A 57,671-nucleotide genomic window follows, 5' to 3' on the forward strand; every position below is an offset into this window, starting at 1 on the left:
CATGGGTTTGTATTGGATGGCGATGGAAGAAAAATGAGTAAATCATTAGGAAATATTATGCAGCCAAACAAAGTATTAAAGCAGCTTGGGGCAGATATTCTACGTTTATGGGTAGCTTCTGTTGATTATCAGGCTGATGTTAGAATTTCAAATGATATATTAAAACAAGTTTCAGAAACTTACCGTAAAATCAGAAATACCGTTCGATTTATGCTTGCGAATACAGCTGATTTTGATCCGAAAAAAGACAAAATCAACGAAGCGGATTTAGCAGAAGTAGATCGATACATGCTTCATTGCTTGCAAAACTTAGTATCAAAAGTACGTGAAGGCTATGACAAATATGAGTTTTCAACTGTTTATCACGAAGTTCATAATTTCTGTGCCAATGAATTAAGCTCTTTCTATTTGGACTTTGCTAAAGATATTTTATATATTGAAGCGGAAGATAGCAGCCGTCGCCGAAGCATTCAAACAGTCTATCACGAGATTTTAATTACTATAACAAAATTACTCGCACCAATTATTCCACATACAGCAGAAGAGATATGGGAATATATCCCAGGTGTGGAAGAAGAAAGTGTACAGTTAACAGATGTTCCAGAAGCACGGGAAGTTGCTGGCTTTGAAAACCAATTAGAAAAATGGGCTCAAATCATGCATGTTCGGGATGATGTTTTAAAAGCACTTGAAGAAGCGAGAAATGAAAAAGTTATAGGAAAATCATTAGAAGCGGAATTAACGATCATTCCAAAAGATGAAAAAACAAAAGAAATATTAACAAACATTCAAAACTTGCATCAATTGTTTATCGTATCAAGATTAAATATCAGTGATGCAAATGATCGTGCAAAATCCTATCAATATGTTGACATCCTAGTCGAAAAACATCCTGGTGAAAAGTGTGAACGTTGCTGGATATCTTCGGAAACAGTTGGAGATGATAAAGACTACCCAGAGTTATGTACACGCTGTGCAACGATCGTTAAAGACCATTATTCAGAAGCTTAAACATCTATAAAAATATCCCTCTCATCATAGAGGGATATTTTTGGCTAAACGAGCACTTTTTTATTTCTTGTGGTAAAATGCTTGGGAAGAGTTTGTTAAGAATCGGAGGACAGGGTATGTACTGGTATTATGTGATTACGATTGCTATCATTGGCATTGATCAATTGTCTAAGTGGATGGTTGTGAAAAATATGGAAATATATGATCAAATTACTGTGATCGAAAACTTTTTTTATCTGACGTCTCACCGCAATACAGGTGCAGCATGGGGAATATTAGAGGGGAAAATGAATTTCTTTTATATTATAACGGTCATTGTTGTTATCGGTGTTATTTTTTATTTACATAAATATGGAAAGGAAAACAAATTATTGGCTGTTTCGCTCAGCTTTGTTTTAGGTGGTGCGATCGGGAACTTTATCGATCGAATTCTTCACAAAGAAGTTGTAGACTTTCTGGATTTTATTATTTTTAACTATGATTATCCTATTTTTAATATAGCTGACTCAGCATTAGTTGTTGGTGTAATTTTGCTCTTAATTTTTACTTTTATGGATGAAAGAAAGGAAAGGGTACATCATGACACAACAAAATTATAAAGTATTACCTGAACAGCATCACATGAGAATAGATAAGCTACTGGCGGTCATTAATCCAGAATATTCACGTTCTCAAATCCAGTCATGGATTTCTCAAAAATTCGTAACAGTAAATGAAAAAGTGGTAAAACCTAATTACAAATGCGCTGAAGGAGATAAATTAAAATGGAAAGTCCCCGAAAAAGAGAGCTTTTCCGTTGAAGGGGAGGATATCTCCCTTTCTATTTTATTTGAGGATGAGGATCTATTAGTTGTTAATAAACCTGCTGGAATGGTTGTACACCCCTCTTTAGGACACCAAAGGGGAACCCTTGTGAACGCATTGCTTTTTCATTGTGACCATCTTTCAGAATTAAATGGAATAGAACGGGCAGGAATAGTCCATCGTATTGATAAAGATACAAGTGGTTTGTTAATCGTAGCTAAAAATGAAGCAACGCATATTCATTTGGCCGAGCAGCTAGTAGCGAAAAAAGTAGAAAGAATTTATGAAGCTATTGTTCATGGTGTTATTGATCATGAAAATGGATTAGTTGATGCACCAATTGGAAGGGATCCTAAAGATAGGCAAAAAATGGGAATTGTTGACCAAGGCAAACCGGCAATTACTCACTTTCATGTACTTAAGCGTTTTAAGAATTTCACACATATTAAATGTCAACTAGAAACGGGAAGGACACATCAAATCCGTGTGCATATGAAATATATCGGACATCCATTAGCAGGAGATCCCAAATATGGTCCTCGAAAAACTTTTGATATTGGAGGACAAGCTCTGCATGCAAGAAGTATAGGCTTTACTCATCCAACAACAAAGGAATGGATGCATTTTAAAGCAGAAGCTCCATCCAAATTCCAGGAGCTGTTGACTCAATTAGAAAAAATGTATTGACAAATAGAGACATGTTTGACATAATTAATAAAGAAATGAAATGATCCTTTAATTCTAGTCCTGTGAGGCTAAAAAGGAAACGGCGTTCATATGTAGAAATACATATGTCTAAATACCTTTTTTCCTCTTGGAAAAAAGGTATTTTTTTGAACCGATTCCTAAGTTTGAGGTGAAATGAATGAAGAAGAAAACTGAAATCCTTGATCAGCCAGCAATTAATCGGGCATTAACACGAATTGCACATGAAATTCTTGAGAAAAACAAAGGGGGAGAAAACCTTTTATTAGTAGGAATAAAAACAAGAGGCGTTCCGATCTCAAGGAGAGTTCAAGAAAAAATTAAACAAATAGAAAATATTACGGTACCAATCGGAGAACTAGATATTACTTTATATCGAGATGATTTACAACGAGTAACTGAGAATGAGGATCCAGAGTTAATAGAAACAAATATTGAAGAAGATCCTACAGGAAAGAAAGTAATCCTAGTTGACGATGTATTGTATACTGGACGCACAGTTAGAGCTGCGATGGATGCTGTGATGGATATAGGAAGACCATCGCAAATGCAACTGGCAGTCCTTATTGACAGGGGGCATCGGGAATTGCCAATTCGGGCCGATTATGTTGGTAAAAACACCCCGACATCTGAAAAAGAAATTATCGGTGTTCAATTAATCGAAATAGACGATCGGGATGAAGTTTCTTTGTACGAAAATTAAATCGTATGACCTTTAATTAAATCCAGAGAGGTTTAAAAGGTTGCCAAGATACGTGTTAACACTATACGTATACCTCTTTGCGACCTTTGCAAAGAGGTTTTTTAATGGATTAAATAAGAACAACACGAAGATTGCGTGAAACCTGGGCAAGACTAAACCAACTTTTGGAGGGATACCAATGCGACATTTTATATCGGTCAATCAGCTAAGTAAGGAAAACATCATCTCATTAATAGAAACTGCTGAAAAATTTAAACAAGAGCAATACTACATTAATCAACAAATATTTGCGGCTAATTTATTTTTCGAACCGAGCACGAGAACAAAAATGAGCTTTATCGTAGCACAAAAGAAATTAGGTTTAGAAGAGCTGGATTTTCATAGTGAAACATCTAGCGTGCAAAAAGGGGAGTCGCTTTACGATACAGCTAGAACATTTGAATCGATTGGTGCACAACTGCTTGTTGTTCGGCATCCTGCAGATAATTGGATTAACGAAATAAATGCTAATGTTAATATACCGATTATTAATGGGGGCTCTGGTAAGGAAGAACATCCAACACAATGTATGCTAGACCTCCTAACAATATATCAGGAGTTCGGTTATTTTGAGGGCTTAAATATCGTTATAGCCGGCGATATTAAACATAGTAGAGTCGCAAGGTCCAATGCAAATGCATTAAAAAAACTTGGTGTTAATGTGTATCTATGTGCAGCACCAAACTTTGAAGACAATACATTAGATTTTCCTTATGTTACTATGGATGAAGCAGTAGAGCTTTGTGATGCGTTAATGCTTTTAAGAATACAGCATGAAAGACATAAGAGTTCAAGTGGTAATACGTATCATTACTTGGAAAATTTTGGTTTAACGAAAGAACGGGAAAGAAGAATGAAATCTCATGCAATCATTTTACATCCTGCACCAGTCAATCGTGGGGTTGAAATGGATACAGATTTAGTAGAATGTGATCGGTCTAGAATCTTTAAGCAAATGACAAATGGTGTCTACATGAGAATGGCAATCATTATAAAACTATTACAAGAATGGGGGATACTTCATGAGCATGCTATTGAAAAACGCCAAACAATTACTGCCTAACAATGAAGTGAAAGCCTGTGACGTATTTATCGATAAAGGAAAGATTAAACAAATTGGAGAAAATTTATCAATAGATTCAGAAGAAGTAATCGACTGCGGTGGTCAATTACTTCTACCAGGTTTTATTGATGTGCATATCCATTTGCGCGAGCCGGGTGGAGAACATAAAGAAACAATCAAAACTGGCACACGAGCTGCTGCAAAAGGAGGCTTTACAACAGTTTGTGCGATGCCAAATACTTCTCCAGTTCCGGATAATCAAGATACGTTAAACAAGCTGCACGAGAAAATTAAAACAGACGCCTTTGTACGTGTTTTACCATATGCAGCAATTACTAAAAATTTACAGGGAGAAACATTAACGAATATAACGGAACTATCTCAAGCAGGTGCATTTGCATTTACCGATGATGGTGTAGGAGTACAGACGGCTGATTATATGCTACGCGCTATGAAAGAGGCAGCTAGTAATAATAAAGCGATTGTAGCCCATTGTGAAGACAATTCGATTGTTTATGGCGGTGTTGTTCATGACGGTGAAATAAGTGAACGTTTAAATCTACCTGGCCTTCCGTCTCTGAGTGAATCAGTACAAATTGCGCGTGATGTTTTATTAGCAGAAGCTGCAGGGTGCCATTATCATGTCTGTCATGTTAGTACGAAGGAATCGGTACGTGTAATTCGTGATGCAAAAAAAGCAGGAATTCATGTGACAGCTGAAGTAACCCCGCATCATCTCTTATTAAATGAACAAGACATCATAACAGATGATCCAAATTTCAAAATGAATCCACCACTCAGGGGCAAAGAAGATCAAGAAGCATTATTAGCCGGGTTACTTGACGGGACAATTGATTTTATTGCAACAGATCATGCGCCACATGCTCAGGAAGAAAAAGAAATTGGTTTCTTGCATGCTCCTTTTGGAATTGTAGGGTTAGAAACAGCGTTTCCTTTACTCTATACACATTTGGTTCAAACAAAGAAAGTTCCATTGAATCAATTAGTTGATTGGTTAACAAATAAACCTGCAGATGTATTTAACTTACCTTATGGAAAAGTAGAAGAAAATGCGATTGCAGATCTTACTTTAATTGACTTAGATAGAGAAATAAAAATGAATAAAGAAGAATTTTTCTCTAAAGGTAAAAATACTCCTTTTCACAATTGGAATGTAAAAGGAACTCCAGTATTAACAATTGTTGAAGGAAAAGTTGCCTTTCGAAAGAGTGTCTTTGCCTAACTACGAATATTAAACGAAAGAGGTAGGTTTATAATAAATGTTAAAAAAAGTTGACATGCAAATAAGAAAAACGAATGTTATTGCACTTGATACTGTTGAAATGGTATTAAAAAGTACCTATATTAGTCAAACGGCAGTACCGGGGCAATTTCTTCATGTAAATGTTCCTGGTCATACACTAAGGAGGCCTATCTCAATAGCCGATGTAAATAGGGAAACCGAAACAATAACAATTTTATTTAAAACGATTGGATCCGGTACAAAAAAACTCGCTTCTTATCTCCCAGGTATGAAAGTAAATGCACTTGGTCCTTGTGGAAAAGGATTTCCCATTGATAATGAAGTTCCTTCCAATGTTTTATTAATAGGTGGTGGAATTGGTGTTCCACCGTTATACTATTTAGGCAAAACACTAGCAAAAAAGAATATAAATATGATTTCGGTATTAGGATTCCAAACAGCGATCAATGTTTTTTATGAAAATGCATTTAGTCAATTTAGCGACACGCATATTGTTACGAATGATGGAACTTACGGTGAAGCAGGGTTTGTTACTGCCGTTTTAGATAAAATTGGTGATTATGACCGATATTATGCATGTGGACCATTACCAATGCTGCAAGCTATTACAAAAGAGCTGGATCATAAAAGCGGATATATATCTTTAGAGGAACGCATGGGCTGTGGTGTAGGCGCATGTTTTGCCTGTGTGATACCTACAGATGATCATGGCGGTTATAAGAAAATATGTAGAGATGGCCCTGTTTTTAAAGCACAGGAGGTTTGCTTATGATGGACTTAACAGCTCAATTACCTGGGTTAAACTTGAAAAATCCGATCATGCCAGCATCAGGATGTTTTGGATTTGGGCGCGAATACAGTGAGTTTTATGACTTAAGCAAATTAGGTGCTATTATGATGAAAGCAGCAACTGGTGAGGAGAGACTAGGAAATAAGACACCCCGAGTTGCCGAAACTCCTTCTGGAATGCTTAATGCAATCGGTTTGCAAAATCCCGGTGTGGATAAAATAATTGAAACAGAAGTCCCTTTTTTGGCAAACTATGATATTTCACTGATTGCTAATATTGCGGGGAGTACAATAAAGGAATATGAGAAAGTAGCCAGTGCCTTCAATGAGACAGATAAAGTCCATGCATTAGAATTAAATATTTCCTGTCCCAATGTAAAGGAAGGCGGAATTCAATTTGGAACAGACCCTTCTATGGCTGCTGAAGTGACTAAAGTAGTTAAAAAAGCGAGTAATCTGCCAGTATATGTAAAGCTATCCCCTAACGTATCAGATATCATTGCGATGGCAAAAGCAGTGGAAGAGGCAGGAGCAGATGGTTTATCAATGATTAACACGTTGACTGGGATGCAAATTCATCTCCCATCAAAAAAACCGATTATCGCTAATAAAACCGGTGGTTTATCTGGGGCTGCGATTAAACCAGTCGCTATTCGAATGATCTACGAAGTAAAACAGCATGTAAATATTCCGATTATCGGTATGGGAGGTATAAATACAGCAGACGATGTTCTTGAATTCCTTTTAGCTGGAGCAAGTGCTGTGGCAATTGGAACTGCAAATTTTAGGAATCCATTTATTTGTACTGAAATAATAGAGGCATTGCCAGAAGTGTTAAGTAAGTATGGATTTCAGTCTGTTCAGGATGCTGTGGGAAAGGGGCATGACATAGAGTGAATCGAATATATTTGGCGCTTGACTTTCCGTGTTGGAAAGAAGCAAAGCAATTTATCGAATGGAATGAATTAAAAGGTGTACCCGTTAAAGTTGGGATGGAGCTATTTTACAGAGAGGGCCCAGCTGTAATAGAAAGATTGAAAGACAATAATCATCCTATTTTTTTGGATTTAAAACTTCATGATATTCCAACAACTGTAAATAAAGCCATGAAGAATATTGCCAAACTAGGGGTTGATATGGTTAGTACACATGCAACAGGTGGAAGCGAAATGATACAAGCAGCAAAAGAAGGATTACTTTCAGGCTTATCTGATGGTTACAAAACACAATTAATGGCAATAACCGTATTGACTTCCATGGATAAAGATAGCCTAAATAATGAGCTGCTATTACCTGGTGAGGTCGAAGAAAATGTTGTTCGTTTTGCAAAACTGGCGGAACAAAATGGGGCAGATGGAGTTGTGTGTTCTCCTCACGAAGCCAAGCAAATTAAAGCCGCATGTGGTCCATCATTTTTATCCGTAACACCAGGAATTCGCCTGCAGTTATCTGAAAAGAATGATCAAAAGAGAATTGCAACACCAGCATATGCTCGCGAACATGGTGCCGATAATCTTGTTATAGGTAGAAGTATTACAAAAGCAAATGATCCATATGAAGCATATCAACAAGCAGTCAAGGAGTGGAAACATGGAATTAAATCATGAAATTGCGAGAGATTTGCTATCGATACAAGCTGTACAAATTAAAACAGACAGTTATTTTACATGGACGTCTGGAATAAAATCACCAATATATTGTGATAATCGGTTAACGATGTCTTATCCAGCTGTTCGCAAGAAAATAATGAAAGCATTTATCCAAAAGATTAAAAAGATGGATGAAAAACCTGATGTAATTGCTGGGTGTGCAACAGCAGGGATTCCCCACGCTGCTTGGTTAGCAGAAGGAATGGAATTACCCATGATCTATGTTAGATCTAAACCTAAAGGGCACGGTAAAGAAAATCTAATTGAAGGTACATTGGAAAAAGGACAAAAGGTTCTTGTAATTGAAGACTTAATTTCAACAGGTGGATCATCCATTAAAGCAGCACAAGCTGTACAGGAACATGGCGGAAAAGTAATAGATATTTTATCCATATTTACCTATGGATTGGATAAAGCAAAGCAGCAATTTTTAAATGCGCGTCTATCTTATCAAAGCCTAACTAATTACGATGAAGTACTTCACATTTTAGTAGAAGATGGGAAAATTGATGATAATGAAAGAAAACAATTAGAAGCGTGGAGAAATGAACTTTAAATAAACAAAAAATCACTTGTCTATATGGACAAGTATTTTTTATTTTAGCCAAAAAGTCTTTTACTTTCATTGTCTTTTCATCCCTTCATCATTTTTTTTTGAAAATTTTCTGGATTTTATTTTTTAGCACAAAATAGTCTGAAATGAGCTATAATTAGGATATATTTATCATAATTTCAAGGTAGGTTATTGAATTGAAAATAGATGATTACGATTTGTTATTGAGATTAAATGAAATAGGAACAGTTCGAGGTACAGCAAAACAAATTTTAATTTCTCAACCTGCTGTTACACAGCGATTAAAATATATAGAAGACTATTTTGATGAGAAAATTTTTATCCGCACTTCAAAAAAATTAATTCCTACTCCAGCTGGCGAACTCATATTAAAGCAGGCCAAAAATATTATCGAACAGGAACAAAATCTAAAAAATACACTTGCCAAATCAAGCGCTGAAGTTCAAGGTACCTTATCCATTGCCTGCTCAACACTCATTAGTCAGCGGTATTTACCATCCATTTTAGCTGCATATACGAAAGCATATCCAAAAGTATCGATTGATTTAGTGACGGGAATTAGTGAAGATATAAAAAAGGATTATACAAAATATCACGTTTGTATTATTAGGGGAGAGCAACTAAAAGAAGGGATATGTGAGCATTTATTTGGTGATCCATTATATATTTTTGATACGGAAGCCTTTCCGAAGAATCAACTAAAGGAACGTCCTTTAATTTCTTTTAAGAGTGATGATAGCATGCATGATTTAGTAGATCATTGGCTTTATTATCATCAAAAAGAGATTAAGCCATTAAAAGCGATTCGCGTAGATCAAATTGAGACCTGTAAACAGTTTATGATGGAAGGGTTAGGAATGGCCGTATTGCCTAAAAGTGTTTCTCATTCTTTAATGAAAAGTTATCCGCACATGCCATTAAAGTTAAATGGTGCTTATGCAACTAGGGATACATGGGTCTGTTATCAAGAGGGAATTCGAAATCTGCCTCAAGTTGATCATTTTATTCAAGCATTATTACGAGAAAAATATGATTAAACGTTTCGTACTCGTGCTTAGGAGGAACAGTTCATTACACGATAAAAAAGGAGTGCTAAAATGAGCAATCTAATTTTTACAACAAGTGCTACTGCAACAAATGGCAGGGACGGACATGTTAGATCAGATGATGGATGCATCAATTTTAAACTGGTCCATCCAGCGGATAAGAGGCAAGAAGGTAAAGAAGGGTCAAATCCGGAGCAGCTTTTTGCTGCTGCGTATGCAGCTTGTTATGACGGCGCATTAAACTTGGTGGCTTCAAACCAAAACAAAAAAATTAATTCAGAAACAACTGCAGAAGTCAATTTCTGCAAGGATCAAAAAGATAGTGGGTTTAAATTAGCAGTGACGTTAAATATTCACATTGAGGGTATAAGTCCGGAAGAAGCGGAAGAATTAACAGAAGAAGCTCATCAAGTTTGTCCTTACTCCAAAGCAACAAGAGGAAACATCGAAGTAACATTAATTCCAAAAGTAGCATAAATATAAAGCAAAGCAAGGATGGTTCTATATGCAATCATCCTTGCTTTTTTAACTTATCAACTTTTGACTTCTCAGGAGTAACAAAAAGTGTTTTTTGATTATCATAGGTAACAAAACCAGGCTTTGCTCCTTTTGGCTTTTTCACATGTCTTATTTTTGTATAATCAACTGGAACCGAAGAAGAAGCTTGTGATTTGCTAAAATAGGCAGCTAATTGAGCCGCTTCCAGCAGCGTATTCTCATTGGGATTACTCTCACGGATCACAACATGTGAGCCGGGAATATTTAGAGCATGCAGCCAAATATCATCACGATGAGCGAGTCTTGTTGTTACATATTCATTTTGTTTATTATTTTTGCCAACGAAAATGGTTGTGCCATCAGAAGAAATAAATTCTTCAGGCATTGGTTTTTTTTGTTTGTTTTTCTTTTTCTTTCCTCCCTGTGTTTGTTTTTTTAAGTAGCCTTCTTCACGTAATTCTTCCCGAATTTCTTCAATGTCTGATTCACTGGCCACGTTTATTTGCTGTAATAGCTGTTCCATATATGCTATTTCAGTGTTCGCTTTCTTCATTTCTTTTTTTACAACCTGTTTGGATGTTTTTAATTTTTGATACGTTTTAAAGAAGCCTTGTGCATTTTCGCTAGGGGATTTATTAGGATTAAGCTCAATAATAAGTGAATGTTGATCAGGATCATAATAATCCGTTACCGTAACTGTTTTATCTCCTGATTTTACCAAGTGCATATGGGCGGTTAAAAGCTCCCCTAATTTTTGGTAATGCTCTGCTTTCTTAGCCTTTTTCAGTGTTTGTTTATGTTTTTTTAACTTACGTTCATTTTTATTTTTTTCATTTTTAAGAAATCGGTATAGGTCTCCAGCTTTTTGTTTGACGCGATCACGTTCTGCTTTTCCCGAATAAAATTCATCAAGCATAGCATTAGTGGAGTCAAAATGTTCACTCTTCCCTTGAAAGGAAGTAATTGGAAGCACATGAAAGTCTTCTTTTTTATTACGATATATTCTTGGCTCAGTGGTTTGACTTCTGATTTGTTCTTGAAATTCCATGAATTTTTCAAGATATACTTTAGGTGAACCTAACTGCGTGCGAGCAACAAATTCCTTTGCAATAAAAGGTGATATGCCAGTAAGCAGATGAACGATTTGCGAATCAATTCTTCCTGCATTAAAGTCAATTCCTTTTAAAAATTCGTTTCCGCTTATTTCTAGTGGATTCACCTTTTCTTGTGTTGGAGGGAGCTTATAAGTCGAACCAGGCAAGATGGTGCGATAACGGTTTTGAGACATGGAAACACGTTTTAAACTATCGATAATATGTTCCTTTTCTTTATCCAAAAAGATAACATTGCTATGTTTTCCCATTAATTCCATGACAAGCGTTTTATAAGTTGTATCACCAATCTCGTTTCTTGCCGTGATATTAAATGAAACAATCCGCTCCATCCCAAATTGCTCAATCGATTCTATAATAGATCCTAATAGATGTTTGCGCAAAAGCATACAAAACATTGGCGGCTGGGCTGGGTTTTGATAAATATCATTCGTTAAGTGAAAACGAGCATAGGTCGGATGGATTGATAATAATAACGAATGATTCTTCCCTTTGCTTCTAACGGTAAACACTAGCTCAGTCGCTGTAGGCTGATAGATTTTTGTGATTTTTCCTGGCACGATCTCTTTTTGTATTTCTTCTTTTACTGCTTTTGTAACGATTCCATCAAATGGCATAAAAATCACCTCACCGAACAATTATAGCATCTTTTTGGACAAACCTGCATATATATCGATTAGGACTCATCGAAACAGCTAATGTATGTAGCAAAGTGTAAATAGCATGGTGAGAATTTGGAGGAATGCGATGTGAAATGGTATCAATTAGATGTTGAACGAGTCGAGCAAAAGCTGCACGTTACAGCAAATAGAGGTCTTACAGAAAAACAAGTAGAAGAACGTCGCAAACAATTTGGTGAAAATGTGCTAGAAGGAGAAAAAAATAAATCAAAATGGCTTATCTTTTTAAAACAATTCCAGGACTTTATGGTATTGGTGTTGCTAGGGGCAACATTAATTGCCGGGTTACTCGGAGAATTCATAGACGCTATAGCGATCATGGTAATTGTATTAATAAACGGATTAATTGGCTTTTTCCAGGAGCAAAAAGCAGAAAAATCATTAGAAAAATTAAAAGAATTATCCGCTCCGGTAGCAAATGTCTTGCGAGATGGAAAATGGAAAAAAATTAACTCCAGAGAAATTGTTGTTGGCGATGTCATAAGGTTAACGAGTGGAGATCGTATTTCTGCCGATGTTCGCCTCGTTAAGTCAAATAGTTTAGAAACGGAAGAAGCTGCCTTAACAGGAGAATCTCTTCCTGTTATGAAACACGTACAAGCAATTAATAAAAGTAACATTGATGCGCAAGATCAAACGAATATGGGATTTACCGGAACTTTAGTAACTAGGGGTACTGGAATAGGAATTGTTGTCGGTACTGGCATGAATACTGTCATGGGGCAAATAGCTTCGTTGATGGTTCGGACAACAAAATCGAACACACCACTAGAAAATAAACTTGCTGAACTCGGAAAAGTATTGATTGTTTTAGCATTTATTTTGACTTCATTGGTTGTTGTGATAGGTGTATATCAAGGACATGCCGTATATAAAATGTTTTTAGCAGGCGTATCCTTAGCAGTTGCGGCAATTCCTGAAGGGCTCCCTGCGATTGTTACTGTCGCACTGTCCTTAGGTGTCCAGCGAATGATTAGACGAAAAGCAATTGTACGGAAATTATCAGCAGTTGAAACACTGGGCTCAACATCTATTATTTGTTCCGATAAAACAGGAACAATGACGGAAAACCAAATGACTGTAAAGGAAATTTATTTGAATGGTGAGTATTTATATGTAACGGGCGATGGTTATGACATTCAAGGGGATTATTTCTTAGGTAATACGAAAGTTGCTACGGATTTCCCTAATTTAAGACAGATGCTCCTGTACGGAATGCTTTGTAATCATGCCTCATTATTAGTAAATAAAGGAAAATATTCGGTTGATGGAGATCCAACAGATGGAGCCCTGCTTGTAGCAGCAAGAAAATTCGGTTTATCACATCATTTATGGGATAATTATAAAGTTATTAAGGAAATACCATTTGATTCAGAGCGCAAGCGCATGAGTATTGTTGTTGAAGATGAAAATAATATGCGTTTTCTAATAACGAAAGGTGCACCTGATGTTTTATTACCGAGATGTTCGAGTTATATAGACAAGGATGGTAAAAAATTCTTAAAAGACAAACGTCCCTTAGAAGGTACGGTAGATGATATGGCCGCAAAAGCACTACGAACGATAGCTGTGTCCGTTAAATCTATCCCCAAAAATCAATCCCTTGAGACAACATTTTTAGAAAATGATTTAACTTTCGTTGGCTTATATGGCATGATGGACCCACCAAGAAGAGAAGTAAGATCAGCGATAGCAGAATGTAAACAAGCGGGCATAAAAACAGTTATGATTACAGGAGATCATGAAAAAACAGCAAGAGCAATTGCAGAACATATTAACTTGCTTCCTGAACACGGTTTAGTTTTAGATGGAAATCAACTTAATCAAATGTCAGTAAGCGAACTTCGCGATATTATTGATAATGTATATGTATTTGCCAGAGTAACGCCGGAACATAAATTGAAAATAGTAGAAGCGTTCCAGGAAAAAGGTCATATTGTTGCGATGACAGGTGATGGGGTGAATGACGCTCCAGCAATTAAAGCAAGCGATATTGGAATCAGTATGGGAGAAAGTGGAACAGATGTCACGAAAGAAGCTTCGTCGTTAATCCTTATGGACGATAATTTTGCAACCATAAAATCAGCCATTGCTGAAGGAAGAAACATCTATGAAAATATTCGAAAGTTTATTCGTTACCTATTAGCTTCGAATGTTGGAGAAATTTTAGTGATGTTATTCGCAATGATACTAGGGATGCCGCTGCCTTTGGTTCCCGTGCAAATATTATGGGTAAATCTAGTGACAGATGGATTACCGGCAATGGCTTTAGGACTGGATCAACCGGAAGATGATGTGATGAAACGAGGACCTAGGAACCCGCGTGAAGGAATTTTCGCTAGGGGACTTGGCTTTAAAATAATCAGCAGAGGATTTTTGATAGGTGCTGCTGCGCTTATTGCTTTTGTTGTTACCTATCAAAACAATCCAGACAACTTAATTTATGGTCAAACTGTAGCATTTACAACATTGGTGTTAGCCCAACTCATACATGTGTTTGATTGTCGAAGTGAAGATTCGGTATTTGCAAGAAATCCATTTCAAAATATGTATTTAGTGTTAGCTGTTCTATCTTCTTTATTATTACTATTGATCGTTATTTACTGGGAGCCATTGCAACCGATATTCCACACTACTGGCTTAGGCTTTAGTGATTGGGTGTTAATATCAGCGCTAAGTGTTTTACCAACTGTTTTGTTTGGATTTAGCAAAAAGTAAAAGCATAGATATAGAAGGAGACCACTCTATACTAAATTGGTTACCTCTAAAAATTAGAGTTTTATTATGCTGCTAATTGGCTGAATTGAGTTGGGTATCTACTGACTCCATCCAGCCAATTTTTCTTTTGATCGTTCATGGTTGTACCAGTAGATATATTCTTCAATCCTTCTTTTTAATTCTTCATAGCTTACTAATACTTCCCCCCGAAAGTTAGATTTTCTACTCTAATTTTCGGGGATCGGTAATCATATGTAGGTCTCCTATTTTTTTCTGCTATAATAGAATATATTATTTTGTAGGTTATGGATGTGATTACCATGTTAAAAAGTATGACAGGCTATGGAAGAGATGTATTCCAAATAGGCTCTACTACGGTAACAGTTGAAATTAGGACAGTAAACCATCGTTTTTTAGATTTTACAGCAAAAATCCCTCGTTCTTTCTTATTTTTAGAAGATAAAATCAAAAAAGTCGTTCAATCCTTTTTTCAGAGGGGAAGAATTGAGGTTTTTATTGGGATTGAAGGTGAAGGCTTTGTAAAAAAATCTTTAAAAGTAGATTGGCATTTAATGGATCAATATATGGAGCAAATAAATAACGCGCAAAAAAGCTATCAATTAAAAGGGGACATTCCTGCCTCGATTGTATCTAGTTTACCAGAACTGATTGAAATCCAAGAAAAAGAACAGCAGCCAGATCAGCTGAAAGATTCTATTTTAGAAAGTGTTACGTGTGCATGTGAACAAGTAAAGACCATGCAAATGCAGGAAGGGAATTATCTCGATGAAGATATTAAGAAAAGAATAGAAAACATAAAATACTTGGTTGCATCGCTAAAAGAGCGACGTAATATTGTCATTGAAGAATACCGTGACCGAATCCAAGTTAGGATTGAAGAACAAATTGAAGATACGATTCAACTCGATCAGACGCGTATGCATCAAGAAATCGCCCTATTAGCTGAAAAAGGAGATATAACAGAGGAAATTACGAGACTATTAAGTCATATAGATCATTTTATAGAAACAATGGATAGCAAAGAGCCGGTGGGCAGAAAGTTAGATTTTATCTTGCAGGAAATGCATCGTGAAACGAATACGATTGGTTCTAAATCTACCGACCCTAAAATTAGTAAATGGATTATTTTATTAAAGGGAGATATTGAAAAAATCAAAGAACAGGTGCAAAATATTGAGTGAATTGCCGATTTTACATATCTCATTATTTTCCTTATAATAGACATATTACATAAAAAGAGAGTATATCCTGAGGGGGAAGCAATTTGGGTTTACAGTTAATTAATATTGGTTTTGGAAATGTTGTGTCTGCTAATCGAGTCATATCGATCGTTTCACCAGAATCTGCACCAATTAAACGAATTGTTTCAGTAGCTAGAGATAACGATAAATTAGTGGATGCTACATACGGAAGACGAACAAGAGCTGTTATTATTACAGATAGTGATCATGTTGTTTTATCTGCTGTACAACCTGAAACCGTTGGACAGCGTGTGCTAAGTCACGATGAAATAAACGATGAATCATAGAGAATATGCATGTATCATTTAGGAGGAAACGTTTTGAACGATGAAAAAGGGATTTTATTTATTCTTTCCGGGCCTTCTGGTGTAGGGAAAGGTACTGTTCGAAAAAAAATATTTGAACAAGCTACAGACTTAAAATATTCGATTTCCATGACGACTAGAAGTAAACGGCCAGGTGAAATAGATGGTGTTGATTATTTTTATAAAACAAGAGAAGAATTTGAGAAACTAATTGAGCAGAATAAACTGTTAGAATATGCTCAATATGTTAATAATTATTATGGGACACCAAGAGATTATGTAGAGGATACACTTGAAGCCGGTCATGATGTTTTTCTGGAAATCGAAGTTCAAGGTGCAATGCAAGTGAAGGAAAGTTTTCCAGAAGGAGTATTTATATTTTTATTTCCTCCTAGCCTAGAAGAATTAAAAAATCGTATTACTAGCCGCGGAACGGAATCAAATGAGTTAGTATTAAATCGGCTAAAGGAAGCTAGAAAGGAAATTGAAATGATGGATTCATATGATTATGTGGTCGTAAATGATCATGTAGATCTTGCTGTAGCTAAGATTCAGTCCATTATTCAGAGTGAGCATTGCAAGAGAGAACGGATAGAAAAGCAGTATAAAAAGATATTGGAGGATGAATTGACATGATGTTAGAACCATCAATTGACTCATTACAAAAAAAGATTAAATCAAAATATACGCTTGTAACCTTGTCTGCCAGACGAGCAAGGCAAATTCGTGACACACAAAGAGTGTTAGTGGATAATCCGAAGTCTGTGAGATATGTGGGACAGGCACTGGAAGAGATTATGGCAGACAAATTAACTGTCAAAAATGATCAATAAAACAAGTGATACAATCAATCCCTCGCAGTTTAAATTCAAAACGCGAGGGATTTTATTTGTACACTGCTTGGCTAATTAATTCCAATAACGAACCATATTTACCGGATTCGATATAATCAGATTCTGATCTATTTTATGGTATAAATAAAGAGGGGATATTTTAGAAGAGGGAAGGGAGTTTTAAGAATGCTGCATAATAAAAATATATTATTAGGTGTTTCTGGAGGGATAGCGGCCTATAAAGCATGTGCATTAGCCAGTAAACTAACCCAGGAAGGTGCAAATGTTAAGGTTATTATGACGGAGAGTGCGGTTGAATTTGTTTCGCCGCTAACATTTCAATCCCTGTCCAGAAACCCTGTATATATAGATACATTCGATGAAAAAGACCCTGAAAAGATAGCACATATCGACCTTGCAGACTGGGCAGATCTCGTTTTAATTGCCCCAGCTACAGCAAATATCATAGGGAAAATTTCAAATGGTATTGCCGACGATATGCTTTCAACAACATTATTAGCAACACAGGCAACCATCTATATTGCACCAGCAATGAATGTGCATATGTATGCACACCCCGCAGTAATTCAAAATATGAAGCGGTTAGAAGCATGGGGTTGTCATTTTATAGAACCAGGGGCTGGTTATTTGGCCTGTGGCTATGTAGGAAAAGGCCGATTAGAAGAGCCTGAAGCGATCATTAAAACAATTACAGAGCACCAGTTAAATTCATCTACACTGGCTAATAAAAAGGTATTAATTTCAGCAGGGCCAACCCGTGAACAAATCGATCCGGTAAGGTTTTTTACAAACAGATCTTCAGGTAAAATGGGGTTTGCATTAGCAGAAACAGCAGCAAAGTTAGGTGCAGAAGTGGTACTTGTTACAGGTCCTGTGTCTCTAGAAGTATCAAACAGCCGCATTAAGCGAATTGATGTTACAACTTCAGAAGAAATGTATGAAGCGATGCATCGATATTTTACAGCACAAGATATCGTGATCAAAGCAGCTGCTGTTGCTGATTATCGGCCAAAAGAAGTTTATGATCAAAAAATGAAGAAACATGAAGGTGTATGGCAAATTGAAATGGAACGTACGAAAGACATTTTACAATCCCTTGGTGAAAAGAAAGAAAATCAATTTCTTGTCGGCTTTGCTGCAGAGACAAGCGATCCAATCGAATACGGGATGAAAAAATTAACAGATAAACAGTTAGATGCAATCGTAGTTAATAATGTAGCGACTGAAGGAGCAGGTTTTGGTGGAGACACTAATATCGTAACTTATATTTCAAATAGTCAAGAGCCTAAAGAGTTAGCTATGGCATCCAAACAAGATATCGCTCAGCAAATTTTTCAGTTTATCGATCGAGATATGAAGGATGAAAAATAGTGAATATAGCAAAAGTAATTGTAGACGTCCCAGCGAGTGTAATTAATCAAACTTTCGATTATCTTATACCGGAAAAGTTTCGTGACATGTTAAAACCTGGCATGCGCGTAACTGTTCCATTTGGTGCTCGAAAAATAATGGGGTATGTAGTTGGAATAACAGCTGAATCACAATTTAATAAATTAAAGGAAATACATGACGTGCTCGATGTAACTCCGGTTTTAACAAGAGAACTGTTGGAACTAGGTAAATGGTTGGCGGACAAAACATTATGTATGTATATCATTGCTTATCAGGCAATGGTGCCTCAAGTATTCAAAGCACAATATAAAAAAGAAATCGTTCGTTTGACAGAAGCAGAGCTTTCTTTCGATTTAGAAAAACTTTTTGCCGGTCGAGATGTGCTTCCTTATGAGCTATTGGATAATTCATCTGTAAGTTTTTATCAATTACAAAAAGCGGTCCAAAATGGAGACGTTGAAATTAACTATTTGGTAAAGTCAAAAATCACACAAAAAAAAGTTACCATGATCAAGCCCAATCAAGCTCCTTACCAATTAGAGGAGGCATTATTGGAATTGCCTAAAAATGCAAAAAAGCAATGGAAGCTATTACACTTTTTTGTTGAACATCCAGAAGAAATAGAGCAAAACCGTCTAATAAAACATCTGCAAACGAGTCGCAGCACGATTAAGGCTTTAATAGATAAATCATTGCTCATTTCAACAAAAGTAGAAGTATACAGAAATCCTTATGACGATAAGTCGTATCCGCAAACAACACCATTAGAATTAACGCCTCAACAACAGAAGGCAATCACACCAATAAACGAAGCAATAATCAAAAGTGAGCATCATGTTTTTCTTTTACATGGTGTTACGGGAAGCGGAAAAACAGAGGTTTATTTGCAAGCTATTCAGCATGTGATTAATAAGGGAAAAGAAGCGATTGTTTTAGTTCCGGAAATTTCATTGACTCCCCAAATGGTAAAACGTTTTAAGGGCAGGTTTGGTTCAAATGTAGCGGTTCTTCATAGTGCATTATCGAATGGGGAAAGATACGATGAATGGCGCCGGATACATCGTAAAGAAGTTCAAGTTGTTGTCGGGGCAAGGTCCGCCATATTTGCTCCGTTTGAAAACATCGGAATAATAATTATCGATGAGGAACATGAGACTACTTACAAACAAGAGGACCAGCCTCGTTATCATGCAAGAGATGTTGCTATATACCGCGGAAAGAATCATCATTGCCCCGTAGTTTTAGGAAGTGCAACACCGACACTTGAATCATATGCACGGGCGCAAAAAGGAGTTTATCAATTAGCCACTTTAAGCAAACGAACGAATGAAAAAGATATGCCCGAAGTAGAGGTTATAGATATGAGAAAAGAACTCCATAAGGGAAATAGAACAATGTTTTCGATAAAGTTAAAAGAGAAAATTGAAGCATGCATCCAAAACGATGAACAAATTGTTTTAATGTTAAACAGAAGAGGATACTCCACATTTGTCATGTGCCGTGATTGCGGGCTTGTGAAAGAGTGTCCGCATTGTGATATTGCTTTAACATTTCACAAAAAAATCAACCAATTAAAATGTCATTATTGTGGATATGAAGAACCGATGCCAGTGAATTGCCCGGAGTGCAACAGTGATTTGATACGTTACTTTGGGACAGGCACACAGCGTGTAGAAGAATCATTGGCACAGCTAATCCCTGAAGCTCGCATTATCCGGATGGATGTTGATACAACGCAAAGAAAAGGGGCACATGAAAAATTACTTCAACAATTTGCAAATAAAGAGGCGGATATACTACTAGGAACACAGATGATCGCAAAAGGACTGGATTTTGAAAATGTAACGCTAGTAGGTGTCTTAACTGCTGACTCGATGCTGCATTTACCAGATTTCCGGTCTTCTGAAAAAACCTTTCAATTATTAACACAGGTCAGTGGACGTGCTGGAAGACATGAATTGCCAGGAGAAGTTATTGTTCAAACATATACACCAGACCATTACAGTATAGAACTGGCTAGTAAATATGACTATAATGCTTTTTATCAAAAAGAAATGCGTATGAGAAGAACGTTTCGATATCCTCCATATGTTTTTTTAGTATTAATAACCGTTTCTCATTCCAATAAAGTGAAGGTCATACAAACAACGCAGCAAATCGTCCAAATTCTATTAAAAAAAGTTCAACAAGATACAGTAATACTAGGTCCAACACCATCTCCAATTGCTAAGATCAAAGATAGATATCGCTATCAATGCATGATAAAATACAGAGATGAACCTAAACTACGTAAACTGATTAAAAAAATAATTGATTTATTTGCAGAAGATATTCGTAAAGAAGATTTACTCATTACAGTTGATATGCAGCCTTATCAACTTATGTAGAAAGGAAAGAGCAAAGATGAAAAAAGTCGTTTTCATGGGAACTCCGGATTTTTCAGTTCCTGTTTTACAAAAATTAGTTCAATCTCAGTACGAAGTTGTGCTAGTTGTGACACAACCTGACCGACCGAAAGGAAGAAAAAAAGTACTAACTGCGTCACCTGTTAAAATAGAAGCAGAAAAACATAAAATACCAGTGTTTCAACCTGAAAAACTAACAAATGAATATGAAAAAATCATGGAATATAACCCTGATTTAATTGTTACAGCAGCATATGGACAATTACTTCCGAAAGAATTATTAGAAGCGCCGAAGTATGGTTGTATCAATGTGCATGCATCCTATCTCCCCGAATTGCGTGGGGGAGCACCTATTCATTATGCTATTATCCAAGGAAAAAAGGAAACAGGAATTACAATTATGTACATGGCAGAAAAGTTGGATGCCGGAGACATTTTAATGCAAGAGTCTGTAGCAATTGAAGAAGATGATCATGTTGGTTCTTTACATGACAAGCTATCACATACAGGGGCAAATTTATTAATGAAAACATTGCCGCCATTATTTGCAAACGAAATTGTTCCGAAAAAGCAGGATGAGGAAAAAGCTACATTTGCTTCTAATATTAAACGAGAGCAAGAAAAAATCGATTGGAACAAGAGTAATCAGGAAGTATATAATCAAATACGCGGATTACATCCTTGGCCAGTAGCTTTTACAACGTATCAAAATAAAGTGATGAAAATTTGGTGGGGGGAAATGGACCATACAACATATAATGACGCTTCTCCGGGAGAAATTGTACGGATTAATGACGGAAAGGATTTTATTGTTGCTTGCGGTAATCAAAAAGGAGTCCGAATTACGGAAATTCAGCCAGCAGGTAAAAAACGGATGTCTGTAAGCGATTATTTGCTAGGGGCTAGCGATAGATTTAAACTAGATACTTTAATGGGGTCTTGATATGAAAAAATACCAGCTTAGAAATACAATCATTGATTTGCTTTTGCGAATAGAAAAAAATAAAAGTTTTAGTCATCTTCTTATTGATAACGAAATAAAGGCGCAGAAAATGGATTCCAAAGATGAAAGGCTTTTAACTGAAATTGTTTATGGAACGGTGCAGCGAAAGCTAACGTTAGATTATTATTTACAAAACTTTATCAAGCCAAATCAAAAGATACAGTCATGGGTGAAAATACTTTTGAGGATGTCTCTTTATCAAATGATATATCTGGATCGTATACCAGATCATGCCATTATTCATGAAGCTGTAGAAATGGCAAAACAAAGAGGGCATAAAGGGACAGCTTCATTTGTAAATGGGGTTCTTCGGAATATACAACGAAAGGGGATTCCAAGAACCGATTCGATAGAAAATGATGTCAAGCGTCTGGCAGTTCAAACAAGCCATCCGGAATGGCTTATTGAAAGATGGCTACATCATTACGGGTATAAAGTGACGAAAGAAATGTGTAAAGCTAACTTAAATAAAAAGCCGTTGTCTATTCGTATTCAACCGATGAAAATTTCAAGAGAGGAAGCGATGCGTACTTTACAAGAGCTAGGGTTTCAAGTAAGACCTTCTCTTTTTTCAGAGCAAGGTATTATCGTTGATCAAGGAAATATTTTGAAAACGGACTTATTTAAGAAAGGTTATGTTACTGTACAGGATCAGAGTTCTATGCTTGTATCAGAAATGCTAAAAGTACAACCATCTATGGATGTATTGGATACCTGTAGTGCACCAGGAGGAAAAGTAACTCATATTGCAGAGAAAATGCAAAATAGTGGAAGCGTTTATGCGTATGATCTTCACAAAAATAAAGTGAAATTAATCAATAAAAAAGCATCAGATCTCCATTTAACAAATATAAATGCACAACAGGCAGATGCAAGGAATTTACGAAATATCCATGCAGATGAATCTTTTGACCGAATTTTAGTTGATGCTCCTTGCTCAGGATTTGGTGTAATCCGTGGAAAACCGGATATAAAATATAATAAACAGGAAAAAGATGTCCATCAGCTAGCCGCAATTCAGGCTGATATTTTAGATCATGTTGCCCCATTGTTGAAAAAAGACGGTTTACTAATTTATAGTACGTGTACTGTGGATGTGGAAGAAAATGAAAATGTCGTTAAAAATTTTTTAGAAAAACATAAAGATTTTGAAGTAGATGCCTCTTTTATCGAAGATTTACCAAAAGATATAAAAAAATCTCCAGGAATTACAAAAACGGGAATTCAGTTGTTTCCTCATACATTCCAGACTGATGGTTTCTTTTTTGTTCGGTTAATCAGAAAGGGTTCATATTCCACTCTGAATGCAAAAAAGTAAAATACGAAGGTTAAAAAGTTTTTTTATAAGCAATATTGTATAATATATAACACGCGTTTCTCGAATTGCCAAAGGGGTGATTAAGAATGAAGGGAAAATTCCTGACTGATCGTGGTCAAATTAGAAGTCATAACGAGGATTCCGGTGGTACGTATGATAATCCCCATGGCCAATTTTTAGCTATTATTGCGGATGGAATGGGCGGACATAAAGCTGGCGATGTGGCGAGTCAAATGGCAACATCGATCATTCAAGAAAAATGGCAGAATATCAATTATTTTAATACGCCAGAGGATACGGAAAAATGGCTGGAAGAAACAATTCAGAAAATGAATAAAACGATTTATGAGAAAGCCCAATTAGATAAACAGTGTAAAGGCATGGGAACTACAATCGTTGTAAGTGTTTGTTCAAATGATTTCGTTACCATTGCTCATATTGGAGATAGCAGGTGCTACCTTTTTAATGAAGATGGTTTTGCCCAAATAACTGAAGACCATTCATTGGTAAATGAGCTTATTCGCTCCGGCCAAATATCCGAGCAAGATGCTGAAAACCATCCTCGGAAAAATGTACTTTTAAAAGCCTTAGGTACGGAAGAGTATATCGCTGCTGATATAAAGTCTTTTAGTTGGAATGTAGGAGATAAGTTATTATTATGTTCAGATGGTTTAACAAATAAGCTTTCAGATAATGAACTCGTAGAATTCCTCCAATTGAATCATGGTATAGAAGAAGTTGGGAATAAGATGATAGCACTAGCCAATGAACGAGGGGGAGAGGATAATATTTCTCTGATCATTGTCGACCATATTGCTTCAGAGGAAGTAGGTGGTGATGCATCATGTTAGAGGGTCACTTGTTAAATGAAAGATATTTAATTAAAGCTACAATCGGCGGCGGCGGGATGGCAAACGTCTACTTAGCAAGAGATAAGATTCTAGAAAGAGATGTAGCGATAAAAGTACTGCGGTTAGAATATGCAAATGATGTAGAATTCATAGCAAGATTTGACCGTGAAGCGCAATCAGCCACAAGTTTGTCCCACCCCAACATAGTAAACATATATGATGTTGGAGAAGAAAATCACATCTTATACATGGTAATGGAATATGTAGATGGGATGACATTAAAGGAATACATACAGCGCTATGGACCACTTGAGGTGCAAAGGGCACTAGATATTATGAAACAAATTACAGATGCGATCGCACATGCACATGCCAACGATATTGTACATCGTGACATAAAACCTCAAAATATATTAATTGATACATATGGACAAGTCAAAGTTACGGATTTCGGTATAGCTATCGCTTTAAGTGCAACGGCATTGACACAAACGAACTCTATATTAGGTTCCGTTCATTATTTATCTCCTGAGCAAGCGCGGGGAGGGATGGCCACAAAGAAGTCGGATATCTATTCGCTTGGTATTGTTTTATATGAATTATTAACTGGAAGATTGCCATTTTCGGGCGAAACGCCTGTATCCATCGCCCTAAAGCATTTACAAAATGATACACCATCCATCAGACGTTTTAATCAAAATGTACCACAAAGTGTTGAAAATATTGTGCTACAGGCAACGGCTAAAGATCCATTTCATCGATATGAAACGGTATATGAGATGGATGAGGCACTAGATACCGCATTAGACCCAAGCAAATTAAATGAAGCGATATATAAGCCTCCCAAGGAAGCTGGAGAAGAGACGAAGGCAATTCCTATTATTACCAATGATCAATTCCAAGAAAATAATAATGAAGAGACGATCATTCATCAAACAAACGGAAAAACCTTGAATATCAAAAAGGATCAGAAAGATGCAAAAGATAAAAAAGCATCAAAAAAGGCGAAAAAAAAGCCAAAGAGAAAAAAGCGTAGAACGTTTTTAACGATTTTAACGGTATTGTTTATTATCGGAATCGCGGCGTTTTTCATTATACCAACTCTGTTGCAACCGAAAGATGTAGCTATCCCAGATGTAACGGAAATGGAGTATGAAGAAGCAGCTCGGAAATTAGAGGAGCACAACTTAAATCCAGAACAGGAATTTATTCATTCCGATCAAATAGAAGAAGACCTTGTAGTTAAAACAAACCCCAAGGCAGGGCGTACAGTAAAAGAAGATTCCAACGTGGCCATCTATGTTAGTGATGGAAAGGAAAAAGTTGTTTTTAAAGATTATGTCGGACGAGATTTTAATCAAGTAAAGCGTTTACTGGAAGATAAAGGGTATGAAGATATTATCGCATATGAAAAACATTCAGATAAACCTGTCGGGGAGATAATAACACAAATTCAGCCATCCCCGGATAGTGAGGTAGTACCAGATGAAGCCAGTGTCATATTTGAAATTAGTAATGGTCCGGAACTAGTTACGCTTAGTAATCTGAAAGGAATGACCGAAAAAGAAGCGAAAGAGTATTTGGACAGTAAAAACTTAACCATGAATGTAAAAGAAGAGAACTCCGAAAGCATACCTGAAGGGGAGGTCATTCGCCAAAAACCTGAGACGGATACAGAGATAAAAAAAGGTTCTACAGTAGATGTATATTTTTCACTTGGCCCGGATGAAAAGCCGCCCGTTTCTCATGAAGTAACATTTAATGTTCCTTATAATCCGAGTGAAGAGGAAGGTTCAGAAGATAAAGAGGAGCAAACCGTTGAAATTTTTATCGATGATATGAATCATGATATATCAGAGGTGTTTCAAAAAGAAAAAATTAAGAAAGATACGGATTTTACGATTACATTAACGATTAAAGAAGACGAGGATGCGGAATATAAAGTGATGCGAGATGGCGAAGTAGTTATTAACAAAACAGTAAGTTATGAAGAGGGTGAATAAATGACGGAAGGACAAATAATAAAAGCATTAAGCGGATTCTATTATGTAAGGGCAGAGGACACTGTTTACCGATGCAGAGGCCGGGGAGTTTTTCGCAAAAAAGGCATTCATCCACTTGTTGGAGACTATGTAAACTTTGATATAAATGATCCCAATGAGGGGTATATAACTGAAGTAAAACCACGTAAAAATGAACTAATGCGGCCTCCAGTAGCAAATATCGATCAAGCTATCATTGTTAGTTCGTCCGTAAAACCGGAATTCAACCCTTTATTGTTAGATCGGTTCCTAGTTTTAATAGAATATAAAAGCATCAAACCAATTATTTTTATTACTAAAGCCGACGCTGCTTCAACTGAAGAGAAGAAAATCTTAGAAAAGTATCAAAAAGAGTATAAACAAATTGGTTATCATGTGGAATGGTTCTCTACTAGAGATCCAAAAGAAATAACTTATTTATTTGATCTTTTTAAAAATAAAATATCAGTTGTAGCAGGCCAATCAGGAGTTGGCAAATCATCCTTATTAAATGCTTTAAACCCTTCTTTATTCATAAAAACAGATGACATCTCAGAAAGTTTAGGAAGAGGGAAGCATACAACAAGACATGTTGAATTAGTAGAAGTGGGGGATGGTCTGGTAGCAGATACACCTGGATTTAGCTCACTTGATTTTAATGAAATTAATATGCAGGACTTAGCTGACTGTTTTCCGGAAATGAGAAGCAGAAAAGGAAAGTGTAAATTTAGAGGATGTTTGCACGACCGGGAACCGAAATGTGCAATAAAGGAAGCTGTGGAGCTTGGAAAAATTAAAACCTATCGTTATGAGCATTACTTAAGTTTTTTAAATGAAATACAATCGAGAAAGCCGAGGTACTAAACAATGACAAAATTAGCCCCATCAATCTTATCAGCAGATTTTTCAAAACTTGGACAAGAGATAATAGATGTTGAAAAAGGAGGTGCTGATTTTATTCATGTAGATGTCATGGATGGTCACTTTGTTCCAAATATAACCATTGGGCCGTTAATTGTGGAGGCGATTAAACCTGTAACAGAATTGCCGCTTGATGTCCATTTAATGATTGAAAATCCTGATGAATATATTCAAATGTTTGCCGATGCAGGGGCATCGATCATAACGGTGCACCAAGAGGCTTGTGTACACCTACATCGAACAATTCAGTTAATCAAGCGTACAGGTGCAAAGGCAGGTGTTGTAATTAATCCTGCAACACCTGCAGAAATGATTAAAGATATTTTAAATGACATTGACTTAGTGTTAATTATGACAGTTAATCCAGGCTTTGGAGGGCAGTCATTTATTTATCAGACAATCGACAAAATTAAGCAAATCGCATCCTGGAGGGAAAAATTTAATTACTCTTATGATATTGAAGTAGATGGCGGAGTCAATACAAAAACTGCGAAATTATGTACCGATGCAGGTGCAGATATACTGGTAGCAGGAAGTGCAGTTTTTAATCGATCAGATCGTCATCAAGCAATGAAAGACATAATTAATGCAACGAAGTAATAGGATATATCGGAGTCTTTTACTTAAGCTTTATTCGTTCCATCAGAACCCACTTCTGAAAGGGTACGCTGCGGATTCAAACAAGCTTCTTTTAAATAATGGTACTTTTTCTAGCAATAAAGGCATATTATTACTAATAAAGAGTCGTTATGCAAATTTTTATGCGATTCCAATGTAAGTGTGTTTGAATTAGAGGAGGGCGAACTCATGAAATTTTATACTATTAAACTCCCAAGGTTTATTGGTGGAATGGTTCGAGGTGTTATTAGCGTTTTTAAAAAAGATAAATAATGTAAGTAAGCTTTTGTCAATAATATGGCAGAAGCTTTTTTTTACCTCGAAGAATCATGCAAAGGGAAAAGTCTTCTGTATAGATATATACGTTTATTCCATTTAAAAAGCACCTATGATAGCAATAGGTGCTTTAATTTCATATTATTATACACGTTTAACTTTACCCGATTTTAAGGCACGTGCGGAAACATAAACACGTTTAGGCTTGCCATCTACCATAATACGTACTTTTTGTACGTTAGCTTTCCAAGAACGTTTATTAGCATTCATTGCGTGAGAGCGTTGGTTTCCTGTGCGTGATTGACGTCCAGTAATAACACATTTTCTAGACATATTAATCCCTCCTACTCCAACATGTGTCATTTTAATACTAGTATAATTTATCATAACTAGAGAAAGAATGCAATTTATTTTTAGTTATAAAGATGGTTATAAAAAATGTAAATATATTGACAGAACACAATAAATCAGCCATTGTTTATAATGGAAAAACAAAAAGGGAACATTACTTTTAAAATCGCAGTGTATGTAGTAATATATTTTTATAATTGGGTATTAAAGGAGGATACGAATGTCCATTGAACTTAATACAAATGATGGTCACGTGACGATTACCAATGAAGTGATCGCTACGATTGCCGGTGGGGCAGCTGTTGAATGTTATGGAATTGTTGGAATGGCATCTAAAAATCAAATTAGGGATGGAATCGCAGAGATATTACGAAAGGAAAATTATTCCCGTGGTGTAATTGTAAGGCAGGAAGAAAATCATCTCCATATTGATATGTATATTATTGTTAGTTATGGGACTAAAATATCTGAAGTAGCTCACAATGTTCAATCACAAGTTAAATATACACTAAGCCAGTCATTAGGATTATCAATCGACTCAGTTAATATTTATATTCAAGGAGTTCGTGTGGCAAAGGATTAACCTTTGCTTTTTTGTACTCTTTTGTACATACATTTAGAAAGGTTCATAATGGTAAGACTGGGGTAATATAACCAGACTTTTTCCAGCATAATGAAGGAGGAAATATAGTGAAGTTACAAGAGTTAGATGGCGTAACTTTTACACGGATGGTGCTCTCAGGAGCGAACCATTTAAAAAATAACGCCAAGAAAATAGATGCTTTAAACGTATTCCCTGTACCTGATGGTGATACAGGAACGAATATGAATTTATCGATGACTTCCGGAGCGAAGGAAGTAAAAAATGTGAATAGCGATCATGTGTCCGAGGTAGCTCAAGCCTTTTCTAAGGGATTGTTAATGGGGGCAAGAGGTAATTCAGGTGTTATATTATCACAGCTCTTTCGAGGATTCGCTAAAGGAATGGAACAAAAACAAACAGCTACTGCAATGGATTTAGCTAATGCTTTGGATAATGGTGTCAAAACGGCATATAAAGCAGTTATGAAACCTGTGGAAGGTACTATTTTAACAGTTGCAAAAGATGCTGCCAAAATTGCTGTTAATGAAGCAAAACAAGAAAAAGATATCCTTTTATTATTGGAGAAAGTAGTTTCCGAAGCAAAAACATCTTTAAAACGTACGCCGGATTTATTACCAGTTTTAAAGGAAGTAGGGGTAGTTGATTCTGGAGGGCAAGGTCTAGTAACAATTTATGAAGGATTCTTAGCTGTTTTAAAAGGGGAGGAGCTTCCAGAACAAGATGCTTCCGAAATTGATATCAGCGAAATGGTAAATGCAGAACATCATAAAATAGCGCAGGATTTTATGGATACCTCTGAAATTGAATATGGTTATTGTACCGAATTTATGGTAAAGTTTGAGGATGAAAAAATAAAGGAATACCCTTTTCATGAAGAAGAATTTAGAAACGAGCTAAGTAAGCATGGGGATTCATTGTTAGTTGTTTCTGACGATGATGTTGTTAAAGTACACATTCATGCCGAATATCCGGGATCAGTCTTAACACTAGGGCAACAATACGGAAGTTTAATTAATATGAAGATTGAAAATATGCGTGAGCAGCATACAGCAATTGTTGGTGGAAACGAGAATACTAAAGCAGAGCAAAAAGGGAAGTATGCAATCGTAACCGTTGCAATGGGAAATGGTTTAAAAAATCTTTTTGAGAGTCTTGGAGCTTCTGTCGTGATTGAGGGCGGTCAAACGATGAATCCAAGTACACAGGATATAGCGGATGCTATTAAAAAAGCTAACGCCAGTAATATTTTAATTTTACCTAATAACAAGAATATTATTATGGCTGCTGAGCAAGCCGCAGAATTAGCAGAAGAAAATGTACAAGTTGTTTCAACGAAAACAATTCCACAGGGGATAAGTGCAATTCTTGCTTTTCACCCTGAAGCGGATCTACTAACGAATAAAGAATCTATGAAGGAAGCGAGCAAACATGTGAAAAGCGGACAGGTTACCTATGCTATCCGTGATACACAGGTTGATGGAATTGCTATTGAAAAAGGAAATTTCATGGGAATCGCAGAAGGCAAAATTAAAGTAACACATAAAGATAAAACAGAGACTGTAAAGTTACTATTAAAAGAAATGATAACAGAAGATGATGAAATACTGACAATTTTGCAGGGTGATGATGTAAGCGATGAAGATAGAAAATCTCTAGTTGAACATATAGAAGATGTATATGAAGAAATAGAAATAGAGGTTCATCAAGGAAACCAGCCAATTTATTCCTATATATTTTCAGTAGAATAAAAAGAATGAAAATTCGAGGAGAACACGTTTTTCTCCACATTCTATATAAATTCATACGATAAAAAGGGGGAAGGGTACTTTCTTAAAGGTACTCTTTTTTGCTGAAAAATCACTTTTGCATGAAAATATAGACTTTTCAAAAAATAATATTTTTATAAATGATAATTATATCTTTTTTTGTTATACTTAATTATAGAGAATACACGTTTATATAACATAGGGGGAGGCGCTCATATGAAATTTAATTCAGTATTTGACATCATTGGTCCAGTCATGATTGGTCCATCCAGTTCACATACTGCAGGTGCTGCAAGAATTGGAAAGGCGGCCCGTAACCTATTTGGTTTGGAGCCTACATGGGCAAAGATTCACCTTTATGAATCCTTTGCGAAAACGTATAAAGGACACGGTACAGATTTCGCTTTAATCGGAGGATTATTAGGTTATGAAACGGATGATCCCCGGATGAGTAAATCATTGGATACCGCTAAAGAGAAAGGAATAAATATAGAATTTATTGAAGACCCGTCAGCTGTCGATCATCCTAATACCGCACGTCTTATTATTGGAAATGATACAGATACATTAGAACTTATCGGCATATCGATTGGAGGCGGAAAAGTAGAAATAACAGAATTAAATGGGTTTGCATTACGCTTATCCGGGAACCATCCAGCAATCTTAATTATGCATAATGATCGCTACGGTGCTATCGCCTCAGTTACCAAGATTTTAGCAAAGCATGAAATCAATATTGGTCATATGGAAGTAAATCGAAAAGACGTCGGAAAAGAAGCTTTAATGGTTATAGAAGTTGACCAAAATGTGGAAGACCCGATTCTGCGTGAGCTAGAAGATGCTCAACATATCAATCAAATAGCTAAAATTGTTAGCTAAACAAAAAGGAGTAAAATATAATATGTTTCGAACGGTAGCCGAATTAGTAGAGGCGGCGGAAAAAGACAACATCTTTATTTCAGAAGTAATGATTAGGCAAGAAATGGATGTTAAAGAAAAGACGCGTGAAGAAGTATTTAATGACATGGAAAAGAATTTAGATATTATGGAAAATGCAATAGAAGAAAGTTTGAAAGGTGTAAAGTCAGTAACTGGCTTAACAGGAGGCGATGCTGTATTAATTCAAAACTATCTGAATGAAAAAACACCATTGTCAGGTCATCTGCTTTTAGATGCTGTAAGCAAAGCGATGGGAACGAACGAAGTTAATGCTGCGATGGGAACAATTTGCGCTACACCTACTGCAGGAAGTGCGGGATGTGTACCTGGAACATTATTTGCTGTAAAAAACCAATTAAATCCTACACGTGAACAAATGGTACGTTATCTTTTTACAGCAGGTGCTTTTGGATTTGTTGTTGCAAACAACTCATTTATTTCCGGAGCTGCAGGTGGATGTCAGGCGGAAGTTGGGTCAGCAGGAGCGATGGCATCAGCAGCTATTGTGGAGATGGCAGGTGGAACACCCCAGCAATCGGCAGAGGCTTTTGCGATGACACTGAAAAATATGCTTGGTCTTGTCTGTGACCCAGTAGCAGGACTTGTAGAGGTCCCGTGCGTGAAAAGGAATGCAGGAGGATCCTCGTTAGCAATTGTTTCTGCTGACATGGCACTTGCTGGTGTCACAAGCAGAATACCATGCGATGAAGTAATAGGGGCCATGTACCGTATTGGTCAGACAATGCCTTCTACACTTCGTGAAACCGGTGAAGGGGGATTAGCTGATACTCCAACTGGCCGATTCTTGAAGGAAAAAATATTTGGAATGGATGTACAAAAAGCTGCTAAAGAATAATTTTTCACATGTCTACCAATCATGTATATATTAACTTTATTTATAGAAAGAGTGAGTTAAATTGCTAGCAGATCCCGTAACAAACCTAAAAGGGATAGGGGAAAAAATGGCCAGCGATTTAGCGGCTATGAAAATTAATACGATTGCAGATTTAATTTACTATTTGCCCTATCGTTATGACGTTCTTGAAATTAAACCACTTAATGAGTTAATTCACGAAGATAAAGTAACCATTGAAGGGAAGGTTGTTTATGAACCTTCCCTTACTTTTTATGGAAGGAAAAAATCAAGACTTTCCTTTACAGTGCAGGTAGAAAATGTAGCTATAAAGGCTGTGATGTTTAATCGAGCATTTGCAAAAAAACAAATTAATGCAGGTGACATGATTACATTAACTGGTAAATGGGATGCACATCGATTACAAATTACAGTAAATTCATATAAGAAAGGTTTAGCTGAAGAACAAACAAAAATTCAGCCAATCTACTCATTAAAAGGAAATATCACAAATAAAAAGTTGCAAAAACTCATTCAACGTACACTACTGACTTATGAAAATGAAATAAAGGAATTGTTGCCATCGAGTTATAGGAATGCATACAAACTTCCTTCTAAAAAGGAAGCGCTATGGGCGATGCACTTTCCGTCTAGCAGAATTGTTCTAAAGCACGCTCGAAGGAGATTTATATATGAAGAGTTTTTATTATTCCAACTTAAAATGCAATTGTTGCGTAAAATAAAAAGGGAGGAAACAAATGGAAATGCCCAGCACTATGACCCGTTGAAAATTCGAACCTTTATAACCCAGCTACCATTTTCATTAACAAAAGCTCAGAAAAAGTCATTAAACCAAATATTAGCTGACATGAAATCTCCTTTTAGAATGAATCGGCTATTACAAGGCGATGTAGGCTCTGGAAAAACAGCTGTAGCAGCAATCTGTCTCTATGGGGCAATAACTGCTGGTAAGCAAGGGGCTTTGATGGTACCTACGGAAATATTAGCAGAGCAGCATTTCCAATCTTTAACTGAACTGTTTGGAGATCAAGCTGAAATAGCATTACTGACAGGCTCAACGAAGGGAAAAAAACGAAGTGAAATCGTAAAAGCGATTGAAGACCATGAGGTACAAATTGTAATAGGAACACATGCATTAATTCAAGATGATGTTTATTTTAATGATTTGGGCTTTGTGATTGTGGATGAACAGCATCGATTTGGTGTAGAACAGCGTCGTACATTACGAGATAAAGGCCTGCACCCAGATGTCCTGTTTATGACTGCTACACCTATTCCACGTACTTTAGCAATAACTGCCTTCGGTGATATGGATGTATCTGTTATTGATGAATTGCCTACAGGAAGAAAAGAAGTAAAAACGTATTGGATTAAAGAAAATATGCTTGATCGTGTATTACGATTTATAGCAAAGCAAATTTTGTCTGGAGAGCAGGCATATATTATTTGTCCGCTTATTGAAGAGTCAGATAAGCTTGATATTCAAAATGCTGTTGATTTGTATCATCAATTAGAAGCATTTTATCCACCCGAGGTGAACATCGGGCTTCTTCATGGTAGACTGCCTGCAAATGAGAAAGAGCAAGTCATGAAGCAATTTGCTGAGAATGAAATTCAAATACTTGTTTCGACAACTGTTGTTGAAGTTGGGGTGAATGTTCCAAATGCTACCATTATGGTAATCTATGACGCAGAGAGATTTGGACTCTCCCAATTACACCAACTAAGAGGCAGAGTTGGAAGAGGAGATAAACAAAGCTATTGCATTTTAGTCGCTGATCCAAAAGGAGAAATAGGAAAAGAACGAATGCGTATTATGTCAGAAACAAATAATGGCTTTGATTTAGCAGAACAGGATTTAAAATTACGCGGCCCTGGAGACTTTTTTGGTAAGAAACAGAGTGGACTGCCAGAATTTAAAGTAGCAGATATGATTCATGATTATCGTGCGTTAGAAACTGCTCGAAATGACGCTCAGGAAATTATTGAAAATAATTTGCTTGAAGAAGATGATGATTATATTGATCTGAAAAATGATATAGAAGAGAACACTATTTTTACTGATAAACTTGATTAAAAAACATCACTTGCATAATTATAGTTGGTATTATATATTACTATTAGTACCAAGTAATAAAAAGGTGAAATAGCAGTTGATTGAACTAACCTTAAAGGATAAGCGGAGTGGATGGTGCCTGTCAGAATGAAAAGAACAAAGGCTGAACGTCAGCAATTATTAAAAGATACAATCGAACAAACACCTTTTATCACAGATGAAGCGCTAGCAAAAAAATTTAGTGTAAGTATCCAAACGATACGTCTTGATAGAATGGAACTTGCTATCCCTGAACTGCGCGAGAGAATTAAATCAGTTGCAACAGATCAATGGAATGAAACAGTTAAAGCTTTACCTTTAGAAGAAGTGATCGGAGAAATTATTGATTTGGAATTGGACAAGCGAGCGATATCAATTTTAGAAGTCAAGCCTGAGCATGTCTTCTCCAGAAATAAGATAGCTCGTGGACATCACTTATTTGCACAAGCCAACTCACTTGCTGTTGCAGTCATTAATGATGAATTAGCACTGACAGCAAAGTCTGAACTTAAATTCACACGTCAAGTAAAACAAGGGGAGCGTGTTGTAGCTAAAGCAACTGTAGAAGGAACAAGTGAGAAAGGCTTGACCGATGTTCGGGTAAATAGTTTTGTTGATAATGAAAAAGTTTTTACTGGTTTATTTTGTATGTATCGTTCAACCGAACAAAAAGGGGAAATTATAAATGAGAATAGCGATTGATGCTATGGGAGGCGACAATGCACCTAAAGAAATTGTAGCAGGTGCGATGCGTGCTATATCCCAAATGAAGGACTTACATATTACATTAATCGGTGATGAAAATAAAATAAAACCATATTTAATAAATGATAAAAATATAACTATTATTCATACAGATGAAGTAATCACAGGAGAAGATGAACCTGTACGGGCCGTACGCCGTAAAAAAAATGCATCGCTTGTATTAATGGCAAAAGAGGTTAAGGAGAAAAGAGCCGATGCCTGTATTTCAGCGGGTAATACAGGAGCATTAATGAGTGCGGGACTATTTGGGGTTGGCAGAACACCTGGTATTGATCGGCCCGCATTAAGTCCAACCTTACCAACCATAGATGGAAAGGGATTTTTGCTGCTAGATGTTGGAGCAAACGTAGATGCAAAGGCTCATCATTTGATTCAATATGCGATCATGGGCTCCATTTATACGGAAAAAGTACGTTCCATTCCAAATCCGACAGTAGGGTTGTTAAATGTAGGAACAGAAGATGGAAAAGGAAATGATCTCACAAAAAAGGCATTTACTCAACTAAAAAATGCACCAATCCATTTTATTGGAAATGTAGAAGCAAGAGATTTATTAAGTGGAGCAGCAGACGTAGTTGTAACAGATGGATTTAGTGGAAATATAGCACTAAAAACCATTGAGGGGACAGCTATGACAGTGTTTTCCATGCTTAAAAAAACTTTTACGTCATCCGTGAAGACAAAAATAGCCGCAGGTTTAGCCAAAAAGGACTTAAAAGAACTGAGCAGTAAATTAGACTATTCAGAATACGGTGGGGCAGGTCTATTTGGACTAGCTGCTCCTGTTATTAAAGCACATGGATCGTCAAAAGGCCGAGCTATTTTTAATGCCATTAAACAAGCCTGCCACATGGTGGAGTATAATGTAACGGAAACTATTGAATCAACAGTTTTATCAATTGATTTGGATAAGGAGGGGTATTAATGAAACATATTGCTTTTATGTTCCCAGGTCAGGGATCACAAGCAGTTGGTATGGGGAAATTATTTTATGATGAATATCCTGAAGTTCAGAAGCTTTATGAACAAGCTAACAATGTTTTAAACAAAGATATTAGAGCGCTTATGTTTGAAGGACCAGAAGAATTGCTAACAGAGACAGAAAATGCGCAGCCAGCATTACTGTTAGCAAGTACGGCCATTCATACCTTACTTATGAAAGAGGGAATTAAACCAGCTATGACTGTGGGGCATAGCTTAGGTGAGTATAGTGCATTGGTTGCTTCAGGATCGATTACTTTAGATGCAGCTTTACCTCTTGTAGCTACCAGGGGTAAATTAATGGAAGAAGCTTTTCCAAAAGGACAAGGATCAATGGCTGCGGTTCTGGGCTTAGGGGAGGAAGATATCAAATCAGCACTCAAAAAATTAGCTACTGATGAAGTTGTCGATATTGCTAATTTGAACTGCCCTGGGCAAATTGTTATATCGGGTACAAAAGAAGGATTAGAACAAGCGGGAAAAATTTTAAAAGAAAACGGTGCAAAGCGTGTTTTACCTTTAAATGTAAGCGGACCATTCCATTCCAGGTTAATGAAATCAGCCAATGAAGAATTTGGAACATATTTAAAAAACACTGTGGTTGATGATGCTAACATACCTGTGTATGCCAATGTATCTGCTGCACCAGTTACGAAAAGCAGCGAAATAAAGGAGCTATTAATTAAACAATTATACTCTCCTGTACGCTTTGAAGATTCAATCCGTCATATGATTGAAGCAGGTGTAGATGCTTTTGTTGAGGTAGGTAATGGGAAAGTTTTGAGTGGGTTAGTTAGAAAAATTGATCGTAAAATGCCAACTTTTTCAATTCAGGATCCGGGATCAATGAAAAAGTTTATTGATTGGTATAAGGAGGAAGATTCCTAATGTTAAAGGGAAAAAATGCTTTAGTTACTGGCTCTTCTCGTGGGATTGGCAGGGCAATTGCCCTAGAATTAGCCAAGCAAGGAGCGAATGTAGTTGTAAACTATGCAGGAAGTGAAGACAAAGCTCAAGCTGTTGTAGAAGAAATAGAAAATATGGGCGTGAAATCTTTTAAAGTGAAAGCGAATGTGGCTGATGAATCAGATGTGAAGAAGATGGTGAAGGAAGTAATCGGGCAATTTGGTACGATGGATATATTGGTAAACAATGCGGGAGTTACCAAAGATAATTTATTAATGCGTATGAAACCGGAAGAATTTGATCAGGTTATTAATATTAACCTAAAAGGTGTTTTCTTATGTACGAAAGCAGTAACGAGACAAATGATGAAACAAAAAGCTGGAAAAATTATTAATGTTTCATCTATTGTTGGTGTCAGCGGAAACCCTGGACAAGCAAATTATGTCGCAGCCAAAGCAGGTGTTATTGGATTAACTAAATCCACAGCTAAAGAATTAGCTTCGCGCAACATTCATGTGAATGCGGTGGCTCCAGGTTTTATTTCAACAGATATGACGGATGAACTCACTAAAGAACAAAAGGAAAGCATGCTATCCATGATACCACTTGCTAAATTAGGTTCAGCAGAAGATGTTGCTAAAACTGTTCGCTTTTTAGCTTCTGATGATGCTAATTATATTACAGGTCAAACCATTCATATAGATGGCGGAATGGTTATGTGATGGAATTCTCACCTGAACTATCTATAATAGGATTAATTCATTCGGGTGTGGAAATAATAGATGAAATATTTTATACTACCTAAAAGGAGGTGAAATAGGATGGCAGAAGTTTTTGATCGTGTAAAAAAGATTATTGTAGAACAACTTGATGTCGAAGAAGAAAAAGTAACAATGGAAGCATCATTTAAAGATGATCTTGAAGCTGACTCATTAGATGTTGTAGAACTAGTTATGGAATTAGAAGATGAGTTTGATATGGAAATTGCTGATGAAGAAGCGGAAAAAATAAACACTGTTGGTGATGCTGTGAATTACATAGACAGTACTCAATCTTAATGATAATAGAAAAGTCTCGCATAATGCGAGGCTTTCCTATATAATGTTGTTCAAAAAAGGGTGCATAGAATGAATGTTATACAAATAGAAAAGCAGCTTGATATCGTCTTTCATGATCGAGTATTATTAAAACAAGCATTTACACATTCATCCTATGTGAATGAGCATCGGGAGGATACATTTTCGGATAATGAACGGCTTGAATTTTTGGGAGACGCTGTATTGGAATTAAGTGTTTCGCAATACTTATATAAAAAACATATTCATATGCCTGAAGGTGAAATGACAAAATTAAGAGCATCCATTGTTTGTGAAGCCTCATTGGCAAATTTTGCCCGAGATTTACAATTTGGAGAGCATATTTTGCTGGGCAAAGGAGAGGAACAAACCGGAGGACGTGACCGGTCCGCCCTTCTTGCAGACGTGTTCGAGTCTTTCCTCGGAGCATTATATATTGATCAAGGATTTGGGCAGGTATTAAAATTCATGGATGAGCATGTTTTTCCGAAAATTACGACTGGTGCTTTTTCGCATGCGATGGATTATAAAAGTCAACTGCAGGAATTGGTCCAACAATACAAAAATCAAAGGATAGATTATCTCATTATCGATGAAAAAGGGCCTTCCCACGATAAAGAATTTATTGCGCAAGTGAAAATAAACGAAAAATCCTATGAAGTAGGCATTGGTAGGACAAAGAAAGAGGCTGAGCAGCGAGCGGCTAAAAATGCATTAGATACATTTAGTGAATAAAAATAAGCTAGCGATGGTGACATCCTCTGGGGATAAATTCACTAGCTTACTTGGGGAGGTAGCTATAAAAATACCATCCCCTTTTTTATTGACATATTATTAATTTTTTCGAACAGCCCGCAGCTCCTCAACAAAAGCTTGTGATTCTGAAACACTTAGCTGTCCTTTTTGTTTAACCACATCGTACATAAATTTAAGATCCTCATATTTGTTTAAATCATAGTCATCAGGATCCATTATAGCACGATTCGCGATCGTTAAATGATCGGCCAATTCGTTTAAGATGAACTTTAAATTATCTTTTGACGGTTTGTCTAAATCCATATGCACACCTCTGATTTCACGATAGCATAAATCAATTATTACGTATAAGATTAATGCCATTTATGCTAGCTTCTATTGTTCCTATCTTTATGATAAAATAAATGCGGTAAAAATCCAAGTAATTTTTGACTATTTAGAATTGGTTTATTTAATTCTTTCAAGTAGGAGAAATGGTAATGTATTTAAAACGGTTAGAAAGTGTGGGCTTTAAATCTTTTGCTGAACGAATTTCTGTTCATTTTGTTCCAGGTGTTACAGCAGTCGTAGGCCCAAATGGAAGTGGGAAAAGTAATATAACCGATGCCGTTCGCTGGGTATTGGGTGAGCAGTCGGCGAAATCGATACGTGGCTCCAAAATGGAAGATATTATATTCCAAGGTAGTGAAACAAGAAATGCTTTAAATATAGCAGAGGTTACATTATTGCTTGATAACAGTGATCATAAGCTACCTCTTGACTATGAAGAAGTGAGTGTTACACGCCGGGTGTATCGATCTGGCGAAAGTGAGTTCTATATAAACAAACAAGCCTGCCGATTAAAAGATATCGTCGATTTATTTATGGATTCCGGTCTTGGCAGAGAGGCGTTTTCAATTATCAGTCAAGGTAAGGTAGAAGAAATTCTTAGTTCAAAGTCGGAAGAACGCCGCATTATTTTTGAAGAAGCTGCAGGGGTTTTGAAATATAAACAGCGTAAAAAGAAAGCCGAGTATAAATTATCAGAAACCCAGGAAAATTTAAATCGAATTGAAGATATTATTTATGAAATAGAACAGCAAATTGGTCCATTATATGAACAAGCACAATCAGCAAAAGAATATAAAAAGCTAAAAGAGAGATTAAAACAAGAAGAAATAGCACTACTTATTACAGAAATAGAACAACTTTATGAAAGATGGCAAAATCTATTAGCTGAATTGGAAAAGGATAAAGAGTCGGAAATCGAGAAGAAAACGATGATTCAACAACACGAGGCAAGTCTGGAAAAGAAACGACAGGATATACAATACTTAGATAATAGGATCGAAGCGTTACAGACTTCTCTTTTAACAATTACGCAAAAATTAGAGCAATATGAAGGAAAGAAACAAGTATTTAATGAGCAGCTAAAACACTTTTCTGAGAACAAAGAAAAACTCATTTTGCAAAAAAATGAAACCAAAACTCTCATCGAAAAACGTAAACAATTACTTTCACAAGAGAAAAATAAATTAGATATGTTACAAATGGAAAGAAACAAGGCAAAAGAACAACTGAATCAATTAAAAAATAAATTAACTGTTCAAAAAGAGAATATTTCCGAACAAATAGAAGAACTAAAGTCAGATTACATTGAATACCTCAATGAACAAGCAGCAAAACGAAATGAAAAACAATCAATACAACAACAATTACAACAAATAAAAAGGAAAAAAGATCAGCAAACAAAAAAATTTCAAGACTTTATACCATTAAGAGAAAGCCTAACAGAACAACAGAAAGAAGTAGAACTTTTGTTTTCTAAAACAGAAAACAAGTGCCTTGAAAATGAAGCAACCATTCAACAATTGAAAAAAGAACTAGAAATTGAACGAAATTCATTTCAAGAGTCACAAAAAAAGCTATATAAAGGCTATCAATATATTGAAAAGCTAAAATCAAAAAAAGAAATGCTTGAAGAAATGAAAACTGAGTTTCAAGGCTTTTATCAGGGCGTTAAAGCAATTCTTAAGGCGCGTGACAGGAGAACTTTAAAAAATATCCATGGCGCTGTTATTGAGCTAATTGATGTACCAAAAACCTATATAACAGCAATTGAAACAATATTAGGCGGACAAACGCAATATATTGTAGTTAATGATGATCAAGCTGCACGTGAAGCCATTTCGTGGTTAAAGAAAACAAAAAATGGCCGAGCGACCTTTTTGCCATTAAGATCTGTGCAACCAAGATTTTTAAAAAAAGAAGCATTACAGACTGTTGAAAATCATCCTGGTTTTATAGGGATTGCTGCCCATATGATTAGAACGAATGAAAGTTATCAGCCAGTTGTAAATCATTTGATGGGGAACGTAGTGGTCGCTAAAACACTGCAAGATGCAAATGCAATTGCAAAAAGGCTCATGCGTAGATACCGGATTGTTACCCTGGAAGGGGATGTTGTTAATCCTGGCGGCTCAATGTCAGGCGGTACACGTGCAAAAACGAATCAATCTTTATTTACGAGAGAGAATGACTTACAGGAAACCATTCACAAATTAAAAGAATTTCAAAAGAAAATAAAAGACTTCGAAAAGGATATAGAAAAACAAAAGCAGGAAATAAATAATAAGGAACAAGTGCTTAAGCAAACAGAAAAAATACTCGATACGAATAGGGAGAAACTACAGGATATCCGGACTCAAAGTAGTGAATTACAATTAAAACTTGCTTCATTAAATGATAGTTTAGCGTTATATGATCAAGATAAAAAGCAATTTGATAAGGATCGTGAGGATTTAGAAATACGAGATGAAAGACTTACTAAAGACTTAAGTGAAATAACACATCGAATTAATCAAGTGCAAGAACAAATTAATATGCTTACTGACCAAAAAGCGGATTTTAAGGAGAACCAAGAACAGTTAAAGCAAGAATATCATCAAGTGCAAATATCCTTAGCAGAACAGGAAGAGCGTGTTAAAAATCAGCGTGAAAAAACAAGCACAGTGCGCAAACAATTGAGTGAATCAGAAGAGCAATTTGGAAAATATGAATCTGATTTAAAAAAGTTGTTATCCTTGGAAGAAATGAAGGAAACGGAAGAAGAGATTGATAAGATGATTCAATCCAAAAAAGAGGAAAAAGAAAAAACAACAAATCAGATTCAACAAATACGCTCAAAGCGGCTAGAACGAACGCAACTCATACAAGATCAGGAGAGAGAATTAAAAGAAGAGAGTAAAATCCATGAGAAAATCATGGAAGTGATTCAACAAAACGAGGTAAAATCTAATCGCTTGGATGTTGAATTGGAAAACCGTTTATCCCATTTGCAATCAGAGTATACAATAACTTATGAGAGAGCAAAACAAAAATATGAAAAAGCATTGGATACAGATAAGTCAAAAAACAATGTAAGAAAACTTAAACATTCTATCGAACGGCTGGGAACTGTAAACCTTGGGGCAATTGAAGAGTATGAGCGTATCTCAGAACGTTATACTTTCTTAGAAGAACAAAGGGAAGATTTAGTAGATGCGAAAGAAACATTGTATGCTGTGATTGGAGAAATGGATGAAGAAATGCAAAGACTCTTCGGAGAAACGTTTACACAAATTCAAGTTGAATTTTCAATTGTATTTCAGGAGTTATTTGGCGGTGGTTCTGCAGAGTTAAAATTAACAGATCCTAATAATCTGCTTGATACTGGGGTCGATATCGTTGCTCAGCCTCCGGGAAAAAAACTGAAACACCTTGGCTTATTGTCGGGGGGAGAAAGAGCACTGACAGCAATAGCGCTGTTATTTGCTATTCTCCGTGTTAGACCAGTACCTTTTTGTATACTAGATGAAGTGGAAGCTGCATTAGATGAAGCAAATGTCGTACGATTTGGAAAATATATAAAGATGTACAGTGGACATACACAATTTATTGTTATTACACATCGTAAAGGTACAATGGAAGAAGCGGATGTTTTATATGGGGTTACCATGCAGGAATCAGGCGTATCCCGATTAGTTTCGGTCAAGCTGGAAGATACGGACAAATTAGTGAAAGCCTGATAATAGATAAAGAATACTGATATTAATAAAGAAGGGAAAGACAGAATATGAGTTTCATGAAAAAATTAAAAGATAAATTTAAACAAAATAAAGAAGAAGAAAAGGTAACAAAAAAGTATAAAGAGGGGATGGAAAAGACAAGAACGTCATTTTCCAGCAAAATTAATAATTTACTTGCTCGATATCGAAGCGTAGACGAAGATTTCTTTGAGGAACTTGAGGACATACTTATATCTGCTGATGTGGGCGTTACGACCGTTATGGATTTAATTGATGAATTAAAAATGGAAGTAAAACGACAAAATATTAAAGAAACCGATAAAATGAAGGAAGTTATTTCTGAAAAATTAGTGGAAATTTATTATGGTGAAGATAGCGATCAAATTGAATCAATGAATATCCAAAACGATGAATTAACCATTATTCTCGTTGTTGGTGTAAACGGGGTAGGGAAAACTACTTCTATTGGAAAAATGGCATATCAGTTTAAACAAGAAGGGAAACGTGTTGTCTTAGCAGCAGGCGACACCTTTCGTGCCGGGGCTATTGAACAATTGGAAGAATGGGGGAAACGCGCAGAAGTTGACGTTATTAAGCAAAGTGCAGGGAGTGATCCGGCGGCAGTTATTTTTGATGGTATTAAAGCTGCAAAATCCCGTAAAGCCGACGTATTGATTTGTGATACAGCAGGCAGATTACAGAATAAAGTAAATTTAATGAATGAACTTTCCAAAGTTAATCGAGTTATTGAGCGGGAAGTACCAGGTGCACCGCATGAAGTGTTGCTTGTCCTAGATGCTACAACTGGACAAAATGCATTAAGTCAAGCAAAGACATTTTCAGAAGCTACCAATGTTTCAGGAATCGTATTAACAAAGCTTGACGGAACTGCTAAAGGTGGAATTGTTTTGGCTATCCGCCATGAATTAAACATACCTGTAAAATATGTAGGTCTTGGGGAACAAGTAGGAGATTTACAGGAATTCGATGCTCATGCATTTGTTTACGGGCTATTTGCTGATATGTTACAGGAATAAAATTGTATAGACATTGAATAAAAAATGTAAATATGTTAGTGGTAAAAATAAAAACAGACTTGCAATAATTATAGTCTTTCGTTATCATTAACTGTAAAGGTGTTTCACTTAACAAGGGGTGGTTATTTGCTTGAAAAAACAACATATATTAATTACCTGTTTGATTTCTATCAGACACTACTAACCCCGAAACAACGGAATTACATGGAAATGTATTATTTAGAGGATTATTCTTTAGGTGAAATAAGTGATATAACTAAGGTTTCAAGGCAAGCTGTGTATGATAATCTGAAACGAACAGAAACGATGCTTGTATCCTATGAAAAGAAGCTGAACTTATATGAAAAATTTCAACAACGGATGGCAATTCTAGATAAGCTGGAAAAAGCCGTTTACGAAACAAAAAGCAATAAGCTTATAAAAATGATTCATGCATTAAAAGAATTAGATTAGGGGGATACCTTCTATGGCATTTGAAGGATTAGCCGACCGTTTACAAAGTACAATAAAAAAGATTACTGGTAAAGGGAAGGTTTCCGAACAAGACGTTAAAGAAATGACACGAGAAGTTCGCCTTGCCTTGCTGGAGGCGGATGTTAATTTTAAAGTAGTAAAAAACTTAATAAACCGTATAAAAGAACGTGCTGTAGGCCAGGAGGTTATGGAAAGCTTAACTCCCGGTCAACAAGTAATCAAAGTAGTACAAGACGAGCTAACGGCATTAATGGGGGGAGAGCAAAGTAAAATAGCTGTTGCTGACCGGCCTCCGACTGTCATTATGATGACCGGCTTGCAAGGTGCAGGTAAAACAACTACTACTGGTAAATTAGCAAATCATTTACGGAAGAAACATAATCGTTCACCCCTTTTGGTTGCTTGTGATGTTTATCGGCCTGCAGCAGTAAACCAATTAGAAACGCTTGGAGAGCAGCTAAATATGCCTGTTTTCTCCATGGGTACAAAGGCTAACCCTGTTGAAATTGCTACGAAGGCAATTGAACAAGCTAAAGCAGAACATAACGATTATGTTATTATCGATACAGCAGGGCGACTTCATGTAGACAATGAGCTAATGGAAGAATTGGAAGAAATTAAATCTTCCGTCAAACCTGATGAAATATTTTTAGTTGTGGATGCAATGACAGGACAGGATGCTGTTAATGTTGCCGAAAGTTTTAATGAACAACTTGATTTATCGGGTGTAATCCTTACGAAGCTGGACGGGGATACGCGCGGTGGAGCTGCTCTTTCGATTAAGGCAGTGACAGATAAACCTATTAAATTTGCCGGAATGGGTGAAAAACTGGATCAGTTAGAAGCATTTCATCCAGAAAGAATGGCTTCTAGAATTCTAGGAATGGGTGATGTGTTAACACTAATCGAAAAAGCTCAGACAAATGTTGATGAAAAGCAAGCTAAAGAATTGGAAGAAAAAATGCGAACCATGTCCTTTACTTTCGATGATTTCTTAGAGCAAATGGGACAAGTAAAGAATATGGGGCCCTTAGATGATTTAATGGCTATGATTCCGGGTGCTAACAAAATGAAAGGATTGAAGAATGCAAAACTGGATGAGAAACAAATCGTACATGTTGAAGCAATTATTCAATCGATGACGAAGAAAGAACGGCAAGACCCAAGTCTTATGAACGCAAGCCGTAAAAAACGCATAGCTAAAGGTTCAGGGACATCGGTTTCTCAAGTAAATCGCCTATTAAAACAATTTGATGAAATGAAGAAAATGATGAAACAAATGACCAATATGCAAAAAGGAAAAAAAGGAAAAGGAATGAAATTTCCTTTTATGTAACAAGAATAATGTATAAACCTACTTAACGTTTTATGAAATATCATGTAATGGGAAAACACTTTACAGACAAAAGAGTTTCTGTTAAAATCTACACTTGTGAAAACATTTTATTTGGAGGTGCAAACAATGGCTGTTAAAATTCGCTTAAAACGTATGGGATCAAAAAGAAACCCATTTTATCGTATCGTTGTAGCTGATTCTCGTTCACCACGTGATGGTCGTTCTATTGAGCAAATCGGAACATACAACCCTGTGGTAAAGCCAGTTGAAGTTAAAATAGATGAAGAAAAAGCACTTAACTGGATGACTAACGGAGCTAAACCAAGTGATACTGTTCGCAATCTATTTTCAAAAGAAGGCATCATGAAAAAATTCCACGATCAGAAAAACCAATAGTAAAGTAGTGTGATCTCATGAAAGCCCTAATTGAATCAATTGTAAAACCACTTGTCGATCACCCGGAAGATGTTCATGTGAGGGAAAAAGAAGAAGATACGAAAGTCGTCTATCATCTTACTGTACATCAGAATGATGTTGGAAAGGTGATCGGCAAAAATGGACGTATTGCCAAAGCAATCCGCACAGTTGTTTATGCAGCTAAGTCTGATTCAACAAAACGCATTTATTTAGACATTATGTAAAAAAGGAAAGGGTACCCTTTCCTTTTTTACAATTATTTATAATCTCTGTACATGTACCTGTTAAATATTTAGTGGTTTTTAGTGGGAGAGAGGAAAATACATGCAAATAATCAAAAAAGTACAAATTAAGCAAATTCTCACAGAGAAAAGCAAAGCTGAGCTACATACAAAATTTTTAAAGTCGAAAATGCGGCTTGAACAAGAGTGTCAACAATTATTATTTGAACAAAAAAAATTAAAAAATAAGACGGGAATACCTAATATAGAGATAGATAAGCGTTTCCAGCAAGAAGTAGCTAATCGTAAAGAAAAAATAAAATTAGTTGACTTTAAGATTGAACAATTGGACACGCTGGAATTAGGAAATGAAATTATAGAAGGAGAAGTTGAAGCTCTTGTTGAAGTTAAGGAAGGATCGCATTGGGATGACATTATGGGAGAACAGGCAATAGTTATTAAAGACCAAACCGTTATTCGAATTGAAAAATAGCAGGTGATAAAGTGAACATGAATATGTTTAGTGTAGGAAAAATTATAAATACACATGGAATTCAAGGGGAAGTAAAAGTAAAGCGGATCAGTGACTTTGATGAACGGTTTAATGTAGGTGAAACATTATATGCAGTAGAAGAGAATGAAAATCCTATTCCGCTTGTTATAGATGGCCATCGCAACCATAAGGGCTTTGAGCTAATGCATTTTAAAGGCTATGATTCGATTAACGACGTTGCGCCTTTTAAAGGAATGTATTTGAAGATTACCGAAAAACAATTAACTGAATTGGAAGAAGGCGAATACTACTACCATGAAATTATTGGAAATACAGTTTTTACAGATACTGGTGAAAAAATAGGAGAAATTTCTGAAATTTTATCACCAGGAGCCAATGATGTATGGGTTGTTAAACAAGAAATAGGTAAAGATATCTTAATTCCTTATATTGATGATGTTGTTATTGAAGTAGATGTCCCAGCAAAAAAAGTAATTATTAAGCCAATGGAAGGACTGTTTGATTAATGCATATTGATATATTAACGCTATTCCCGGACATGCTTTCAGGCATGTTCAATACTTCCATTTTAAAAAGAGCACAAGAAAAAGAAAAACTCAGTTGTAATCTCATCGACTTTCGAGAGTACGCAGCGAACAAACATAAAAAAGTAGATGATTATCCATATGGAGGCGGTGCAGGAATGGTTTTAGCTGCACAGCCGATTTTTGATGCAGTAGAAGCGGTCACAAATGAGCAACAAGAGAGGCCGCGCATCATATTGATGTGCCCGCAAGGTGAATTATATACACAGAAAAAAGCAGAAGAATTAGCGAAGGAAGATCATCTCGTATTTATTTGTGGTCATTATGAGGGGTATGATGAAAGGATCAGAGAACATCTTGTTACAGATGAAATATCCATTGGGGATTATGTACTAACTGGCGGTGAACTTGGAGCGGCAGTTGTAGTTGATAGTGTTGTTCGACTTCTTCCGGATGTACTGGGTAATACTGCTTCAGCTCCTGAAGATTCATTTTCTACAGGATTGTTAGAGCATCCGCATTATACTCGTCCAGCTGATTTTAGAGGAATGAAAGTCCCAGATGTTTTACTATCCGGAAATCATGCTCATATCGAAAATTGGCGAAGGAGAGAATCTTTCAGAAGAACATATAATCGAAGAGGAGAGTTGTTTTACAACTTGGATTTATCAGAAGAAGATCAAATATTATTAGATGAGATTAAAAAAAATCAGGATTAAAAATTCCTGTTAAATATATTGAAGTCAGTGGCTCAATATGGTATATTTATTGATGTGCTTTAGCCTTGGCTATAAGCTGTATAAACGATGTTCCGCTATCGGGTAAAAGATAAGAGCATTGGTTTGGAAGGAGTGAAGTAAAATGCAAAAAATTCTTGAAGATATCACAAAAGATCAATTACGTACGGACCATCCTGATTTCAGACCAGGTGACACGGTAAAAGTTCATGCGAAAGTTGTAGAAGGTAGCCGTGAGCGTATACAGATTTTTGAAGGCGTAGTTATCAAACGTCAAAACGGAGGAATCAGTGAAACATTTACAGTAAGAAAACTTTCTTACGGTGTAGGTGTTGAGAGAACGTTCCCGGTACATTCACCTCGAGTTGCAAAAATTGAAGTTGTTAGACGCGGTAGTGTTCGCCGTGCTAAACTATACTATCTTCGCAATCTGCGTGGAAAAGCAGCACGAATTAAAGAACGTCGCTAATAAAATCGTTATGGAAAGGAGCTTGCCTACATTGACAAGCTCCTTTTTGCTTTTTAACATAGTAATAAAATCTCAGCAGTGAAGGATGGGAATCACATGGCTAAACGGAAGAGTGATTGGTTTGATTGGATAAAAGCTATATTAATCGCTTTTGCATTAGCATTTATTATTCGGATGTTCTTTTTTGCCCCAATTATCGTAGATGGACCTTCCATGCTACCAACGCTTCATGATCGGGATCAGATGATTGTAAATAAATTTAACTACCGCATAAGCGAACCAGAACGCTTTGATATTGTCGTATTTCACGCTTCCGTTCAAAAGGATTTTATCAAACGAGTGATTGGTTTACCTGGTGAACATGTACAGGTAAAGGATAATGTGCTGTATATTGACGGTGAAGAAGTGGAAGAACCTTTCTTAAAAGATCAAAAAAATAAAATAAAGTCATATCAAACGTTAACAAATGATTTTAAATTGGAAGACCTCCCTGGTGGTTATGAGACAATTCCAGAAGATCATGTGCTTGTTCTCGGGGATAATCGAGAAAATTCAACAGATAGCAGAATGTTTGGTGTGGTGTCGATGGATCAAGTTGTAGGAAAGACAAGCCTAATTTACTGGCCTTTTGATCGAAAAAAAATACTAGGTGCAAATGAATAATCAAGGCTGACAATAACTTATGTAAATACAACTATAAATAGGGAAGGGTGAGATTATGTCTATTCAATGGTTTCCCGGACATATGGCGAAAGCTAAACGAGAAGTAGAGGAAAAATTAAAGCTTGTGGATTTTGTTATGGAATTAGTGGATGCACGAGCTCCATTATCATCACAAAATCCTATGCTTAAGCAAGTTTTACAAAATAAACCGAAGATGATTGTCTTAATGAAAAAAGATTTAGCAGATACCCGAGAAACAAAAAAATGGATAACTTATTTTAAAGAAAAAAACATACCAGCAATTGCGGTAAATGCCAACGATAAAGAGGACATAAAATGTATCATCCAAACAGGAAAAGAACTAGGTCAGGAAAAAATGAATAAGCTCATTAAAAAAGGAATTCAGCCAAGACCTGCGCGTGCAATGATTATTGGAATACCGAATGTTGGTAAATCCACTTTAATAAATAAATTGGCAAATAAAAAAATTGCTAAAACTGGTGACAAGCCAGGAATTACCAAACAACAGTTATGGATTAAAGTAAAGAATGATTTTGACTTGCTGGACACGCCTGGAATTTTATGGCCGAAATTCGAAGATGAGCATGTTGGTTATCGTTTAGCCGCAATTGGAACAATAAAAGATCAATTATTGCCATTACAAGATGTCGTTGCCTTTGTCATTAAATATATCCAAGAACATTATCCTAGCTTATTGGAAGAACGATACGCTATTGATCAAGAAATGGAGGATATGTGGGAGATTTTCGTTGCAATTGGCAAACAAAGAGGAGCTTTGGAAAGTGGCGGAAATGTCAATTTTGATAAGGTGTCTGATATCGTGCTAAATGATCTGCGTACAGGTAGGCTTGGCAAAATAACATTAGAATCCATCTAGTACTGGAGACATGCATCGTAAAGGATGGATGTCTCATTTTTTAAAACACTTCAAAAAAGACAAAGTCCAGCCGATAATAAGATAGAGAACGAGGTAGAAGCAACCATGCAAAAAAAATCAATTTTAGAACTAAAACAATTATTTGATCAAGGAGAAATGAAAGAAGAGTGGATAGAGGTTTTAAGGTCGGATAAACGTAAAGGAGTTCAAAAGCTAATTAAGAGCTATGAGAAGAGGAGACAACAAGAAGAAGCATTAGAGAAAAAATTTATGGAAATGTCATTATATGAACGCCAAAACTATGCGAAGGGAAATACATTAGTAGCGGGGATAGATGAAGCAGGACGGGGGCCGTTGGCAGGACCAGTTGTGGCTGCCGCTGTTATTTTACCTCCTAATTTTAAATTACTTGGCTTAAATGACTCAAAACAATTAACGAAAACAAAACGTGATATGTTTTTTAATACTATTAAGGAGCAAGCCATTAGTTATGGTATTTCTATTATAGACAATCAAAAAATCGATCAAATGAATATTTTTGAAGCAACAAAATATGCGATGTTTGATGCGTTTCAACAATTAAAACCAAAACCAAATCATTTATTGATTGATGCTGTAGAACTATCTCCTTTACCTTGTACAACTGAAGTACTTATCAAAGGAGATCAAAAAAGTATAACGGTAGCAGCTGCTAGTATTTTAGCGAAGGTCACAAGAGACCGTATCATGGAAAATATACATAAAGAGTATCCAGCGTATGAATTCTCTTCCAATATGGGGTATGGAACAAAGCATCACCTAAAGATATTATTTGAGAACGGGCTAACTCCTTATCATAGAATATCATATGCACCAGTCCGGCAAGTGATTAGTGAAAGTAAAAGCATGGGAGAATAAATGTAAAGGTTGGAGGTGATTCTAATTGGGTATATATAATGTTTTCTCCAAAAAAGTTTTATCAGCTATTAATCAAAAAAGTGAACAATACACTCTGAGGACTGAACAGATTGTACAAGGTAAAATTTTAAAAATATTTCAAGATAATAAAGCTCATATACAACTTGGATCTCAAAAAATGACAGCTCAATTAGAAGCCTCATTAACCACTGGAAAAAAATATCTTTTTCAGGTAAAGTCAGCTGAAGGTGCAGTTCGACTAAAAGTGCTTGGTGAGCCATTAAAGGCCGGTATACAAGCCAACGTGCAGCATCTAATGAGTCAATTTGGGGTAAAGGCAACAAAAACGTCAATGGGATTCATCCAGGAGTTGATTACTAAAAACATTCCCTTTCGAAAAGACCAATTGATAAAAGCTTTACAGCTAATAGAAAGCTCTAAACATAGGCTCCAAGCTCAGCAAGTTCTACAAGCAATGATTGCTCGTCGTATTCCTGTTACAGAGCCTGTTTTTAATGCGTTATACACATCAAAAATTGCAACTTTTACTGAACAGATAAGACCTTTATTACAACATCTCCAAAAAGAGACGAATCAAAAACCATCATATCAAAAGATCAAAAATATGCTTGAGAACATAATTGATCCCCCGCTAAAAACAAAGAATATGCTGATTGGTCATATTGCTGCGGAAATTAAGAATAATCATCCGCATTTTTTAAATTTGTTAAAAGCAGCCGGTTTAATTGATTCAACTGTAACATTTTCAGCTTGGAAATCAGAGTGGACATCTTTTCTACGAGAAAACAATTTAACCCCCTCTAGTATAGCGAATCGAAATTTAGCAAATGTAAGCCTGCCCAATAAGATAAATGAAACGCTTCTAATCAAAATACTTGAGAAGCTACTAGTAAATCACTCACGTATAAGGAGCGTGGCCCAACAGATCATTAATGCTTTTGGAAACTCGTTGAATAAAGCTATTGTCACTAATCTTTCATTGCAAGGACAAGAATATGCTAAATTAAAAAAACGAATCATTCGAGACTTCATTCCTTTAATCTCAAAGGGACAGCAGATTACACTTTTAAAAAGTTTACATAATAACCCAGTAGCTCTTCAAAACCTTTATACAAATTTACAAGCTTTGTCTAATGAGCAAACTTACCTTACAGTTGAACAGTTTTTAAGATCGGAAACTAGAGAGCAATTTTTAAGCCAATTAAAGCTAATACTGAATTCAATTGGTTTATCACATGAAAACCTGATCAAACAGGATGCAACCGAACAACAAATTAGTACGATGAAGTCGTTGCTCATCCAAGTGCTGCAGGAAGAGAATGGACAGAGACAAAAACGTTTCAGGCACTTTTTAAACTTTATAAATGGAATGCAATTGCAGTCAGTTAGCGAAACAAATAGTACTATTCAAGCAAGTTTGCAATTTCCAGGAGAGAGTATTGGGTTAAACGGCGATTTATTTTTGGATATCGAAGGGGACAAAAGCGAAAATAATAGGATCAATCCAGATCACTGTCGAATATTTTTTTATTTAGATTTAATGAATATGAAAGAGACGATTATTGATATGCATGTCCAAAATCGCTTGGTAGCAATTACGGTTTATAATAACCATACCGATTTAAAACATAGCACCAAGTTTTTGCAGTCGGTTTTAAAAGAAGGACTTGCAGGGATAAATTACCATCTAACAACGATTTCTATGAAGTCATTAAATGCAATTGATAAGTCAAAATCCAACTGTTCTTTTTTAAACCGCCAACAAAACGATAGGGGAGTCGATGTTCGAATATGAGTGAATATCGGACAAAAAAAGCTGTTGCCCTCCAATATAATCGGGATCAGCAATATGCACCAAAAGTTTCAGCTAAAGGTAAAGGACTTGTTGCAAGTACAATTATTGAAAGGGCAAAAAAAAATAATATACCTCTATTAGAAGATGTAACTTTAGTTGAACTTCTATCTGATTTAAATATAAATGAAACGATACCTGAAGAATTATATCAGGCAGTAGCAGAAGTTTTTTCATTTATTTATCGCATAGATCAATCGATTCAAGCAGACAAAAAAGACTAAAATGACATACTTTATTGTTAGATGATGTCACTTTAACATGGATTAGCGCAAATTGTTGTGAAATTTGTAGATTTTTAATACAATAGTTATGCATTGAAATTTTGATGGGAGGATAAAGGATGAACATTCATGAGTATCAAAGTAAAGATATTTTGCGAAACTATGACGTAAAAGTTCCTAATGGTCATGTTGCATATACAGTAGACGAAGCTGTAGAGGCTGCAGAAAAATTAGGAAGTTCTGTTACAGTCGTTAAAGCACAAATCCATGCTGGCGGCAGAGGAAAAGCCGGCGGGGTAAAGGTCGCAAAAAATTTAGATGAAGTGCGTACATATGCTGAAGAAATCCTAGGTAAAACACTAGTTACGCATCAAACTGGTCCAGAAGGTAAAGAAGTTAAACGTCTTCTTATTGAAGAAGGATGTGACATTAAAAAAGAATATTACATTGGTCTTGTACTAGACCGTGCTACTTCTCGAGTTGTAATGATGGCATCCGAAGAAGGTGGTACTGAAATAGAGGAAGTTGCTGCTGAAACACCGGAGAAGATTTTCAAAGAAGAAATTGATCCAATTGTAGGTTTAGCTGGATATCAAGCTCGGCGCTTAGCATTTAATATTAATATTCCTGATGAGCTAATCGGTAAAGCTGTTAAATTTATGATGGGGCTTTATCGTACATTTGTTGAGAAAGACTGCTCAATTGCAGAAATTAATCCGCTTGTTACAACTGGTGATGGCGAAGTAATGGCTCTAGATGCTAAGTTGAATTTTGATGACAACGCATTATTTCGAAATAAAGATATAATGGATTTGCGTGATTTAAGCGAAGAAGATGAGAAGGAAATCGAAGCTTCAAAACATGATTTAAGTTATATTTCTCTAGACGGAAATATTGGCTGCATGGTGAATGGTGCTGGTCTTGCTATGTCCACAATGGATATTATTAAGCATTACGGCGGAGATCCGGCGAACTTCCTTGATGTTGGGGGCGGAGCAACAGCTGAAAAAGTAACAGAAGCATTTAAAATTATCTTGTCCGATTCCAATGTTAAAGGTATTTTTGTAAACATCTTCGGAGGAATTATGAAGTGTGATGTTATAGCTGAGGGTGTTGTAGAAGCTACAAAACAAGTTGGATTAGAAATACCTCTTGTTGTTCGTTTAGAAGGAACTAATGTCGAGTTAGGTAAGAACATTTTAAATGAATCAGGATTAAATATAACATCTGCAGATTCCATGGCAGACGGCGCGCAAAAAATTGTTTCAATGGTTAAATAACAAATATTTTTTCACCTATGAAAAAAGAATACATTTATGAAGACTTTTAATTAACTATTGCAATGTATTTAGGTTTGTATAGAAAGGACGGACGAAAATGAGTGTATATGTTGACAAAGATACAAAAGTAATTGTCCAAGGAATTACTGGTGGCACAGCTAGATTCCATACAAAACAAATGCTTGAGTATGGCACAAAAATCGTTGGTGGTGTAACACCTAAAAAAGGTGGCACTGAAGTTGAAGGTGTACCGGTTTTTAATACGGTTCAAGAAGCAGTGGAGGAAACTGGAGCTACAGCATCTGTCATTTATGTACCTGCCCCATTTGCAGCAGATGCAATCCTTGAAGCTGTAGACGCAGAATTAGATCTTGCAATTTGTATTACAGAACATATCCCAGTTATGGATATGGTAAAAGTAAAACGTTATATGGAAGGCAAAAAGACACGTTTGATAGGTCCTAACTGTCCTGGTGTTATTACAGCAGACGAGTCTAAAATTGGTATTATGCCAGGATATATTCATAAAAAAGGCCATATTGGAGTAGTTTCTCGTTCTGGTACATTGACGTATGAGGCAGTACATCAATTGACTGAAGCTGGTTATGGCCAAACATCAGCTGTAGGTATCGGTGGCGATCCAGTTAATGGAACCAATTTCATCGACGTTTTAAAAGCTTTTAATGAGGATCCGGAAACATATGCAGTTATTATGATTGGTGAGATTGGTGGTACTGCTGAAGAAGAAGCTGCCGAATGGGTAAAGGCTAACATGACCAAACCAGTAGTAGGCTTTATTGGCGGAGCTACTGCACCTCCAGGAAAACGTATGGGACATGCTGGAGCGATTATTTCTGGAGGAGAAGGTACTGCAGAAGCAAAAAATCGCGTCATGAAAGAGTGCGGTATTAAAGTAGCTAAAACACCTGCTGAGATGGGTGAAACGATGATTGAGGTTCTGAAAGAAAATAACTTGCAAGAGAAATGCAAAACACTTTAAATGAAAAGGACCCGAAAGTATTGACACTTTTGGGTTCTTTTCTTAAAAATGAACAAGAGGAAGTGATTTATTGCAATCTATTCGAAATCGGCTCATACATATTCATAGATGCCGTGGTATTACACGAAAAACAATTCAGAGGATCCTTCATGACGACCCCACTTTTAAACGAGTTTATGAATTGCGCCCCGCTCAGCTTAGCAGGCTTTTATTACTCTCTATGAAAAATGCTATTACCTTTTATAAAGATCTACGTAATGATGCATTAAAAAAACAAATAAAACAGGATGTAAATCAATATACGATCATAACAATAGTTGACGAAAACTATCCACATGTGTTAAAACCTATTAAAGATCCACCATTTGTGCTTTATGCTAAAGGAAACCCCTTATTGTTACAGCATTCACCTGTACTTAGTGTAATTGGAACGAGAAATCCATCCACAGAAGCATTGCTAAAAATGAAACTCATCGTAAAGCCATTGGTTGAAAAAGATTGGGTTATAGTAAGTGGGATGGCTAAGGGGATCGATAGTTATGCGCATAAATTAGCATTAAGTTATACAGGGAAGACGATTGCTGTTTTAGGCGGTGGGTTTAATCATATTTATCCGAAACAAAATTTTACGTTATTTAATCAAATCGCAGAAAAAGGATTGGTACTATCAGAATACCCCCCTAACGTCCCTCCAAAGCGGTACCACTTCCCTGAAAGAAATCGAATAATTAGTGGGTTGAGTTTTGGGACTTTAGTAATTGAAGCTACTGAAAGAAGTGGTACATTGATTACGGTAGATCAAGCCCTTGATCAAGGAAGAGAAGTATATGCTGTACCTGGATCACCACTTATACCTCAAACGAAAGGATGCCATCAAATGATTCAAGATGGAGCTAAACTTGTTCAAACTGTTGAGGATATACAGGAAGACTGGGAAACAATTGGCAGCAATTTTTTCTCTCAGTGATATATATAAATGAAAGCCCTTTTTTTACAGTATGTTTGACAAAAAGGTAGTATATATTTAATATTAGTGAAGATTTTAAATTCTAGAATTTGTACCTCACTGTAGGAGGAAATAAATATGTCAGATTATCTTGTGATTGTTGAATCGCCTGCAAAAGCGAAAACAATTGAACGTTATTTAGGAAAAAAATATAAAGTGAAAGCATCAATGGGACACGTTCGTGATTTACCTAAAAGTCAAATGGGCGTAAATGTTGAGGAATCATATAAACCCAAATATATTACCATTCGCGGTAAAGGCGATGTATTAAAAGATTTGAAAAAAGCAGCGAAAAAAGCAAAAAAAATATATTTAGCAGCCGACCCTGATAGAGAAGGGGAAGCTATTGCATGGCACCTAGCATATGCACTTAATGTAGATGAAGATTCGAACTGTCGTGTCGTATTTAATGAAATAACAAAAGATGCTATTAAAGAATCTTTTAAACATCCAAGGTCCATTGATATGGATTTAGTTGATGCGCAGCAAGCTAGACGGGTTCTAGATCGTTTGGTCGGTTATAACATCAGTCCTTTACTATGGAAGAAAATAAAAAAAGGGTTAAGTGCTGGACGAGTTCAATCGGTTGCATTAAAAATGATCATTGACCGGGAAAACGAAATAGAAAATTTTAAACCGGAGGAATATTGGTCGATAGAAGCGAATTTTCAAAAGGGGAAAAGTAACTTTGAAGGTTCCTTTTATGGAATTGATGGCAAGAAAGCAGAATTGAAAAATGAAAAGGAAGTAAAACAAGTTCTTGATAAATTAAAAGACAAAAAATTTACAATTCGTAAAGTGAATAAAAGAGAACGGAGAAGAAATCCAGCCAAATCATTTACAACTTCTTCTTTACAACAGGAGGCAGCCCGAAAGCTTAACTTTAGAGCTAGAAAAACAATGATGGTTGCCCAACAACTATATGAAGGTATTGATCTTGGGAAAAAGGCGGGTGGGATTACTGGTTTAATAACATACATGCGTACAGACTCAACCCGAATATCAAATACTGCAAAAGAAGAGGCGAAGGCATATATTAAAGAACAGTTTGGTGAAAAATA

Annotated in this window: 59 protein-coding genes and 1 pseudogene (2 of these 60 cut by a window edge); 56 read left to right on the forward strand and 4 right to left on the reverse strand. The window is 36.1% G+C overall.

The window, feature by feature from the left end; translation table 11 throughout:
* The 12 genes from ileS to J2Z81_RS00355 form a co-directional block, all read left to right on the forward strand.
* A protein-coding gene (gene ileS, locus J2Z81_RS00300) for an isoleucine--tRNA ligase (RefSeq protein WP_226370479.1) crosses the window boundary here: on the forward strand, positions 1-1,011 show its 3' portion. Its footprint begins 1,749 nt before the window's first position; 1,011 of the gene's 2,760 nt are visible here — the last part of the coding sequence; its start codon lies beyond the left edge, outside the window; its stop codon occupies positions 1,009-1,011.
* Positions 1,012-1,127: 116 nt separating this feature from the next.
* Positions 1,128-1,610 carry a signal peptidase II gene (gene lspA, locus J2Z81_RS00305; RefSeq protein ID WP_226370480.1) on the forward strand — a complete coding sequence of 161 codons (483 nt, stop codon included), beginning with the start codon at positions 1,128-1,130 and terminating at the stop codon, positions 1,608-1,610.
* On the forward strand, positions 1,591-2,502 hold the full coding sequence (locus tag J2Z81_RS00310) for an RluA family pseudouridine synthase (RefSeq protein ID WP_226370481.1): 912 nt from the start codon (positions 1,591-1,593) through the stop codon (positions 2,500-2,502). The genes lspA and J2Z81_RS00310 overlap by 20 nt, the downstream gene beginning before the upstream one ends.
* 178 nt (positions 2,503-2,680) lie before the next feature.
* A complete protein-coding gene (gene pyrR / locus J2Z81_RS00315) occupies positions 2,681-3,223 on the forward strand; it encodes a bifunctional pyr operon transcriptional regulator/uracil phosphoribosyltransferase PyrR (RefSeq protein WP_029270620.1) in 543 nt (180 codons plus the stop codon).
* A gap of 178 nt (positions 3,224-3,401) precedes the next feature.
* Positions 3,402-4,325 carry an aspartate carbamoyltransferase catalytic subunit gene (locus J2Z81_RS00320; RefSeq protein WP_029270618.1) on the forward strand — a complete coding sequence of 308 codons (924 nt, stop codon included), beginning with the start codon at positions 3,402-3,404 and terminating at the stop codon, positions 4,323-4,325.
* Complete coding sequence (locus J2Z81_RS00325; protein ID WP_029270616.1) at positions 4,285-5,568, forward strand: dihydroorotase; 1,284 nt, start codon at positions 4,285-4,287, stop codon at positions 5,566-5,568. The genes J2Z81_RS00320 and J2Z81_RS00325 overlap by 41 nt, the downstream gene beginning before the upstream one ends.
* A gap of 37 nt (positions 5,569-5,605) precedes the next feature.
* Positions 5,606-6,361 (forward strand): dihydroorotate dehydrogenase electron transfer subunit, encoded by a 756-nt coding sequence (locus J2Z81_RS00330; protein ID WP_029270614.1) that lies wholly within the window; start codon positions 5,606-5,608, stop codon positions 6,359-6,361.
* Positions 6,361-7,275, forward strand: coding sequence for a dihydroorotate dehydrogenase (locus J2Z81_RS00335; protein ID WP_226370609.1), 915 nt, complete (start codon positions 6,361-6,363; stop codon positions 7,273-7,275). Before J2Z81_RS00330 ends, J2Z81_RS00335 begins: the two co-directional genes overlap by 1 nt.
* Entirely contained in the window at positions 7,272-7,985 is a 714-nt protein-coding gene (gene pyrF / locus J2Z81_RS00340; RefSeq protein ID WP_029270610.1) for an orotidine-5'-phosphate decarboxylase, read from the forward strand. Before J2Z81_RS00335 ends, pyrF begins: the two co-directional genes overlap by 4 nt.
* Complete coding sequence (gene pyrE, locus J2Z81_RS00345; protein ID WP_226370482.1) at positions 7,969-8,583, forward strand: orotate phosphoribosyltransferase; 615 nt, start codon at positions 7,969-7,971, stop codon at positions 8,581-8,583. The genes pyrF and pyrE overlap by 17 nt, the downstream gene beginning before the upstream one ends.
* Before the next feature lie 194 nt (positions 8,584-8,777).
* The gene (locus J2Z81_RS00350; RefSeq protein ID WP_226370483.1) at positions 8,778-9,638 is read left to right on the forward strand and encodes a LysR family transcriptional regulator; all 861 of its coding nucleotides are present in this window, start codon (positions 8,778-8,780) and stop codon (positions 9,636-9,638) included.
* A gap of 60 nt (positions 9,639-9,698) precedes the next feature.
* Positions 9,699-10,124: an organic hydroperoxide resistance protein gene (locus J2Z81_RS00355; protein WP_029270604.1), complete on the forward strand. Its 426-nt coding sequence runs from the start codon at positions 9,699-9,701 to the stop codon at positions 10,122-10,124.
* 34 nt (positions 10,125-10,158) lie between these two features.
* Here the strand turns inward: J2Z81_RS00355 and J2Z81_RS00360 are convergent, their stop codons facing one another.
* Positions 10,159-11,874: an Rqc2 family fibronectin-binding protein gene (locus tag J2Z81_RS00360; protein WP_226370484.1), complete on the reverse strand. Its 1,716-nt coding sequence runs from the start codon at positions 11,872-11,874 to the stop codon at positions 10,159-10,161.
* Between the two features lie 132 nt (positions 11,875-12,006).
* On the opposite strand from J2Z81_RS00360, the gene J2Z81_RS00365 reads away from it, so the two are divergent.
* The gene (locus tag J2Z81_RS00365) at positions 12,007-14,655 is read left to right on the forward strand and encodes a cation-translocating P-type ATPase (protein ID WP_226370485.1); all 2,649 of its coding nucleotides are present in this window, start codon (positions 12,007-12,009) and stop codon (positions 14,653-14,655) included.
* A 98-nt stretch (positions 14,656-14,753) separates the two neighbouring features.
* Here the strand turns inward: J2Z81_RS00365 and J2Z81_RS16130 are convergent.
* Positions 14,754-14,855, reverse strand: a pseudogene (locus tag J2Z81_RS16130) (IS3 family transposase); the annotation flags it as partial.
* Positions 14,856-14,975: 120 nt separating this feature from the next.
* Here J2Z81_RS16130 and J2Z81_RS00375 point away from each other — a divergent pair.
* From J2Z81_RS00375 to spoVM, 13 genes are all read left to right on the forward strand, one after another.
* Entirely contained in the window at positions 14,976-15,857 is an 882-nt protein-coding gene (locus J2Z81_RS00375) for a YicC/YloC family endoribonuclease (RefSeq protein ID WP_226370486.1), read from the forward strand.
* A gap of 83 nt (positions 15,858-15,940) precedes the next feature.
* Positions 15,941-16,204 carry an extracellular matrix/biofilm regulator RemA gene (gene remA / locus J2Z81_RS00380; RefSeq protein WP_029271139.1) on the forward strand — a complete coding sequence of 88 codons (264 nt, stop codon included), beginning with the start codon at positions 15,941-15,943 and terminating at the stop codon, positions 16,202-16,204.
* A 33-nt stretch (positions 16,205-16,237) separates the two neighbouring features.
* Positions 16,238-16,858 (forward strand): guanylate kinase, encoded by a 621-nt coding sequence (gene gmk, locus J2Z81_RS00385; RefSeq protein WP_226370487.1) that lies wholly within the window; start codon positions 16,238-16,240, stop codon positions 16,856-16,858.
* On the forward strand, positions 16,855-17,055 hold the full coding sequence (gene rpoZ, locus J2Z81_RS00390; RefSeq protein ID WP_084179361.1) for a DNA-directed RNA polymerase subunit omega: 201 nt from the start codon (positions 16,855-16,857) through the stop codon (positions 17,053-17,055). The genes gmk and rpoZ overlap by 4 nt, the downstream gene beginning before the upstream one ends.
* Positions 17,056-17,241: 186 nt before the next feature.
* Positions 17,242-18,447 (forward strand): bifunctional phosphopantothenoylcysteine decarboxylase/phosphopantothenate--cysteine ligase CoaBC, encoded by a 1,206-nt coding sequence (coaBC, locus tag J2Z81_RS00395; protein ID WP_029271145.1) that lies wholly within the window; start codon positions 17,242-17,244, stop codon positions 18,445-18,447.
* Positions 18,447-20,855, forward strand: a complete 2,409-nt coding sequence (priA, locus tag J2Z81_RS00400; protein WP_029271147.1) for a primosomal protein N' — start codon at positions 18,447-18,449, stop codon at positions 20,853-20,855. Before coaBC ends, priA begins: the two co-directional genes overlap by 1 nt.
* A gap of 16 nt (positions 20,856-20,871) precedes the next feature.
* On the forward strand, positions 20,872-21,816 hold the full coding sequence (fmt, locus tag J2Z81_RS00405) for a methionyl-tRNA formyltransferase (protein ID WP_029268903.1): 945 nt from the start codon (positions 20,872-20,874) through the stop codon (positions 21,814-21,816).
* A gap of 1 nt (position 21,817) precedes the next feature.
* Positions 21,818-23,194 (forward strand): 16S rRNA (cytosine(967)-C(5))-methyltransferase RsmB, encoded by a 1,377-nt coding sequence (rsmB, locus tag J2Z81_RS00410; RefSeq protein ID WP_226370488.1) that lies wholly within the window; start codon positions 21,818-21,820, stop codon positions 23,192-23,194.
* Between the two features lie 86 nt (positions 23,195-23,280).
* Complete coding sequence (locus tag J2Z81_RS00415; RefSeq protein WP_029268907.1) at positions 23,281-24,045, forward strand: Stp1/IreP family PP2C-type Ser/Thr phosphatase; 765 nt, start codon at positions 23,281-23,283, stop codon at positions 24,043-24,045.
* Positions 24,039-26,048, forward strand: a complete 2,010-nt coding sequence (gene pknB, locus J2Z81_RS00420; RefSeq protein WP_226370489.1) for a Stk1 family PASTA domain-containing Ser/Thr kinase — start codon at positions 24,039-24,041, stop codon at positions 26,046-26,048. The genes J2Z81_RS00415 and pknB overlap by 7 nt, the downstream gene beginning before the upstream one ends.
* The gene (gene rsgA, locus J2Z81_RS00425) at positions 26,049-26,930 is read left to right on the forward strand and encodes a ribosome small subunit-dependent GTPase A (protein ID WP_029268910.1); all 882 of its coding nucleotides are present in this window, start codon (positions 26,049-26,051) and stop codon (positions 26,928-26,930) included.
* A 3-nt stretch (positions 26,931-26,933) separates the two neighbouring features.
* The gene (gene rpe / locus J2Z81_RS00430; RefSeq protein WP_226370490.1) at positions 26,934-27,587 is read left to right on the forward strand and encodes a ribulose-phosphate 3-epimerase; all 654 of its coding nucleotides are present in this window, start codon (positions 26,934-26,936) and stop codon (positions 27,585-27,587) included.
* A gap of 207 nt (positions 27,588-27,794) precedes the next feature.
* Entirely contained in the window at positions 27,795-27,878 is an 84-nt protein-coding gene (gene spoVM / locus J2Z81_RS00435; protein ID WP_038221134.1) for a stage V sporulation protein SpoVM, read from the forward strand.
* Between the two features lie 147 nt (positions 27,879-28,025).
* On the opposite strand, the gene rpmB is transcribed toward spoVM, so the two are convergent.
* A complete protein-coding gene (gene rpmB / locus J2Z81_RS00440) occupies positions 28,026-28,214 on the reverse strand; it encodes a 50S ribosomal protein L28 (protein WP_029268914.1) in 189 nt (62 codons plus the stop codon).
* Positions 28,215-28,452: 238 nt separating this feature from the next.
* On the opposite strand from rpmB, the gene J2Z81_RS00445 reads away from it, so the two are divergent.
* From J2Z81_RS00445 to rnc, 11 genes are all read left to right on the forward strand, one after another.
* Complete coding sequence (locus tag J2Z81_RS00445) at positions 28,453-28,815, forward strand: Asp23/Gls24 family envelope stress response protein (protein WP_029268916.1); 363 nt, start codon at positions 28,453-28,455, stop codon at positions 28,813-28,815.
* A gap of 107 nt (positions 28,816-28,922) precedes the next feature.
* The gene (locus tag J2Z81_RS00450; RefSeq protein WP_226370491.1) at positions 28,923-30,584 is read left to right on the forward strand and encodes a DAK2 domain-containing protein; all 1,662 of its coding nucleotides are present in this window, start codon (positions 28,923-28,925) and stop codon (positions 30,582-30,584) included.
* A gap of 234 nt (positions 30,585-30,818) precedes the next feature.
* Positions 30,819-31,481 (forward strand): L-serine ammonia-lyase, iron-sulfur-dependent subunit beta, encoded by a 663-nt coding sequence (sdaAB, locus tag J2Z81_RS00455; protein ID WP_226370492.1) that lies wholly within the window; start codon positions 30,819-30,821, stop codon positions 31,479-31,481.
* Positions 31,482-31,503: 22 nt separating this feature from the next.
* Positions 31,504-32,397: an L-serine ammonia-lyase, iron-sulfur-dependent, subunit alpha gene (gene sdaAA, locus J2Z81_RS00460; protein ID WP_029268920.1), complete on the forward strand. Its 894-nt coding sequence runs from the start codon at positions 31,504-31,506 to the stop codon at positions 32,395-32,397.
* Between the two features lie 61 nt (positions 32,398-32,458).
* Positions 32,459-34,492, forward strand: coding sequence for an ATP-dependent DNA helicase RecG (gene recG / locus J2Z81_RS00465; protein ID WP_029268922.1), 2,034 nt, complete (start codon positions 32,459-32,461; stop codon positions 34,490-34,492).
* A 126-nt stretch (positions 34,493-34,618) separates the two neighbouring features.
* On the forward strand, positions 34,619-35,212 hold the full coding sequence (gene fapR / locus J2Z81_RS00470) for a transcription factor FapR (protein ID WP_029268925.1): 594 nt from the start codon (positions 34,619-34,621) through the stop codon (positions 35,210-35,212).
* Entirely contained in the window at positions 35,196-36,200 is a 1,005-nt protein-coding gene (gene plsX / locus J2Z81_RS00475; protein ID WP_226370493.1) for a phosphate acyltransferase PlsX, read from the forward strand. Before fapR ends, plsX begins: the two co-directional genes overlap by 17 nt.
* A complete protein-coding gene (gene fabD / locus J2Z81_RS00480) occupies positions 36,200-37,144 on the forward strand; it encodes an ACP S-malonyltransferase (RefSeq protein WP_226370494.1) in 945 nt (314 codons plus the stop codon). Before plsX ends, fabD begins: the two co-directional genes overlap by 1 nt.
* Positions 37,144-37,884 (forward strand): 3-oxoacyl-[acyl-carrier-protein] reductase, encoded by a 741-nt coding sequence (gene fabG / locus J2Z81_RS00485; protein ID WP_226370495.1) that lies wholly within the window; start codon positions 37,144-37,146, stop codon positions 37,882-37,884. Before fabD ends, fabG begins: the two co-directional genes overlap by 1 nt.
* 99 nt (positions 37,885-37,983) lie before the next feature.
* On the forward strand, positions 37,984-38,220 hold the full coding sequence (gene acpP, locus J2Z81_RS00490) for an acyl carrier protein (protein WP_029268930.1): 237 nt from the start codon (positions 37,984-37,986) through the stop codon (positions 38,218-38,220).
* Positions 38,221-38,289: 69 nt separating this feature from the next.
* Positions 38,290-38,973 carry a ribonuclease III gene (gene rnc, locus J2Z81_RS00495; RefSeq protein WP_029268932.1) on the forward strand — a complete coding sequence of 228 codons (684 nt, stop codon included), beginning with the start codon at positions 38,290-38,292 and terminating at the stop codon, positions 38,971-38,973.
* Positions 38,974-39,072: 99 nt separating this feature from the next.
* On the opposite strand, the gene J2Z81_RS00500 is transcribed toward rnc, so the two are convergent.
* On the reverse strand, positions 39,073-39,297 hold the full coding sequence (locus J2Z81_RS00500) for a DUF1128 domain-containing protein (RefSeq protein ID WP_029268934.1): 225 nt from the start codon (positions 39,295-39,297) through the stop codon (positions 39,073-39,075).
* 176 nt (positions 39,298-39,473) lie between these two features.
* Here J2Z81_RS00500 and smc point away from each other — a divergent pair, with 176 nt between their 5' ends.
* The 19 genes from smc to topA form a co-directional block, all read left to right on the forward strand.
* The gene (gene smc, locus J2Z81_RS00505) at positions 39,474-43,040 is read left to right on the forward strand and encodes a chromosome segregation protein SMC (protein WP_226370496.1); all 3,567 of its coding nucleotides are present in this window, start codon (positions 39,474-39,476) and stop codon (positions 43,038-43,040) included.
* A gap of 47 nt (positions 43,041-43,087) precedes the next feature.
* Positions 43,088-44,077 carry a signal recognition particle-docking protein FtsY gene (gene ftsY, locus J2Z81_RS00510; protein WP_029268937.1) on the forward strand — a complete coding sequence of 330 codons (990 nt, stop codon included), beginning with the start codon at positions 43,088-43,090 and terminating at the stop codon, positions 44,075-44,077.
* A gap of 126 nt (positions 44,078-44,203) precedes the next feature.
* Positions 44,204-44,530 carry a putative DNA-binding protein gene (locus tag J2Z81_RS00515; protein ID WP_029268939.1) on the forward strand — a complete coding sequence of 109 codons (327 nt, stop codon included), beginning with the start codon at positions 44,204-44,206 and terminating at the stop codon, positions 44,528-44,530.
* 13 nt (positions 44,531-44,543) lie between these two features.
* Entirely contained in the window at positions 44,544-45,887 is a 1,344-nt protein-coding gene (gene ffh, locus J2Z81_RS00520) for a signal recognition particle protein (protein WP_029268941.1), read from the forward strand.
* Between the two features lie 126 nt (positions 45,888-46,013).
* Positions 46,014-46,283, forward strand: a complete 270-nt coding sequence (rpsP, locus tag J2Z81_RS00525; RefSeq protein WP_029268942.1) for a 30S ribosomal protein S16 — start codon at positions 46,014-46,016, stop codon at positions 46,281-46,283.
* 17 nt (positions 46,284-46,300) lie between these two features.
* Complete coding sequence (locus tag J2Z81_RS00530) at positions 46,301-46,528, forward strand: KH domain-containing protein (protein ID WP_029268944.1); 228 nt, start codon at positions 46,301-46,303, stop codon at positions 46,526-46,528.
* Between the two features lie 100 nt (positions 46,529-46,628).
* A complete protein-coding gene (locus J2Z81_RS00535; protein ID WP_029269800.1) occupies positions 46,629-47,018 on the forward strand; it encodes a YlqD family protein in 390 nt (129 codons plus the stop codon).
* 17 nt (positions 47,019-47,035) lie between these two features.
* Positions 47,036-47,545 carry a ribosome maturation factor RimM gene (gene rimM, locus J2Z81_RS00540; protein ID WP_029269798.1) on the forward strand — a complete coding sequence of 170 codons (510 nt, stop codon included), beginning with the start codon at positions 47,036-47,038 and terminating at the stop codon, positions 47,543-47,545.
* The gene (gene trmD / locus J2Z81_RS00545) at positions 47,545-48,282 is read left to right on the forward strand and encodes a tRNA (guanosine(37)-N1)-methyltransferase TrmD (protein ID WP_226370497.1); all 738 of its coding nucleotides are present in this window, start codon (positions 47,545-47,547) and stop codon (positions 48,280-48,282) included. Before rimM ends, trmD begins: the two co-directional genes overlap by 1 nt.
* Positions 48,283-48,424: 142 nt before the next feature.
* Positions 48,425-48,769, forward strand: coding sequence for a 50S ribosomal protein L19 (gene rplS / locus J2Z81_RS00550; RefSeq protein ID WP_029269794.1), 345 nt, complete (start codon positions 48,425-48,427; stop codon positions 48,767-48,769).
* A gap of 96 nt (positions 48,770-48,865) precedes the next feature.
* Positions 48,866-49,432, forward strand: coding sequence for a signal peptidase I (gene lepB, locus J2Z81_RS00555; RefSeq protein ID WP_029269791.1), 567 nt, complete (start codon positions 48,866-48,868; stop codon positions 49,430-49,432).
* Between the two features lie 55 nt (positions 49,433-49,487).
* A complete protein-coding gene (gene ylqF, locus J2Z81_RS00560; RefSeq protein WP_226370498.1) occupies positions 49,488-50,330 on the forward strand; it encodes a ribosome biogenesis GTPase YlqF in 843 nt (280 codons plus the stop codon).
* A gap of 105 nt (positions 50,331-50,435) precedes the next feature.
* Positions 50,436-51,227, forward strand: coding sequence for a ribonuclease HII (locus J2Z81_RS00565; RefSeq protein WP_226370499.1), 792 nt, complete (start codon positions 50,436-50,438; stop codon positions 51,225-51,227).
* Between the two features lie 25 nt (positions 51,228-51,252).
* On the forward strand, positions 51,253-53,043 hold the full coding sequence (locus J2Z81_RS00570) for a hypothetical protein (protein WP_226370500.1): 1,791 nt from the start codon (positions 51,253-51,255) through the stop codon (positions 53,041-53,043).
* Complete coding sequence (locus J2Z81_RS00575; RefSeq protein WP_029269783.1) at positions 53,040-53,324, forward strand: EscU/YscU/HrcU family type III secretion system export apparatus switch protein; 285 nt, start codon at positions 53,040-53,042, stop codon at positions 53,322-53,324. The genes J2Z81_RS00570 and J2Z81_RS00575 overlap by 4 nt, the downstream gene beginning before the upstream one ends.
* 119 nt (positions 53,325-53,443) lie before the next feature.
* On the forward strand, positions 53,444-54,604 hold the full coding sequence (sucC, locus tag J2Z81_RS00580) for an ADP-forming succinate--CoA ligase subunit beta (RefSeq protein ID WP_029269781.1): 1,161 nt from the start codon (positions 53,444-53,446) through the stop codon (positions 54,602-54,604).
* A 97-nt stretch (positions 54,605-54,701) separates the two neighbouring features.
* Positions 54,702-55,604, forward strand: a complete 903-nt coding sequence (gene sucD, locus J2Z81_RS00585) for a succinate--CoA ligase subunit alpha (RefSeq protein ID WP_029269779.1) — start codon at positions 54,702-54,704, stop codon at positions 55,602-55,604.
* A 70-nt stretch (positions 55,605-55,674) separates the two neighbouring features.
* Positions 55,675-56,571, forward strand: coding sequence for a DNA-processing protein DprA (gene dprA / locus J2Z81_RS00590; RefSeq protein ID WP_029269777.1), 897 nt, complete (start codon positions 55,675-55,677; stop codon positions 56,569-56,571).
* Between the two features lie 117 nt (positions 56,572-56,688).
* Positions 56,689-57,671, forward strand: partial view of a type I DNA topoisomerase gene (gene topA, locus J2Z81_RS00595; protein WP_029269775.1) — the 5' end (the start) only. Its footprint extends 1,099 nt past the window's final position; 983 of the gene's 2,082 nt are visible here — the first part of the coding sequence; the start codon lies at positions 56,689-56,691; the stop codon falls past the right edge of the window.

This window comes from Virgibacillus alimentarius (assembly GCF_017874635.1).
GTDB lineage: Bacteria > Bacillota > Bacilli > Bacillales > Amphibacillaceae > Virgibacillus_B > Virgibacillus_B alimentarius.

What these genes read in the sequence shown, in the direction of transcription:
- lspA (WP_226370480.1), top strand. Translation starts at nt 1,128, where the DNA reads ATGTACTGGTATTATGTGATTACGATTGCTATCATTGGCATTGATCAA.
- J2Z81_RS00310 (WP_226370481.1), top strand. Translation starts at nt 1,591, where the DNA reads ATGACACAACAAAATTATAAAGTATTACCTGAACAGCATCACATGAGA.
- pyrR (WP_029270620.1), top strand. Translation starts at nt 2,681, where the DNA reads ATGAAGAAGAAAACTGAAATCCTTGATCAGCCAGCAATTAATCGGGCA.
- J2Z81_RS00320 (WP_029270618.1), top strand. Translation starts at nt 3,402, where the DNA reads ATGCGACATTTTATATCGGTCAATCAGCTAAGTAAGGAAAACATCATC.
- J2Z81_RS00325 (WP_029270616.1), top strand. Translation starts at nt 4,285, where the DNA reads ATGAGCATGCTATTGAAAAACGCCAAACAATTACTGCCTAACAATGAA.
- J2Z81_RS00330 (WP_029270614.1), top strand. Translation starts at nt 5,606, where the DNA reads ATGTTAAAAAAAGTTGACATGCAAATAAGAAAAACGAATGTTATTGCA.
- J2Z81_RS00335 (WP_226370609.1), top strand. Translation starts at nt 6,361, where the DNA reads ATGGACTTAACAGCTCAATTACCTGGGTTAAACTTGAAAAATCCGATC.
- pyrE (WP_226370482.1), top strand. Translation starts at nt 7,969, where the DNA reads ATGGAATTAAATCATGAAATTGCGAGAGATTTGCTATCGATACAAGCT.
- J2Z81_RS00355 (WP_029270604.1), top strand. Translation starts at nt 9,699, where the DNA reads ATGAGCAATCTAATTTTTACAACAAGTGCTACTGCAACAAATGGCAGG.
- J2Z81_RS00360 (WP_226370484.1), bottom strand. Translation starts at nt 11,874, where the DNA reads ATGCCATTTGATGGAATCGTTACAAAAGCAGTAAAAGAAGAAATACAA.
- J2Z81_RS00375 (WP_226370486.1), top strand. Translation starts at nt 14,976, where the DNA reads ATGTTAAAAAGTATGACAGGCTATGGAAGAGATGTATTCCAAATAGGC.
- rpoZ (WP_084179361.1), top strand. Translation starts at nt 16,855, where the DNA reads ATGATGTTAGAACCATCAATTGACTCATTACAAAAAAAGATTAAATCA.
- coaBC (WP_029271145.1), top strand. Translation starts at nt 17,242, where the DNA reads ATGCTGCATAATAAAAATATATTATTAGGTGTTTCTGGAGGGATAGCG.
- fmt (WP_029268903.1), top strand. Translation starts at nt 20,872, where the DNA reads ATGAAAAAAGTCGTTTTCATGGGAACTCCGGATTTTTCAGTTCCTGTT.
- rsmB (WP_226370488.1), top strand. Translation starts at nt 21,818, where the DNA reads ATGAAAAAATACCAGCTTAGAAATACAATCATTGATTTGCTTTTGCGA.
- J2Z81_RS00415 (WP_029268907.1), top strand. Translation starts at nt 23,281, where the DNA reads ATGAAGGGAAAATTCCTGACTGATCGTGGTCAAATTAGAAGTCATAAC.
- pknB (WP_226370489.1), top strand. Translation starts at nt 24,039, where the DNA reads ATGTTAGAGGGTCACTTGTTAAATGAAAGATATTTAATTAAAGCTACA.
- rsgA (WP_029268910.1), top strand. Translation starts at nt 26,049, where the DNA reads ATGACGGAAGGACAAATAATAAAAGCATTAAGCGGATTCTATTATGTA.
- rpe (WP_226370490.1), top strand. Translation starts at nt 26,934, where the DNA reads ATGACAAAATTAGCCCCATCAATCTTATCAGCAGATTTTTCAAAACTT.
- spoVM (WP_038221134.1), top strand. Translation starts at nt 27,795, where the DNA reads ATGAAATTTTATACTATTAAACTCCCAAGGTTTATTGGTGGAATGGTT.
- rpmB (WP_029268914.1), bottom strand. Translation starts at nt 28,214, where the DNA reads ATGTCTAGAAAATGTGTTATTACTGGACGTCAATCACGCACAGGAAAC.
- J2Z81_RS00445 (WP_029268916.1), top strand. Translation starts at nt 28,453, where the DNA reads ATGTCCATTGAACTTAATACAAATGATGGTCACGTGACGATTACCAAT.
- sdaAB (WP_226370492.1), top strand. Translation starts at nt 30,819, where the DNA reads ATGAAATTTAATTCAGTATTTGACATCATTGGTCCAGTCATGATTGGT.
- sdaAA (WP_029268920.1), top strand. Translation starts at nt 31,504, where the DNA reads ATGTTTCGAACGGTAGCCGAATTAGTAGAGGCGGCGGAAAAAGACAAC.
- fapR (WP_029268925.1), top strand. Translation starts at nt 34,619, where the DNA reads ATGAAAAGAACAAAGGCTGAACGTCAGCAATTATTAAAAGATACAATC.
- plsX (WP_226370493.1), top strand. Translation starts at nt 35,196, where the DNA reads ATGAGAATAGCGATTGATGCTATGGGAGGCGACAATGCACCTAAAGAA.
- fabD (WP_226370494.1), top strand. Translation starts at nt 36,200, where the DNA reads ATGAAACATATTGCTTTTATGTTCCCAGGTCAGGGATCACAAGCAGTT.
- fabG (WP_226370495.1), top strand. Translation starts at nt 37,144, where the DNA reads ATGTTAAAGGGAAAAAATGCTTTAGTTACTGGCTCTTCTCGTGGGATT.
- acpP (WP_029268930.1), top strand. Translation starts at nt 37,984, where the DNA reads ATGGCAGAAGTTTTTGATCGTGTAAAAAAGATTATTGTAGAACAACTT.
- rnc (WP_029268932.1), top strand. Translation starts at nt 38,290, where the DNA reads ATGAATGTTATACAAATAGAAAAGCAGCTTGATATCGTCTTTCATGAT.
- J2Z81_RS00500 (WP_029268934.1), bottom strand. Translation starts at nt 39,297, where the DNA reads ATGGATTTAGACAAACCGTCAAAAGATAATTTAAAGTTCATCTTAAAC.
- smc (WP_226370496.1), top strand. Translation starts at nt 39,474, where the DNA reads ATGTATTTAAAACGGTTAGAAAGTGTGGGCTTTAAATCTTTTGCTGAA.
- ftsY (WP_029268937.1), top strand. Translation starts at nt 43,088, where the DNA reads ATGAGTTTCATGAAAAAATTAAAAGATAAATTTAAACAAAATAAAGAA.
- ffh (WP_029268941.1), top strand. Translation starts at nt 44,544, where the DNA reads ATGGCATTTGAAGGATTAGCCGACCGTTTACAAAGTACAATAAAAAAG.
- rpsP (WP_029268942.1), top strand. Translation starts at nt 46,014, where the DNA reads ATGGCTGTTAAAATTCGCTTAAAACGTATGGGATCAAAAAGAAACCCA.
- J2Z81_RS00530 (WP_029268944.1), top strand. Translation starts at nt 46,301, where the DNA reads ATGAAAGCCCTAATTGAATCAATTGTAAAACCACTTGTCGATCACCCG.
- J2Z81_RS00535 (WP_029269800.1), top strand. Translation starts at nt 46,629, where the DNA reads ATGCAAATAATCAAAAAAGTACAAATTAAGCAAATTCTCACAGAGAAA.
- rimM (WP_029269798.1), top strand. Translation starts at nt 47,036, where the DNA reads ATGAATATGTTTAGTGTAGGAAAAATTATAAATACACATGGAATTCAA.
- trmD (WP_226370497.1), top strand. Translation starts at nt 47,545, where the DNA reads ATGCATATTGATATATTAACGCTATTCCCGGACATGCTTTCAGGCATG.
- rplS (WP_029269794.1), top strand. Translation starts at nt 48,425, where the DNA reads ATGCAAAAAATTCTTGAAGATATCACAAAAGATCAATTACGTACGGAC.
- lepB (WP_029269791.1), top strand. Translation starts at nt 48,866, where the DNA reads ATGGCTAAACGGAAGAGTGATTGGTTTGATTGGATAAAAGCTATATTA.
- ylqF (WP_226370498.1), top strand. Translation starts at nt 49,488, where the DNA reads ATGTCTATTCAATGGTTTCCCGGACATATGGCGAAAGCTAAACGAGAA.
- J2Z81_RS00565 (WP_226370499.1), top strand. Translation starts at nt 50,436, where the DNA reads ATGCAAAAAAAATCAATTTTAGAACTAAAACAATTATTTGATCAAGGA.
- J2Z81_RS00575 (WP_029269783.1), top strand. Translation starts at nt 53,040, where the DNA reads ATGAGTGAATATCGGACAAAAAAAGCTGTTGCCCTCCAATATAATCGG.
- sucC (WP_029269781.1), top strand. Translation starts at nt 53,444, where the DNA reads ATGAACATTCATGAGTATCAAAGTAAAGATATTTTGCGAAACTATGAC.
- sucD (WP_029269779.1), top strand. Translation starts at nt 54,702, where the DNA reads ATGAGTGTATATGTTGACAAAGATACAAAAGTAATTGTCCAAGGAATT.